Annotated in this window: 57 protein-coding genes and 2 tRNA genes (2 of these 59 only partly in view); 22 read left to right on the top strand and 37 right to left on the bottom strand. The window is 44.3% G+C overall.

Translation table 11 applies throughout. The annotated features are described in order from the left end of the window. Positions 1-65, bottom strand: the 5' end (the start) of a protein-coding gene (tkt, locus tag Q0230_RS03790) for a transketolase (protein WP_298608336.1). 1,939 nt of this gene lie to the left of the window's left edge; 65 of the gene's 2,004 nt are visible here — the first part of the coding sequence; the start codon lies at positions 63-65; its stop codon lies off the left edge, out of view. A 316-nt stretch (positions 66-381) separates the two neighbouring features. Here tkt and Q0230_RS03795 point away from each other — a divergent pair, with 316 nt between their 5' ends. Then, on the top strand, positions 382-1,383 hold the full coding sequence (locus tag Q0230_RS03795) for a phytanoyl-CoA dioxygenase family protein (protein ID WP_298608338.1): 1,002 nt from the start codon (positions 382-384) through the stop codon (positions 1,381-1,383). 150 nt (positions 1,384-1,533) lie between these two features. Next, positions 1,534-2,487 (top strand): magnesium/cobalt transporter CorA, encoded by a 954-nt coding sequence (gene corA / locus Q0230_RS03800; RefSeq protein WP_298608339.1) that lies wholly within the window; start codon positions 1,534-1,536, stop codon positions 2,485-2,487. A gap of 57 nt (positions 2,488-2,544) precedes the next feature. Here the strand turns inward: corA and Q0230_RS03805 are convergent, their stop codons facing one another. Together Q0230_RS03805 and tsaD are read right to left on the bottom strand one after the other, a co-directional pair. Next, positions 2,545-3,321 (bottom strand): ferredoxin--NADP reductase, encoded by a 777-nt coding sequence (locus Q0230_RS03805; protein ID WP_298608340.1) that lies wholly within the window; start codon positions 3,319-3,321, stop codon positions 2,545-2,547. Between the two features lie 67 nt (positions 3,322-3,388). Further along, positions 3,389-4,396, bottom strand: coding sequence for a tRNA (adenosine(37)-N6)-threonylcarbamoyltransferase complex transferase subunit TsaD (gene tsaD / locus Q0230_RS03810; protein ID WP_298608342.1), 1,008 nt, complete (start codon positions 4,394-4,396; stop codon positions 3,389-3,391). A gap of 79 nt (positions 4,397-4,475) precedes the next feature. On the opposite strand from tsaD, the gene cysZ reads away from it, so the two are divergent. Then, complete coding sequence (gene cysZ, locus Q0230_RS03815) at positions 4,476-5,240, top strand: sulfate transporter CysZ (RefSeq protein ID WP_298608344.1); 765 nt, start codon at positions 4,476-4,478, stop codon at positions 5,238-5,240. Here the strand turns inward: cysZ and Q0230_RS03820 are convergent. Both Q0230_RS03820 and Q0230_RS03825 read right to left on the bottom strand, forming a co-directional pair. Beyond that, complete coding sequence (locus tag Q0230_RS03820) at positions 5,215-6,783, bottom strand: hypothetical protein (protein WP_298608346.1); 1,569 nt, start codon at positions 6,781-6,783, stop codon at positions 5,215-5,217. The two genes, cysZ and Q0230_RS03820, sit on opposite strands and share 26 nt — an antisense overlap. Before the next feature lie 121 nt (positions 6,784-6,904). Then, the gene (locus Q0230_RS03825) at positions 6,905-7,192 is read right to left on the bottom strand and encodes a hypothetical protein (RefSeq protein WP_298608348.1); all 288 of its coding nucleotides are present in this window, start codon (positions 7,190-7,192) and stop codon (positions 6,905-6,907) included. 164 nt (positions 7,193-7,356) lie between these two features. Between Q0230_RS03825 and Q0230_RS03830 the strand changes: the two genes are divergently transcribed. Together Q0230_RS03830 and tgt are read left to right on the top strand one after the other, a co-directional pair. Next, the gene (locus tag Q0230_RS03830; protein WP_298608349.1) at positions 7,357-8,193 is read left to right on the top strand and encodes an ankyrin repeat domain-containing protein; all 837 of its coding nucleotides are present in this window, start codon (positions 7,357-7,359) and stop codon (positions 8,191-8,193) included. Positions 8,194-8,274: 81 nt separating this feature from the next. After that, complete coding sequence (gene tgt, locus Q0230_RS03835) at positions 8,275-9,372, top strand: tRNA guanosine(34) transglycosylase Tgt (RefSeq protein WP_298608633.1); 1,098 nt, start codon at positions 8,275-8,277, stop codon at positions 9,370-9,372. Here the strand turns inward: tgt and glk are convergent. The 11 genes from glk to Q0230_RS03890 form a co-directional block, all read right to left on the bottom strand. Then, positions 9,369-10,358: a glucokinase gene (gene glk, locus Q0230_RS03840; RefSeq protein ID WP_298608350.1), complete on the bottom strand. Its 990-nt coding sequence runs from the start codon at positions 10,356-10,358 to the stop codon at positions 9,369-9,371. The two genes, tgt and glk, sit on opposite strands and share 4 nt — an antisense overlap. 85 nt (positions 10,359-10,443) lie before the next feature. Next, positions 10,444-11,181 (bottom strand): oxygen-insensitive NADPH nitroreductase, encoded by a 738-nt coding sequence (gene nfsA, locus Q0230_RS03845; protein ID WP_298608353.1) that lies wholly within the window; start codon positions 11,179-11,181, stop codon positions 10,444-10,446. 10 nt (positions 11,182-11,191) lie between these two features. Continuing rightward, complete coding sequence (gene lepB / locus Q0230_RS03850) at positions 11,192-12,115, bottom strand: signal peptidase I (RefSeq protein ID WP_298608355.1); 924 nt, start codon at positions 12,113-12,115, stop codon at positions 11,192-11,194. A 1-nt stretch (position 12,116) separates the two neighbouring features. Next, positions 12,117-13,007, bottom strand: coding sequence for a GTPase Era (era, locus tag Q0230_RS03855; protein WP_298608357.1), 891 nt, complete (start codon positions 13,005-13,007; stop codon positions 12,117-12,119). Beyond that, positions 13,000-13,668 carry a ribonuclease III gene (gene rnc, locus Q0230_RS03860; protein WP_298608359.1) on the bottom strand — a complete coding sequence of 223 codons (669 nt, stop codon included), beginning with the start codon at positions 13,666-13,668 and terminating at the stop codon, positions 13,000-13,002. The genes era and rnc overlap by 8 nt, the downstream gene beginning before the upstream one ends. A 5-nt stretch (positions 13,669-13,673) precedes the next feature. Further along, entirely contained in the window at positions 13,674-14,057 is a 384-nt protein-coding gene (locus Q0230_RS03865; protein WP_298608361.1) for a DUF4845 domain-containing protein, read from the bottom strand. 60 nt (positions 14,058-14,117) lie between these two features. Continuing rightward, the gene (gene lepB / locus Q0230_RS03870) at positions 14,118-14,888 is read right to left on the bottom strand and encodes a signal peptidase I (protein ID WP_298608363.1); all 771 of its coding nucleotides are present in this window, start codon (positions 14,886-14,888) and stop codon (positions 14,118-14,120) included. A 47-nt stretch (positions 14,889-14,935) separates the two neighbouring features. Then, the gene (gene lepA / locus Q0230_RS03875) at positions 14,936-16,741 is read right to left on the bottom strand and encodes a translation elongation factor 4 (RefSeq protein WP_298608365.1); all 1,806 of its coding nucleotides are present in this window, start codon (positions 16,739-16,741) and stop codon (positions 14,936-14,938) included. After that, the gene (locus tag Q0230_RS03880; protein ID WP_298608634.1) at positions 16,734-16,958 is read right to left on the bottom strand and encodes a glutaredoxin family protein; all 225 of its coding nucleotides are present in this window, start codon (positions 16,956-16,958) and stop codon (positions 16,734-16,736) included. The genes lepA and Q0230_RS03880 overlap by 8 nt, the downstream gene beginning before the upstream one ends. A 22-nt stretch (positions 16,959-16,980) precedes the next feature. Continuing rightward, positions 16,981-18,411 carry a DegQ family serine endoprotease gene (locus Q0230_RS03885; protein WP_298608371.1) on the bottom strand — a complete coding sequence of 477 codons (1,431 nt, stop codon included), beginning with the start codon at positions 18,409-18,411 and terminating at the stop codon, positions 16,981-16,983. Positions 18,412-18,536: 125 nt separating this feature from the next. Next, complete coding sequence (locus tag Q0230_RS03890) at positions 18,537-19,088, bottom strand: RNA 2'-phosphotransferase (RefSeq protein ID WP_298608372.1); 552 nt, start codon at positions 19,086-19,088, stop codon at positions 18,537-18,539. 129 nt (positions 19,089-19,217) lie between these two features. On the opposite strand from Q0230_RS03890, the gene Q0230_RS03895 reads away from it, so the two are divergent. Continuing rightward, positions 19,218-20,222 carry an adenosine deaminase gene (locus tag Q0230_RS03895; RefSeq protein ID WP_298608374.1) on the top strand — a complete coding sequence of 335 codons (1,005 nt, stop codon included), beginning with the start codon at positions 19,218-19,220 and terminating at the stop codon, positions 20,220-20,222. A gap of 180 nt (positions 20,223-20,402) precedes the next feature. Then, complete coding sequence (locus Q0230_RS03900) at positions 20,403-21,743, top strand: ferric reductase-like transmembrane domain-containing protein (protein WP_298608376.1); 1,341 nt, start codon at positions 20,403-20,405, stop codon at positions 21,741-21,743. A gap of 139 nt (positions 21,744-21,882) precedes the next feature. On the opposite strand, the gene Q0230_RS03905 is transcribed toward Q0230_RS03900, so the two are convergent. The 7 genes from Q0230_RS03905 to Q0230_RS03935 all read right to left on the bottom strand — a co-directional run bounded on the left by Q0230_RS03905 (position 21,883) and on the right by Q0230_RS03935 (position 28,910). Beyond that, the gene (locus Q0230_RS03905) at positions 21,883-23,046 is read right to left on the bottom strand and encodes a slipin family protein (RefSeq protein ID WP_298608378.1); all 1,164 of its coding nucleotides are present in this window, start codon (positions 23,044-23,046) and stop codon (positions 21,883-21,885) included. 249 nt (positions 23,047-23,295) lie between these two features. Beyond that, positions 23,296-23,365, bottom strand: a tRNA-Asn gene (locus Q0230_RS03910). After that, positions 23,366-23,439 (bottom strand) — tRNA-OTHER (locus tag Q0230_RS03915). A 227-nt stretch (positions 23,440-23,666) separates the two neighbouring features. After that, positions 23,667-25,970, bottom strand: coding sequence for a hybrid sensor histidine kinase/response regulator (locus Q0230_RS03920; RefSeq protein WP_298608380.1), 2,304 nt, complete (start codon positions 25,968-25,970; stop codon positions 23,667-23,669). Positions 25,971-26,651: 681 nt separating this feature from the next. Further along, a complete protein-coding gene (locus tag Q0230_RS03925) occupies positions 26,652-26,987 on the bottom strand; it encodes a hypothetical protein (RefSeq protein WP_298608382.1) in 336 nt (111 codons plus the stop codon). Positions 26,988-27,035: 48 nt separating this feature from the next. After that, entirely contained in the window at positions 27,036-28,259 is a 1,224-nt protein-coding gene (locus Q0230_RS03930) for an RtcB family protein (RefSeq protein WP_298608384.1), read from the bottom strand. A gap of 156 nt (positions 28,260-28,415) precedes the next feature. Next, positions 28,416-28,910, bottom strand: coding sequence for an SH3 domain-containing protein (locus tag Q0230_RS03935; RefSeq protein WP_298608386.1), 495 nt, complete (start codon positions 28,908-28,910; stop codon positions 28,416-28,418). A 113-nt stretch (positions 28,911-29,023) separates the two neighbouring features. Between Q0230_RS03935 and Q0230_RS03940 the strand changes: the two genes are divergently transcribed. Then, positions 29,024-29,815 (top strand): carboxypeptidase-like regulatory domain-containing protein, encoded by a 792-nt coding sequence (locus tag Q0230_RS03940; protein WP_298608389.1) that lies wholly within the window; start codon positions 29,024-29,026, stop codon positions 29,813-29,815. Positions 29,816-29,862: 47 nt separating this feature from the next. Here the strand turns inward: Q0230_RS03940 and Q0230_RS03945 are convergent, their stop codons facing one another. After that, complete coding sequence (locus Q0230_RS03945; protein ID WP_298608391.1) at positions 29,863-30,708, bottom strand: heme-dependent oxidative N-demethylase subunit alpha family protein; 846 nt, start codon at positions 30,706-30,708, stop codon at positions 29,863-29,865. A 119-nt stretch (positions 30,709-30,827) separates the two neighbouring features. On the opposite strand from Q0230_RS03945, the gene Q0230_RS03950 reads away from it, so the two are divergent. The 9 genes from Q0230_RS03950 to Q0230_RS03990 all read left to right on the top strand — a co-directional run bounded on the left by Q0230_RS03950 (position 30,828) and on the right by Q0230_RS03990 (position 39,020). Then, complete coding sequence (locus Q0230_RS03950; protein WP_298608393.1) at positions 30,828-31,424, top strand: 3'-5' exonuclease; 597 nt, start codon at positions 30,828-30,830, stop codon at positions 31,422-31,424. Positions 31,425-31,434: 10 nt separating this feature from the next. Continuing rightward, complete coding sequence (locus tag Q0230_RS03955) at positions 31,435-32,439, top strand: J domain-containing protein (protein WP_298608395.1); 1,005 nt, start codon at positions 31,435-31,437, stop codon at positions 32,437-32,439. A gap of 14 nt (positions 32,440-32,453) precedes the next feature. After that, positions 32,454-33,044, top strand: coding sequence for an HAD family hydrolase (locus tag Q0230_RS03960; protein WP_298608396.1), 591 nt, complete (start codon positions 32,454-32,456; stop codon positions 33,042-33,044). A 55-nt stretch (positions 33,045-33,099) separates the two neighbouring features. Beyond that, positions 33,100-34,707 (top strand): RNA repair transcriptional activator RtcR, encoded by a 1,608-nt coding sequence (gene rtcR, locus Q0230_RS03965; RefSeq protein ID WP_298608398.1) that lies wholly within the window; start codon positions 33,100-33,102, stop codon positions 34,705-34,707. A 232-nt stretch (positions 34,708-34,939) separates the two neighbouring features. Next, positions 34,940-35,557, top strand: a complete 618-nt coding sequence (locus Q0230_RS03970; protein WP_298608400.1) for a protoglobin domain-containing protein — start codon at positions 34,940-34,942, stop codon at positions 35,555-35,557. Between the two features lie 133 nt (positions 35,558-35,690). After that, positions 35,691-36,353 carry a response regulator transcription factor gene (locus Q0230_RS03975; RefSeq protein WP_298608402.1) on the top strand — a complete coding sequence of 221 codons (663 nt, stop codon included), beginning with the start codon at positions 35,691-35,693 and terminating at the stop codon, positions 36,351-36,353. Further along, positions 36,354-37,667, top strand: a complete 1,314-nt coding sequence (locus Q0230_RS03980; RefSeq protein WP_298608403.1) for an ATP-binding protein — start codon at positions 36,354-36,356, stop codon at positions 37,665-37,667. A gap of 104 nt (positions 37,668-37,771) precedes the next feature. Further along, the gene (locus Q0230_RS03985; RefSeq protein ID WP_298608405.1) at positions 37,772-38,158 is read left to right on the top strand and encodes a hypothetical protein; all 387 of its coding nucleotides are present in this window, start codon (positions 37,772-37,774) and stop codon (positions 38,156-38,158) included. Positions 38,159-38,402: 244 nt separating this feature from the next. Beyond that, entirely contained in the window at positions 38,403-39,020 is a 618-nt protein-coding gene (locus Q0230_RS03990) for a protoglobin domain-containing protein (RefSeq protein WP_298608407.1), read from the top strand. 59 nt (positions 39,021-39,079) lie between these two features. On the opposite strand, the gene Q0230_RS03995 is transcribed toward Q0230_RS03990, so the two are convergent. After that, the gene (locus Q0230_RS03995; protein ID WP_298608409.1) at positions 39,080-40,453 is read right to left on the bottom strand and encodes an L-serine ammonia-lyase; all 1,374 of its coding nucleotides are present in this window, start codon (positions 40,451-40,453) and stop codon (positions 39,080-39,082) included. A gap of 136 nt (positions 40,454-40,589) precedes the next feature. On the opposite strand from Q0230_RS03995, the gene Q0230_RS04000 reads away from it, so the two are divergent. Together Q0230_RS04000 and recD are read left to right on the top strand one after the other, a co-directional pair. Continuing rightward, positions 40,590-41,717: an FAD-dependent oxidoreductase gene (locus Q0230_RS04000; protein ID WP_298608411.1), complete on the top strand. Its 1,128-nt coding sequence runs from the start codon at positions 40,590-40,592 to the stop codon at positions 41,715-41,717. Then, positions 41,718-43,442, top strand: coding sequence for an exodeoxyribonuclease V subunit alpha (gene recD / locus Q0230_RS04005; protein ID WP_298608413.1), 1,725 nt, complete (start codon positions 41,718-41,720; stop codon positions 43,440-43,442). Here recD and lptE read toward each other — a convergent pair. The 12 genes from lptE to hpaE all read right to left on the bottom strand — a co-directional run bounded on the left by lptE (position 43,410) and on the right by hpaE (position 55,559). Continuing rightward, positions 43,410-43,919 carry an LPS assembly lipoprotein LptE gene (lptE, locus tag Q0230_RS04010; RefSeq protein ID WP_298608415.1) on the bottom strand — a complete coding sequence of 170 codons (510 nt, stop codon included), beginning with the start codon at positions 43,917-43,919 and terminating at the stop codon, positions 43,410-43,412. The genes recD and lptE overlap by 33 nt on opposite strands. A 1-nt stretch (position 43,920) precedes the next feature. Then, a complete protein-coding gene (gene leuS / locus Q0230_RS04015) occupies positions 43,921-46,515 on the bottom strand; it encodes a leucine--tRNA ligase (RefSeq protein ID WP_298608636.1) in 2,595 nt (864 codons plus the stop codon). Positions 46,516-46,586: 71 nt separating this feature from the next. Beyond that, positions 46,587-47,195 (bottom strand): hypothetical protein, encoded by a 609-nt coding sequence (locus Q0230_RS04020; protein WP_298608417.1) that lies wholly within the window; start codon positions 47,193-47,195, stop codon positions 46,587-46,589. A gap of 220 nt (positions 47,196-47,415) precedes the next feature. Next, entirely contained in the window at positions 47,416-47,757 is a 342-nt protein-coding gene (locus tag Q0230_RS04025; protein ID WP_298608419.1) for a DUF1820 family protein, read from the bottom strand. A gap of 86 nt (positions 47,758-47,843) precedes the next feature. Next, positions 47,844-49,370 (bottom strand): fumarate hydratase, encoded by a 1,527-nt coding sequence (locus Q0230_RS04030; protein WP_298608421.1) that lies wholly within the window; start codon positions 49,368-49,370, stop codon positions 47,844-47,846. 138 nt (positions 49,371-49,508) lie between these two features. Further along, complete coding sequence (locus tag Q0230_RS04035; RefSeq protein WP_298608423.1) at positions 49,509-50,048, bottom strand: hemerythrin domain-containing protein; 540 nt, start codon at positions 50,046-50,048, stop codon at positions 49,509-49,511. Positions 50,049-50,159: 111 nt separating this feature from the next. Further along, on the bottom strand, positions 50,160-51,080 hold the full coding sequence (locus Q0230_RS04040; RefSeq protein WP_298608425.1) for a cupredoxin family protein: 921 nt from the start codon (positions 51,078-51,080) through the stop codon (positions 50,160-50,162). 114 nt (positions 51,081-51,194) lie between these two features. Beyond that, positions 51,195-51,968, bottom strand: coding sequence for an HpcH/HpaI aldolase/citrate lyase family protein (locus Q0230_RS04045; RefSeq protein WP_298608428.1), 774 nt, complete (start codon positions 51,966-51,968; stop codon positions 51,195-51,197). Between the two features lie 12 nt (positions 51,969-51,980). After that, positions 51,981-52,790: a 2-oxo-hept-4-ene-1,7-dioate hydratase gene (gene hpaH / locus Q0230_RS04050; RefSeq protein WP_298608430.1), complete on the bottom strand. Its 810-nt coding sequence runs from the start codon at positions 52,788-52,790 to the stop codon at positions 51,981-51,983. 9 nt (positions 52,791-52,799) lie between these two features. Continuing rightward, positions 52,800-53,180 (bottom strand): 5-carboxymethyl-2-hydroxymuconate Delta-isomerase, encoded by a 381-nt coding sequence (locus Q0230_RS04055; protein ID WP_298608431.1) that lies wholly within the window; start codon positions 53,178-53,180, stop codon positions 52,800-52,802. Positions 53,181-53,183: 3 nt separating this feature from the next. Then, positions 53,184-54,035, bottom strand: a complete 852-nt coding sequence (hpaD, locus tag Q0230_RS04060; RefSeq protein ID WP_298608433.1) for a 3,4-dihydroxyphenylacetate 2,3-dioxygenase — start codon at positions 54,033-54,035, stop codon at positions 53,184-53,186. Positions 54,036-54,038: 3 nt separating this feature from the next. Further along, positions 54,039-55,559 (bottom strand): 5-carboxymethyl-2-hydroxymuconate semialdehyde dehydrogenase, encoded by a 1,521-nt coding sequence (hpaE, locus tag Q0230_RS04065; RefSeq protein ID WP_298608435.1) that lies wholly within the window; start codon positions 55,557-55,559, stop codon positions 54,039-54,041. Between the two features lie 146 nt (positions 55,560-55,705). On the opposite strand from hpaE, the gene Q0230_RS04070 reads away from it, so the two are divergent. The 3 genes from Q0230_RS04070 to Q0230_RS04080 form a co-directional block, all read left to right on the top strand. Next, the gene (locus Q0230_RS04070; RefSeq protein WP_298608437.1) at positions 55,706-56,554 is read left to right on the top strand and encodes a fumarylacetoacetate hydrolase family protein; all 849 of its coding nucleotides are present in this window, start codon (positions 55,706-55,708) and stop codon (positions 56,552-56,554) included. Beyond that, a complete protein-coding gene (hpaR, locus tag Q0230_RS04075) occupies positions 56,554-57,012 on the top strand; it encodes a homoprotocatechuate degradation operon regulator HpaR (RefSeq protein WP_298608438.1) in 459 nt (152 codons plus the stop codon). The genes Q0230_RS04070 and hpaR overlap by 1 nt, the downstream gene beginning before the upstream one ends. Before the next feature lie 222 nt (positions 57,013-57,234). Then, positions 57,235-57,671 carry the 5' portion of a hypothetical protein gene (locus Q0230_RS04080; protein ID WP_298608439.1) on the top strand. 247 nt of this gene lie beyond the right edge of the window, so only the first 437 of its 684 coding nucleotides appear in the window; it begins with the start codon at positions 57,235-57,237; its stop codon lies beyond the right edge, outside the window.

A 57,671-nucleotide genomic window follows, 5' to 3' on the forward strand; every position in this document is an offset into this window, starting at 1 on the left:
GCTTGTTGCACAGCATCCATCGCGAGAACGCGAATGGCATTAGCGAGGTCTAGGCGAGTGGTCATGGCAGGTGCTCCTGATAAGCTTAAAACTGATCTACCCAACTAGCGATGGTGGCGCAGCAGGGCTTGGCAAATGAACGATACCGATGCTGCCTGTGGTGCAAGCCAGCATGGGAAACTTTCATTTGAAATAATAAGGCGGTGGTAAGCTGCTTAACTAAGGGAGGAAAAGCTTGAGTGATTGTGACGAAGCTTGCAAATAGCAACAATGCTCCCATCCTAGATAGGCAAATGTAGTCGCATAGACTAATCGAGATAGGCTTGATCTTCAGCATGCTTACGGTAAATACTGGGAGCGCAATAATAACCTGATAGCCGCATGATGAAAACTCTCTTATATAGCCCTTACTGGTTTTTCCAACTGTTCACCACTGCTAAATCCTTTAAAGGCAACCCGATTATTGGTAGCCCTACCCTAAACAAATTGGGTTTACATATCAGTCGTGTGGTGCTCGCCCATATCAGTATGCGCTTTAGAATGTGGTTGCTTAGCTTTGGGGTTGATCCCGACGACCAAATGAGCTATCAACAAAACGGTTTTGTAGCTAAAGAAAATTTTGTGTCTGCTGAATTATTTCAGCAAATTGAAACCGAGATCCGCAATTTCCACGGTGAAATACGTGAATGCCAACAAGGGGATACACAAAATCATCGCATTCTCTTAGACCCAGCGACCTTAGCCAAGCTGCCTTATACGCAGCAGTTGTTGAACGATAAAGCTTTCAAGCGCCTATTACGTTATACCGCAGGGCATCGACGCATGCCTTTTTTTCATATTGAGCAAGTGCGTAATGGGGTGGCGAATGCAGGCAGTGACCCACAAAAATCGTTGCATGCTGATACCTTCCACCCGACGATGAAGTTCTGGTTATTTCTGGATGATGTCGATGAGCACAATGGGCCTTTTACTTATATTCCTAGCTCGAATCAACTGACTCGCCAGCGGCTCCACTGGGAATATCAAACCAGTCAAATAGCTTATCGTCATCCTGACTCTTATTCAGCACGCGGATCATTTCGTGTTAGCCCTGCTGATCGTGAGGCTTTAGGTTTACCAGAGCCGAAAGCTTTCAAGGTGAGAAAAAATACTTTAGTAATCGGCAATACCTTTGGCATCCATGGACGCGGTCAAGCGGATGCGGGGAGTACGCGCTTAGCGATTTGGGGGATGAGCCGTACCAATCCGTTTATTCCTTTTCCAGGCTTAGGCTTAACGCTATTTGATCGCTGGCAATATACACTTTTGAATACTATTCGGACTTGGCAAGACCGCAAAGCCGCTAAGCAGGGTAGACAAGCAGCTTGGCATCGCATCGAGTAAACTAGAAAAGTTCGCAGTTTAGCAACCAAACTGTCATCTGCGAGTCATAGGCTTAGCGCGCAATCTTAGTTTGCCTATGACTCATTGCTTTCTGGTAAACTCTGCACGCAACTCCCCACCCTTGACTCTAGACCTATAAGGAGGCCAAGCATGTTACGCCTATTTAAAATTGAGAATGGCCTACTCCATAAAACCAATGTAGAAGCAGAGCGCCTACGCAACCAGCTCTCTGAAGTGCAATGGGTTGATATGTGTGATCCGGATGACGACGAACGCTTATTGTTAGAGTCCCTCCTACATACCGATTTACCTGAATCGGATGATGTTGAAGAGATCGAATACTCTGCTCGCTGCTTTGTAGATCAGTCAGGTATCCATGTACATGCTTTGTTTATTTATCAAGAAGATGGCCGCCACAGTACCGTGTCAGTGGCTTTTATTTTGCAAGACAATCGCCTAATTACGATTCGTGAAGAAAAGCTGGCTGACTTCCGCTTATTTCGTTTACGCGCCCGCCGTGGACAAATTCACTGCAATAATGCAGCCGAACTATTGGTCACAATGTTTGAACATAAAGTCGAAAATCACGCGGACTATTTGGAAGATATTCACCATGCACTCGAAGATATTAGCCATTCAGTGCTAGAAGAAGAGGATTCTGATTTAGAGAAATCCATTAGTGATCTTGCCCAACTCGAAGATAGTAATGGAAAAATCCGCTTGTGTTTGATGGATACTCAGCGGGATATTTCCTTTTTATTGCGCCACTTAAAAGGTAACTCAGAAATTACTGAAACCTTGCGAGAAATTATGCATGACATTGAAGGCTTGATGTCGCATACCACTTTCTTGTTCGACAAAATTAACTTCCTGATGAGCTCCACACAGGGCTTCATCAATATTAAGCAGAACAAAATTATTAAGATTTTCTCAATTGCTGCCGTGGTGTTTTTACCACCGACTTTGGTGGCAAGCACGTATGGAATGAACTTTGATACTATGCCAGAACTACATTGGCTATTGGGTTATCCGTGGGCGATTACTTTGATGGTGATTGCTGGAGTCGCGCCTTATCTATTTTTTAAGCATAAGGGCTGGTTGTAAAGTTAAAGACAAAACAGCAGTAACTCACTCCGTTACTGCTGTTTATACCTAAGCAACCTACTTCTCTACAAACGCCCGTTCAATCACATAATCTCCTGCTTCACCTTGGCGTGGAGAAATCTGGAAATTATATTCATTTAAGAGTGTTGAGGTATCGTTCAGCATCGCGGGGCTACCGCAAATCATCGCCCGATCAAACTCAGGATTAAGTGGTTCTTGACCAATATGCTTAAACAACTCACCACTACGAATTAAATTGGTCAAGCGTCCATGATGCACAAACGGCTCACGGGTGACAGCGGGATAGTAAACTAACTTTTCACGCACTAATTCACCTAAAAATTCATTATTCGGCAATTCGTTTTCTAAATAATGTTTATAGGCTAGTTCACTCTGCCAACGCACGCCGTGCATGAGAATAACTTTATCAAAGGCTTCATACATATCAGGATCATGTACCAAGCTCATAAAAGGTGCTAAGCCCGTGCCGGTGGCGAATAAAAATAAGCGCTTACCTGGTTTTAAGTCGCGTAGGACTAAAGTCCCAGTGGGCTTTTTACTGATCATAACCGGATCGCCCACTTGCAAATGTTGCAAGCGCGAAGTGAGCTGGCCATCCTGCACTTTAATGCTGAAGAACTCTAGATAGTCTTCATGGTTGGCGCTAGCAATACTGTAGGCACGCATTAAAGGCTTGCCTTCAACTTGCAAACCAATCATGACAAATTGACCATTCACAAAGCGAAACGCTTGATCACGGGTGGTGCGGAAAGAAAACAATGACTCATTCCAGTGACGCACAGCCGTCACATTTTCAGTCAAAAAAGCACTCATGTTAACTCTTACAATCCTTCAAAACTAAAACTTTAAAAGTGGCGGCGCTAGTGTACTCCTCTCTTTTTTAACTAGCGAGTGCCTGTAACTCGGTCAAAGGCCAACGTGGACGTGGCTGAATGACGGGCGGCTCAGCAGCACCTGCTTGTAAACGCAAAGCACCTGCGTAGGCAATCATCGCTCCATTATCCGTGCAGAACTCTAAACGCGGAAAATACACTTGCGCTTTCAGGTCTTTTAAACGTTGGCGTAAACGTTTATTCGCACCCACACCACCAGCAATCACCAAAGTTTTGCGCCCAGTTTGCTCTAAAGCCCGCTTACACTTTATAAACAAAGTTTCTACTACAGCCTCTTCAAAAGCTTGTGCAATATCCGCTTTATCCTGTTCGGTTTGTTTAGAGTTTTGCCAAGTGGTAAGGCTAAAAGTCTTCAAGCCACTAAAGCTAAAATCACAGCCGGGTCGGTCGGTCATTGGACGTGGGAATTTGTAAATACCAGCTCTACCCTGTTCGGCTAATTTGGCTAACAAGGGGCCGCCCGGATAATCTAAACCTAATAACTTAGCAGTTTTATCAAAGGCTTCACCCGCAGCATCGTCGACACTTTCACCTAAAATCTGATAGTCACCAATCCGCGGTACATCGACCAGCATGGTGTGCCCACCGGATACGAGCAAGGCTACAAAAGGTAGCTGGGGTGGCTCAGGCTCTAGCATCGGTGCGAGTAAATGCCCTTCCATATGATGCACACCTACCGCTGGGATGTTTAAGCCCCACGCCAACGACCTTGCTACTGAAGCACCTACCATCAAAGCACCAATCAAACCGGGGCCTGAGGTATAAGCAATACCCTCTAAATCTTTTAGCTCTAAATCAGCCGCGGCTAATACCTCATAAGTCAATGGTAAAACCCGTTGAATATGATCACGTGAAGCCAACTCTGGTACTACACCACCATAGTCAGCATGCATTTTCACTTGGCTAAATAAACGATGCGCAAGTAAACCTTGTTCGGTGTCATAAATCGCTACGCCGGTTTCATCACAGGAGGTTTCAATCCCTAAGACACGCATAGTTTCCGCCTAAAATTGACAAAGCTAAAACCGACTATTATACCTGCACTCCTGCGTTTGTCGTAAAACAAGGACAATTATGACTGGCTTATTTCAAGGCATGAGTTACGTACTAAAGGGGTTTTCGCTGATTACTCAAAAGGGAATTCGACCTTTTGTAGCAGTACCTTTATTAATCAATATTTTAATTTTTACTGGCGGTATTTGGTTGGCATCCAGCCAAATCGAACGCTGGATGGAACACTTACTGCCTAGTTGGCTAACTTGGCTGGAATGGCTACTCTGGCCTTTGTTTATCGTAGTGATTTTCTTTGCAGTCTTTTACACCTTCACCATGCTTGCCAATATTATTTCAGCCCCCTTTAATTCACTCCTCGCTGAGCAAATAGAAAAACGTCTGAATGGCTTGCCGGTTACAGAGTTTCAAGGTTTTAAGTCGATTCCAGGTTTAATTACTCGCACTTTCCGTAGCGAAGCTAGCAAACTTTGGTATATGGCGAAATGGGGGATTTTACTAATTCTGCTTACCCTCATTCCGGGCCTGAATGTGATTTCACCGATTGCTTGGACGATCTTTGGGGCGTGGATGCTAGCGATTGAATATGCTGACTATCCGATGGGCAACCACGAACTTTATTTTAAAGACGAACTACAAACCCTTAAAAAACACCCAACTCACGCTTTAGGTTTTGGGTGGATTTTATCGTTAATGACGGCTATCCCTGTTTTGAACTTTTTAGCCATGCCAGTAGGGGTAGCTGGCGGCACCGCTTTATGGGTAGATGAGCTGTCTAAAAGTCATCGAGAAGGTTTAAACATTAATCTAAGTCCATCCCGTTCATAAACACCTCTAACCAAGTATAGCCGCCTGCTTTAGGCGCTTCCTTAGCAGCATCACTCGCATCAGCAGGATTCAAACCCTGCTGTTGCTCCCAACGATCCGACATACCATCTTTATCAGCATCAGGGTAAGGCTCTCCCTCAATAGGGGCTGGAAAACCTCCAACTTCAGACTCGGCAAAAGGAAAAGCTTTATTCAAATAAGTACTCGAACGGTAGTCATCTACATAGCGCTGATCAACTGGATCACGATTTTTTACCCATTGCCCTAGACTATTAATCCGTTGATTAGCCCCAACTTGATCCAGCACTAGACTTTCAGCGTCCAAAGCAGTTTGGGTAGTGATCGGAATCCCATTTGGACTTAAAGTTTTAAGACGCCACCAACTCATTGGCAGTTGTTTGCTACAGGCTGCTGTACGTGTTGGGTAATAACAGAGCACATTAATGGGTTCCTGACTTGCCTCACCCATAGGCAGATAGCGATTGTCTTGCAAATACAAAGAAGGCTCCCCAGGTACTCCATCCCACCAACCCTGAGGGTCTTTTTGCTTTTGCATTCGAGCTGCGGGGACTAAATGCAAACCGCCACGTTGCTGGTCATAATCGGCCAAAGTAATCGGCCCGGCTTTCCACGTATTGCCAATCACATCTGCTTGCACTGCACCTGCTAGTACGGTTGGAAACCATTGCCAGTTATAGACTAGATTATTAATAAACTGCCCCTGTTTGGTTAATAAGTCACCATTACGCTTTTGCGTGTGCACAAACAAATTGTGATGTAAGCTCAGGCGCTCCGCAGCATATTTAGGGTCGCCATCATAACCTGCCATAAAGGCAGAGCTTGGATGCCCTCTACCATCCGCATGACGGACTAAGCCCTCACCAAGTAAATTCCACGAAATCGTAATATCAGTGGCAGTACCTTTTGAGCCATCCCATAACTCCCCTGTATACACACTCAAACCTTCGGCGGGTGTCCAGCTAAAAGAGCAATGATCAATCATGACTGCACTAGCATTATTTTCAATCATGAAAGTTTCAGGGGTTTGCTGTGCATCAAAAACCGGAAGTTGCCGCCCGGTGCGAAAGCGTAAATAGCGCATTACGACATCATGGGTCAAAAGCGTGATACCATTGTTTTTAATAGTAATACCACCCGCAGGCGCGGTTTGCCCAGCCACAGTTAAATACGGACTTTTAATACGAATATTCGCTAAGCGCTGCACATCCGTTTGCTTAGTTTTTTTATTCCAAACGTTTTTATCAGGCAATAGCTCAATAATACCCGAAACCCGAAATACTACTGTGCGCGGATAGGGTTGCATTAATGCCCAACGTAAAGTGCCCGGGACTAGTTTACTCGGATCAGCTAAATCTTCTGTAGTACAAGCTTTGGTCGGGCAAGGATCATCTAAACGATCCACGATTAAAACTTTACCAGCACGCCCACCTAAGCTAGCGGCACCATCCCCTTCCGCACCCGGAAAAGCTGGCAAACTGGCTTGAATAGGTTGTGCTAGTAAATAGGTGGCTAGTAGCCGCAAGATCCCTCGATTCATCCTGCAAGGTATAAGCAAACCTTAGTAAATTTGCTAAACCTAATTGGGATAACTGGCTAGAAACACACGCTCGATGAGCGTGTGTAAAAGGTGGGATGGGAAAAATTTAAAACCGCTGACTATAGGCAACCCCAATAGCCTTCTGTTTCATCTTTAAGTTATAAGCATCTAAAGCAATGGATGCCTGGGGCGGCGCCGTCGTATCGCCTTTAGTTTCATTTTCGAAGGTATGTACGAAAGAAGCAATTAAGCTTGATTTTGGTGTGAGTTGCCATTCTGCACCTAAACTGATGTGTTGCTTAACAACACCGGGGGCTAAAACATTCACGGTGGTTTCTGAGGAGCGAATTGGATTAGTCCTTTGACAATATCGGCGCAAGGTGCTTGCGTGCATAGTGTTCTCTCCTCATCAGCGGTATTGATTACCTAAGTGCATACTCACCGAAGCTAGTGAAAACTGTCAATTGAAAATAGGCTTACTATCTCTAATGGTTTAGCTAGCTTTTGCGAAACTTATCTGTGCAGTTGCTAGTCTCAATGACAAACTGAGGAAGTATTATGCGTTTATTACTAACATCAATAATTTTTGTACTACTGAGCTGTCAGGTTCAAGCCGAGCAAATCCCTAAATCTGAAGCTCCTCAGCCACCGTGCCAGCAAATCTCTCCCAATAGCGATAAGTTTTATAGTTGCTGGAGGGACAGCTTTGGTCTTGCCTTTGCGCAATTTGACTATGTAAAAATTAACCAATGGCTCGATCAAGAGAGTATTAAAAAAGTAGTCATGGATTATCACTCTAATAATTTTCTTAACCTGCTGTTCTGTGGAACAGAAGTTGAAGGTGGCCACCCTACCAAACCAGAACATCGAGACTTGGTTATCAAAATTACTGAGCAACTGTTGGCCTTAGGTGCTTCATTTGATTCGATACCTGATTATGTAACTAATTTGTTTTGTGTGGTGAATAATCGTGATAGCGAGATGCTTGACTATGTGCTCACCCGCATTGAGGCCAAACCCAAGGATCTTGATTCTTGTTTATATGAAGGTGTGGATACTGCTCATGTACCGATTTTTCGAGCCATTCAAAACGATGATCTAGAATCAGCAAAGGTATTGCTTCAACATGGAGCTGCACTAAATTACAGAATCCTTGATACCACACCACTGATAGAGTCCTTGCAATTGGGTAATATCAGAATAGCGGATTGGCTATTGGATATGGGCGTATCCGTATATGAAACCGATGATGGCAAATGCAAGGGTAAATTACCCATTGCATTTGCCCAAGAAATTCCTGCTGAGCTAGAGGGGCGAGAACAAATAATCATACGTATTGAGTCTTTGATGCAGGTATTTCCGAATACTTGTAAGAAACAGCAAGCACCAACATAGAAACTTGGTATCCCCTCACAACTCCAGTTATTATGCACTGCTTCGCAAACTCCTTTAATTGGAAGCATTCCTATGTCGCACATGCAGTTTGAGCTACTCAAAACTGAAGGGATGGCCCGTCGTGGTCGTTTGAATTTCCCACGTGGTGAAGTCGAAACCCCTGCCTTTATGCCAGTAGGTACTTATGGCACGGTTAAAGCGATGACTCCGGAAGAGCTTAAAGGTATTGGTGCGCAAATTATTCTGGGTAATACCTTCCACCTCATGCTACGCCCCGGTACCGAGATCGTGCGTTTGCATGGTGACTTACATGAGTTTATGCATTGGGACAAACCGATTCTCACTGACTCGGGTGGTTTCCAAGTATTTTCGCTGGCTGCGATGCGTAAAATCAGCGAGGAAGGTGTACGCTTCCAATCGCCGGTGAATGGTAGCCCGATTCTGATGACACCTGAATCCTCGATGCAAGTCCAGCGTGAATTAGGTTCGGATATTGTGATGATTTTCGACGAGTGCACTCCCTACCCTGCAACGCATGAGGAAGCCAAGCAATCGATGGAGCTTTCACTGCGTTGGGCAGCCCGTAGCAAAGCAGCGCATACCGGCAATCCTTCAGCCTTGTTTGGGATCGTACAAGGTGGTGTGTATGAAGATTTACGTCTGCATTCTGCAGAACAACTACAAAAGATTGATTTCGATGGTTATGCCGTGGGAGGTTTAGCTGTTGGTGAACCGAAAGAAGATCGTGATCGGATTTTAGAAGCTACTGTGCCGCATTTACCCGCGAATAAACCACATTATTTAATGGGCGTAGGTAAACCTGAGGATATTGTTGAAGGCGTATTACGCGGAATTGATATGTTCGATTGTGTGATCCCCACAAGGAATGCGCGCAATGCTTTTTTATTCACTCGCTACGGACAATTGAAGTTACGTAATAGCCAATACCAACACGATACCCGCCCGATTGATGAACAATGTGCTTGTTACACTTGCCAAAACTACTCACGCGCTTATTTACGTCATCTAGACAAATGCGGCGAAATCCTCGGCGCACGTCTAAATACCATTCATAATTTGTATTACTACCAAGAACTGATGCAAGGTATCCGCACTGCTTTGGAGGCAGGTCGTTTTGCTGAGTTTGTGCGTGAGTTTTATGCGCTGCGTGCGCACTAAGCGGTACAACTAATCCCGATTTTATCAAAGCGTTGATTAAGCGAGGCCGCCGCTCCGCGTAAAGCTGGATTGTCGGCCTCAATAATATACACAGGTACTTTTTGCATAAAACCTGTGAAGCGCCCTTTGGTTTCAAACGCAGCACGAAAACTAGAGTGGATAAAATAATCACCTAAATTAGGCACAATCCCCCCACCAATATAGACTCCGCCCGTCGCGCCCAAGGATAAAGTTAGGTTGCCTGCAACAATTCCGAACCACTCACAAAATAAGTTCATGGTTTCCATACAAGCGGGACAAACTTTAGCAATGGCACGTCCAGAAATATCAGCAGGCTGTAGCGTCTCTGGCGTTTTACCATCCAAACGACAAATCACTTGATAGAACTCCTCTAAGCCCGTACCAGATAACAAGCGCTCAGCTGACATATGCCCGTATTTTTCCCAGAAAGCCGCAAAGATGGCTAACTCACGTGGGTTGCGTGCACCTAAAGTTACATGCCCACCTTCACCTGATAAAGGATACCAACCTGCTGCAGAACGAATTAAACCGGATACTCCTAAACCTGTACCTGCACCTAATAAAGCAATCGCTCCATCAGGATCAGCAGCCCCACCACCCACTTGTTTTAACTCATTGGCGTCTAATAGAGGAATCGATAAAGCCATCGCAGTAAAGTCATTAATCACTTTTAAGCGCTCAAAACCAAAGCGCTCGCGAATTTCACGAATACTAAAAGTCCAAGCGTGGTTGGTGAGTTTAATCGTATCTTGTGTGACGGGAGTCGCTACATCAATGGCGGCTTGCTTGATTTGATGAGGCGGTGCTGAACTCAAGAACAGCTCAATCACTTCAGCTAACCCTGCAAACTGATTAATTTTAAAAGTTTTAATATAACTAGGGCGTAGTGAATCAGTTCCTAACAAGCCTAAACGGATATTGGTTCCACCAATATCGATAGCAAGCGTAGTGTAGACAGCAGACATATTCTTTTTCCTTAAGCTGTTGCCTGATGCGGCGTGGAATTATTTTACATCATGAAAAAAATAAATGCTGCTACTGATCAAGGTTTTAACGTAGCAATAAGCCACGAGCTTGTAAAAATTTTAACATATGCGGACGTTGTTTTTTCTGCACCGCGCCTGCAGTTTGTGCTGACCAATTAGAAATGCGTTGATTACTGCCACGTGTTTGATAATAAGCCTGCATTTGTAGATCATAGGCATCAACTTGTGATGCTACTTGGCTAAGATCATAGTGATCAGTATGTAAGATAGTTTGCACTGGGAAGCGTGGTTTAACGGCATTAGCTTGCACTGGCCAACCTAAGCACATACCAAACACTGGATAAACCTGCTCAGGTAGCTTTAATAGATCACAGACTAACTGTGGATTGTTTCGAATCCCACCAATGAAAACGCCACCTAAACCCATAGACTCAGCGGCGAGCAGGACATTCTGCGCTACTAAAGCGGTATCAACGGTAGCGGTAATAAAATGCTCGGTATGACCTTCTAAAGCACCCAATTCATTTTTCACACAGGCATAATTCACGCGCTGCAAATCTGCACAAAACACTAAGAAAACTGGAGCCACAGCCACCCACGTTTGTCCACCCGCTAATTCTGCGATTTGTGCCCTTGTTTCGGCTTGAGTGACCTGAATCACAGATACGGCTTGAATGAAACTAGACGAAGCCGCTGCTTGCCCACAACGGATTATATTTTCTAAAGTTTCTTGAGAAACAGCTTGCTCTGTAAATTGACGCACAGAGGCATGGTTTAGCATGGTTGCCATCATCGTATTCATCGTTTACTCCTTAATGCAGCACTAAACCGACTCGCCCCCACTGCAAGCCGCCGACTTCACGGTTATAAGAGAACCAAACTTGGCGAGCGCGTCCAGTAATATCTGCTAAAGGTACGGTACCAAAATAGCGCGAATCATTACTATTATTCCGATTATCCCCGAGCACAAAGACTTGCCCTGCAGGTACGGTTAAATCCGCTAAGGGTGTGGCAGCTTGAGGATTCTTCCAAATAACCGGCCATTGTTTCTTTTCATAGCGCTCTTGAATCACAATCGCCTCATTCTGCTGAGCACGCTGTACCGTTAGGGGTTTATTGTTGACCGTCACGGTTTGCCCACGGATTTTAATTTGATCACCTGGTAAGCCAATGACCCGTTTGATGTAACCCATCGCGCGATTATTTGGGTAAGTGAAAGTAATAATATCGCCACGCTGAATTTCTGGCTCGCAACCTAAACAATTATAATGTTTGTCCGCATAGATAAAATCGCCTGCAATTAAGGCTGGTTCCATGCTAGCCGAAGGAATCCGAAACGGCTCAACCCAATGTTTGCGTACTTGCTGGGATAACAAAGGAAATAAACAAACCGTCACTAGCAAAATAAGAAACAGATAAGTGCCCGCGCCTTGCCAGCTAGCAGGTGTGTAATTGGATAATTTCAAAGCCTGCAAGAGCGCGTCAATACAACTAATCAGCCAAATCAATAGCGCCAAACCAATCGAACCGAGCATGACGGAAGCCGTCCAATCATCGGGTAAATAAGGCACGATTAAGCCAACTAAAGGAATCCCAAACAACCATGAGCCAAGCATAAACCAAGCGGCTCGATTCACTTGTCCATTGTAGAGTTGCCCTAAACCCGGCAAGAATAAACCCAATAAAAAAGCTAACCAAGCTTTGCGTGGGCGATTGAGTGTGCTGATTGAATCCATATTAGCTATTGGAAGAAATCCCTAAAGCTTGTAAATGACGTGGGCTATTTTCCCAGTTTTCTTCCACTCGTACCCATAAGCGCAGCAAGACTTTTTGCTCTAAAAAGGCTTCTAAAGCAATTCGTGCAGAACTACCAATCCGCTTTAGAGTCTCGCCCTTGCGCCCAATAATAATACCCTTTTGATTTTCTCGGCTGACCCAAATGCAAGCGTGAATTTCGGTAATTTCAGCGCGTGGCTCAAACTTTTCTACTTCGACAGCAGTGGAATAAGGAATCTCTTGATGCAAATAAGTCATCAACTGTTCGCGGATTAACTCCCCACAAATGAAGCGCGTCGATTGATCCGTCACATCATCTTCCGCATAACTCCACTCGCCCTCGGGCATAAGTGCAATCAGCTCATTTTTTAGCGCTTCAGTATTAATTGCTTTGGTAGCAGACAAGGGGAAAATCGCTTTAAACTCGCGTTTAGTAGCGACTTCTTGTAACCAAGCTAACAAATCCACCTTCTGCTTGACTCGATCAACTTTATTTGCAACCAGAAAAATGGGGCAAGTTAAATGCTGCAGACGCTCTAAAACCAAACTGTCCTCATCGACCCAACGCTCTGCCTCCACAAGCATAATCACCGCATCGACATCTTCTAGTGCTGCTACAGCTTGGAGATTAATCGTTTTATTTAACAAGCTTTTAGAAGCACGATGGATACCAGGCGTATCCAAAAAAACAATTTGGCAGTCGTTTTCGCTCAAAATCCCACGGATATTATGCCGTGTAGTTTGGGGTTTATTTGCAGTAGCCGAGACCTTAAAGCCCACCAAATGATTCATTAAAGTGGATTTGCCGACATTTGGCCGACCTGCGATTGCCACAACACCATATTTAGACATGCTTCATTACCTGCTCAAAGGCTTTTGCTGCTGCATCCTGTTCCGCTTTACGCCGACTACCTGAAATACCTGTAGTGCAAATATCTAAAGCAGGCACTTTACACTCCGCGGTAAATGTTTGGCGGTGTGCTTCGCCCTCGACCTGAGTGAGTTGATAGCTTGGTAAGTCATAGCCACGCGATTGCAAATATTCTTGCAGACGACTTTTGGGGTCTTTTAAATCATCTTCAGTAGGTAATTGATTGAGCAAATCGCGATAAATATGCAGCACAAAGCGTTCTGCTTCACTGATTCCTTGCTCTAAGTAAATACAACCAATCAGTGCTTCTAACGCATCAGCCAGAATCGACTTACGTCGAAAGCCGCCACTCTTTAACTCACCTTGCCCTAAACGCAGAAAATCCCCTAAGCCTAAACCTGCAGATAAAGTTGCAAGGGTATTTTCATTCACCAAAGAGGCACGTAAACGACTTAGATAGCCTTCGCTCGCACGGGGAATGCGCCGATAAAGCTCCGTGGTGATAATAAGCCCCAGCACACTATCACCAAGAAACTCCAACCGCTCATTATGTTTACCATCTGCGCTACGGTGAGTGATGGCGCGTACAAAATTGTCAGTCGCCATCAACTCAACCGAAATTAATTTCTTTAACTTATCCAAACAGCCTATTGCCCCTTTAACGCCTCGGCATGATGGAAAGTCATAAGAAAATCAATATTTCCTAGCCAAGGCTTTCTTACTTCATAATTTACCACCAAAGCTTTTGCATTTTTATTGTCAGCTTGAGCCTCCACTGAAAAATACTCGCGTTTGACGGTATACATACCATTAATATTCAAATAATCATCTAATTTACCACGTAGCCCCTGCGTATTAGTCGCACTAATTGCTGGGTCTTCTACAATCTTTTTCATTAAAGATTGCACGCTATAAAACTCAACATACACCGGTACTAATTTAACGCCGCTGACAAAAGCCAGAATCACAATACTTAGGACACTGACCCAGCTTAGAAATGACATACCACGCTGTTTTTTTCTTGTTTTCATGCTTTGACCCAAATTTATTGTTAACTATTCTTGTTCGGGCTAGGTCTTGCTTAATGAGATTTAATCAATCAAGCCAATCCGTTTGAAATTTAAACCATCGCCACCCCAGTTAAAGTGCATCCATACTAACATGGCCTTACCAACTAGATTTTCTTCCGGAACTAGACCCCACATCCGGCTATCATTACTCATATCACGGTTATCGCCCATGACAAAATAATGCCCTTCAGGTACCACCAGCTCACCAGAACGGCCTGAACTGCCCGGCAAAATCAGAATATCATGATCTACCTTACCTAGCGTTTCCTTTAGACGAAGGGTGGGGTGTACTTCTCCTTGCTGATCATGGGCATCGTATTCACCCAGCTCTTGGCGGGCTACTGGCACTCCATTTACTTTTAGCTCTTTATTATCCCAAGCAATTACATCACCCGGCATACCTACTAAGCGTTTAATGAAATCAATTTTCGGATCATTGGGAAAGCGAAACACAACCACATCGCCTGTTTTAGGCTCGCCCAAAGGAATAATTTTAGTATGTGTCACCGGTAAACGAATACCATAGGTAAATTTATTAACCAGAATAAAATCACCAATTTCTAAAGTGGGTAGCATCGACCCCGAAGGAATCCGGAAAGGCTCAGCAACAAAGGAGCGTAAGAGTAAAACAATTAAGAGTACTGGAAAGAAAGAACGCGCATATTCCACATACCAAGGCTCAACACGACGACCGAATTTACTTTTCTTGCGATTAAACAGGCTATATAACAACCAAATTAAACCGCTTACTAGGGTAGCAACCACTAGCCAAAACTCTAAGTCCATATCCATGTAGGTTGTTCCTTCTTAATACTCTTCGTTATTAATTATCACTAAACTTATTTATCACTGACGCGTAGGACGGCTAGAAACGCTTCTTGTGGAATCTCCACACTACCCACCTGTTTCATGCGCTTTTTACCTTCTTTCTGCTTTTCCAGTAATTTACGCTTCCGGCTGACATCCCCCCCGTAGCACTTAGCTAATACATCTTTACGCATTGCCTTTACAGTGCTACGGGCAATAATTTGACTACCAATCGCGGCTTGAATCGCGACTTCATACATTTGGCGTGGAATTAATTCTTTCATCTTTTCTACCAATTGCCGGCCACGCGATTGAGCAAAATCCCGATGTACCATAATGGCCAGCGCATCCACTTTATCGCCATTGACTAAGACATCGACACGTACCATCGGTGCTGGTTCAAAGCGATCTAAAGCATAATCGAAAGAAGCATAACCACGACTCACAGACTTTAATTTATCAAAGAAATCCAAAACCACTTCAGCTAAAGGTAAATCAAATACGAGGGACACCTGATTCCCCATATATTGCATATTTCTTTGCACACCACGTTTATCAATACAGAGTGTAATCACATTCCCTAAATACTCTTGTGGAACTAAAATTGTGCCACGAATAATAGGCTCGCGAATTTCTTCAATCTTATTTAAAGGTGGTAATTCTGAAGGATTATGAACAAAAACTTTTTCACCATTCGTTAATAAGACTTCATAAATAACCGTGGGTGCGGTAGTGATTAAGTTTAAATCATACTCACGTTCTAAGCGCTCTTGGACGATTTCCATATGCAACATGCCAAGGAAACCACAACGGAAACCAAAACCTAAAGCTTGGGAGGTTTCTGGTTCATAAAAGAGCGCTGAGTCATTTAATTGGAGCTTAGATAAAGCATCCCGCAGATTTTCATATTGATCGGCATCCACGGGGAAAATACCTGCGAAGACGCGGGGCTGAATCTCTTTAAAACCTGATAACGGTTTATCCGCAGGTTTTTGCGCATCGGTGAAAGTATCACCCACGCGTGCCGCTGTAATCTCTTTAATACCAGCGATGACAAAACCCACTTCACCCGCTTTCAAACTATCTTTATCTAGGCGTTTGGGTGTAAAAACCCCGACTTGCTCTACTTGGAAATCACGTCCAGTCGACATCGCACGAATTTTCATTTTCTTGCGAATTTCACCGTCAACGACCCGCACGAGCGAAATAACCCCAAGATAATTATCAAACCAAGAATCAATGATTAAAGCTTTTAAAGGAGAGTCTGGATTACCCACAGGCGCTGGAATCCGCTCAACTAATTGCTCTAATAAATCCTCAATACCAATGCCAGTTTTTGCACTGACATGGACTGCTTCGGTCGCATCAATCCCAATAATATCTTCAATTTCTTGGCAAACCCGATCGGGATCAGCCGAAGGTAAGTCGATTTTATTTAAGACTGGCACAACCTCAAGATTCAGCTCAATCGCGGTATAGCAATTGGCAACGCTTTGCGCTTCTACACCTTGAGAGGCATCAACCACTAATAAAGCGCCATCGCAAGCCGCTAGTGAGCGTGATACCTCATAAGAAAAGTCCACATGGCCGGGGGTATCAATAAAATTGAGCTGATAGATTTGCCCATTACGTGCTTTATAATCGAGCGAAACGCTTTGTGCTTTAATCGTAATGCCGCGTTCACGTTCTAAATCCATGGAATCAAGTACTTGAGCTTCCATTTCGCGCTCTTCTAGGCCACCACAATATTGAATAAAGCGATCCGAAAGAGTCGATTTACCGTGGTCAATATGCGCAATAATGGAAAAATTCCGAATGTTGGGGTTTACTTCAGCCATCTTGTAATGCTTGTCTCACCATGTCCTCTTCGAAAAAATGGAAACACACGACCTCAGTGCCGAGTGTGACCACCGGCACATCCACGTCATAACGCTTGCGTAAATCCGGATCTTTATCGATGTCGACTAATTCTAATTCAAATGTTAATTCGTGCTGCAAATAACGCAGCTCGGCTATCATTGCATCACACAAATGACAGCCGAGGCGATAATACACGGTTAGGGATTTTTTTGCCTGTCTATTCAACTTTCATAGCCAGAAAACGTGCAGCACCTTCGCGATAGACTAATACTGCAATGGTTTTACCCTTATCAATCTCACTAAGAATTTTCTTAACTTCTTCAGGTGAACTCACCGGTTTGCCATCCAATATAGTAACTACATCACCTGCCGCAATGCCTGCACGTTGGGCAGGATCGCCGCTTACTTTTTCAACTAAAACCCCTCCCATTGCTAGGCCTAAAGCCTCACGAATTGTGTCATCAATGGGTGTCAACTGCATGCCTAAGACTTCTATACCCACAGGATTATCTGGGCTAGCTTCTTCAGGCTCAGCTTGGGCAGCCCCTTCTTCACCAGGTAACTCACCAATTTTTAAATCGACCTCTTTACGCTCACGATTCCGAATCACCGTCAGTTTCACAGTTTCACCCGGAGCGACTGTACCAACCATGGCAGGTAAACTCCCTGCATTAGCCACAGGTTTACCATTCAATTCAATAATGACATCGCCTAACTGCATGACATTAGTGGCTGGCCCTTCAGGAACGACTTGAGTTACTAAAGCTCCAGTCGGTGTGGTCATACCAAAAGACTGTGCTAGGTTTTGATCGACTTCTTGGATGTATACTCCAATCCAACCCCGTGAGACTTTGCCTTTGGTTTTGAGCTGAGAAACCACATCCATCACAATATTGATGGGAATCGCAAAAGACACCCCCATAAATCCACCAGAACGGCTATAGATTTGTGAGTTCACGCCAACCACCTCACCATCTAAATTAAAGAGCGGCCCACCTGAATTACCCGGGTTGATCGCCACATCAGTCTGGATAAAGGGCACATAAGTATCAGTCGGCAAATTACGTCCAGTCGCACTCACAATTCCCGAAGTAGCACTGGATTCAAAACCAAAGGGTGAACCAATAGCCAAAACCCACTCACCCACTTCAATCGTGCCAGAATCCCCGATTTTCAAAGTAGGTAGATTCATCGCTTCAATCTTTAACAAGGCAACATCACTACGCTTATCACTACCAATTAATTTAGCCGTGAACTCACGCCGATCATTCAGCTTTACCAAAATTTCATCTGCACCATCAACCACATGATGATTGGTAATAATGTAGCCATCTGCTGATAAGACAAAACCTGAACCTCGCGCATCTGCACCAAAATCTTCCGGTACACCATTGCCATTCGGATTACCGAAAAAGCGTTTCATTAGTTCATCGAAAGGCTCTTCGTAGCCCGGAGCACTATCGGGTGGCGCTTCAGGAGCTGCTTTTTGCTTATGACTAGTTGTGATATTTACCACAGCGGGTCCATTGGTTTTCACAAGCTCAGTAAATTCCGGCAAGCTGCGTGCCTGCACGGAAGCGCTAAGGCAAAGAGCTCCTGCAAGTAGCCACTGCAAAAGCCGCATACGACTAGCCGGTTTATCAGTCATTGAGAGTCTCCAAACACATGTTGTTCAAATGCTACAAGTCAAACTAGCTTACCCGAATCTAGGCTCGCATAGCTATAGGTGCTCGTGGCTGAATACAGCTTAAAATTCCTTCATCAACTTATTTTTTATACGATTTTTAAATATTTTGCAGGGACTTTTTCAGTGAGCCAGACATGATTAGCTGAACAATAAAAGAGATAACCATCAGCTTGCATTTGTTGTGCATCGACTAACAGAATAATGGGCATCCCATGTCGCATCCCTACTTTAGTCGCTGTTTCAGTATCTTTGGATAAATGCACATGCTGGCGCGATTGCGCTTTTAAGCCTTGTTTTAGAATTGAGTGTACAAACCGACTTGCCGTACCATGATACAAAACCTCAGGCGGCTGCATAGGTTCTAAACCTAACTCTATTGTTTTTAAAGAATGACCTTGGTTAGCACGGATTTGCTTACCATCCACACTGAAGCTATAGCGCTGTTTGTCATTAGTCAATACGATCTCATCCAGCTCAGCGCGCGTTAAAGGCTTTTTGTGCGCTGCTAATTGACTCAATAACTCATCCACTGAAGCCCAACCGGCCTCATCTAAACTTAAGCCTATCGTCTCTGGTTGATGGCGTAATATTAGACTCAAGAATTTACCTTTACGAATTTTTTCTTTTTCATTCATCATTTTATCTTTTCTTTATTTTATAATTAGTGACTTAAACAAATTGTTTAACTTAAATCTCAATTGGCTAATCGCTAAGTACATAAATTTACATTATTTTAGTCTTTTAGCCACTTGCTAGGGGTCATTGTTATGCCTGAGTTTCACCACTTTCTCAATCAGCTGCCGAAAGCCGAGCTACATTTGCATCTTGAAGGTAGCCTAGAGCCTGAATTGATGTTTAAACTCGCACAACGTAATCAAATCACCTTACCTTTTGACTCAATCGAAGCGATTCGAGCCGCTTACGAATTTAGTAATTTGCAGGATTTTTTAGACATTTATTATCAAGGCGCGAATGTTCTACAAACTGAGCAAGATTTTTATGATCTGACTTGGGCTTATTTAGAGCGCTGTTATCAACAAAATGTGCGTCATGTTGAGCCTTTCTTTGATCCGCAAACTCATACAGACCGTGGAATTCCGTTTGGCACAGTCATCAATGGGATTCATCAAGCACTCCAAGATGCTAAAACAAAATTTGGTATTAGCAGCTATCTGATTATGTGCTTTTTGCGGCACTTACCGGAAACTGCCGCGTTGACCACACTAGAACAAGCCTTGCCGTATAAAGATAAAATTATCGCAGTCGGCTTGGACAGCTCGGAAAAAGGCTTCCCACCTGAATTATTTGAGCGCGTATTTGCCAAAGCTCGAGCTGAAGGTTGGTTAACCGTCGCGCATGCAGGCGAGGAAGGGCCTGCTGATTACATTAAACAAGCTATAGAGTTGCTCAAGGTTAAACGCATTGATCATGGAGTGCGTTGTGTGGAAGATCCACAGCTAGTCGAGCACCTGATTCAGACGCAAATGCCACTCACGGTCTGCCCCTTATCTAATCTTAAACTTTGCGTATTTAAAGATATGCGTGAACATAATATTTTAGAACTACTTGAGCGCGGGGTAAAAGTTACCATCAACTCAGATGATCCTGCCTATTTTGGTGGCTATATGACGGAGAACTTTATTGCTGTAGCCGATGCTTTATCAATGACTAAAACCCAAGCCATTCAGCTTGCCCAAAATAGTTTTGAAGCGAGCTTCCTGCCCACTGCGGCTAAAGCAACTTGGAAACAACAATTGCAAGCCTTGGCTTAGACTGCGCTTTAGTACCCCCTTTAGGCAGTAGGTCTTGTACTAGCTGCTTAAAACCTTGCTCAGAATTTCTCCTAAACTTCTCCACAATTGCTCCGCAAACTGTCCTAAGTCCTCCACTATACTCAAGTCAATTCGCTAAATTTTAGCAACCCCTTTTTATTTATTACTGAGTTGAGCAGAATGAAGAATGTTAAAATTACCCTCTGGGTTTTATTATTAGGCTTGAGTATAGCTTGGTTATTTGCCACGCCACCTTTAAATAGTCCAATTACTTATTTCGCTTTTCGCGATGTATTTATTCAATACAGCGGCATTATCGCGATTGCTGCTATGAGTGTTTCCATGATCCTAGCTGTACGTCCAGTATTCATGGAGAACTTTTTCAATGGCCTTGATAAGATGTATCGCTTGCACAAATGGTTAGGGATTTCAGCTTTAACTTTAGCAGTTCTACATTGGTGGTTTGCTAAAGGGACTAAATGGATGGTTGGTTGGGGCTGGTTAAGTCGTCCAGAACGGCGTCCGGGTGGTGATGCAGGCCAAACTCTAAGCACTCTTGAAAGCTTTTTTCGTAGCCAACGTGGCTTGGCAGAAACCATTGGTGAATGGACTTTTTATGTAGCTGTTCTTCTTATTGCGTTAGCGCTGATTAAACGCTTTCCCTATCACTTATTTAAAAAGACCCACAAATTCTTAGCCATTGCTTATTTATTATTGGCATATCACAGCGTGATTTTAATTAAAAACCAATATTGGGGACAGCCGATTGGTTGGATCATGGCAGTCTTATTAGTGTTAGGTAGCGTGGCGGCTTTCTTAGTTTTATTTAAGCAGGTCGGCAAAAAGCGTCAAGCCGCAGCAACGATTGAATCCTTACAGTATTATCCTGAGCTAAAAGTTTTAGAGATTGATGTGTTGGCTGCAGATGCGTGGCAAGGGCATAAAGCTGGCCAATTCGCTTTCGCTACTTCTAAAACGACTGAAGGCGCACATCCCTACACCATTGCCTCCGCTTGGAATCCAGCGGATAAGCATATTAAGTTTGTGATTAAGGAACTAGGCGATCACACTAAAACCTTGAGTGAGCAACTGAGCGTCGGGCAAACGGTTACTTTAGAAGGCCCTTATGGTCGCTTTGATTTTGAGGACAATAAATCGCGCCAAATTTGGATTGGTGCAGGCATTGGCATTACCCCCTTTATTGCACAGATGCGGCATTTAGCCACTGAACCGGATGGCAAAGAAATTGATTTTTTCCATACCACTAAAGAAGTCAGTGAGCTTGCTTTAAGCAAACTCAAGGCTGACACCGCAGCGGCTCAAATCGATTTGCATCTGCTCATAGACGCGAAAGATGGTTATTTGACCGCTGAAAAAATTCAAGCGGCGGTACCTGATTGGCAAAATGCGAGTGTATGGTTCTGTGGCCCCAGTACCTTTGGAGCCAAGCTAAAAACTGACTTAATTAAAGCTGGGTTAAATCCTAACGACTTTCATCAGGAAGAGTTTGCCTTGCGTTAACTAAATCCTAGAGTTAAAAGTTAATTACCCCAAAGTAGCAAGGTAAATACTTGCTACTAGTCCACTAAATCATGATTTAAAAACTATTGGGATAGAAGCAGTTGAGCTTACCACTGATTCATTTACCCTAAAGCTCGGATTAAGGGTTTTTGGTACGCTCAGTCAATCTCACCATATCATTCATTACGCTATCCAAGCCGCCATACACATTTAAGTTCTGGATGCGTCCGGTGATTTTTTCCAAAATCTCCAGTTCTTTTAAGCGCAATAACACAGGGTTACCCTCCATCACTTTTGCAGTATTGTGCAATGAACGGGTTTCTTGCGTTTCTTCGCGACGACGGATTAAATTGGCTTCGGCCTTTTTCTCCGCCTCCACGACTTGCGCCAAAATCGCTTTCATTTCACCCGGCAACACAATGTCACGAGCACCAACAGTTTTCAATTCCAGCCCATAGGCTGCTGCTTTTTCCGCAACAAGGCTTTGAATGGTTTGATTTAACAGATTTTTATCGGCTAATAATTCATCCAAAGTCTGAGTAGAAACCACCGTGCGCAAGGCTAATTGCAACTCGCGATACAAATAATCTTTGTGATCCGCAAGACTCGCTTTTACCAAGGCTGCATCTTTTACTTGCCATAACGCCGACAAATTAATGCGCAAACCCACACGGTCTTTGGTCAAGATTTCCTGCCCATTCACTTCCATGTTTTGCAAACGCATATCCATCTGAGTGACTTTGATACTGTGGTTAAACTGCCACCACGCATACGAACCTGCCGTCAAAGTTTCGCGTTGTTCAGCATCAATTTCTAAGAAACCAATATGCCCTTCAGGAATCTGACTGACTGCTACCGAATAGAGAGCCACATTGCGCAAAGCAGCTTCTTTCACATTGACCAAGATATTCGCTAACTGTTTAGGCACACGAATGTCATCCGCAATATTGACTTTGCGCACGTCAATCGCCCGTTGTCCACGCCAATACGCGCCACGCTGTGCGGGTGCTTTAATATCTTTCAGCACATTATCTTGATAGACCAAACCAACTTCTTGCTCGCCGGTTTCCCAACGTTGAATATCATTGGCAAACTGTTCTGGATAAGTATCGGCAAGCGTCAAAACCTGTTCTAACACCGGATTACTCACAGCCCCCAAGGTGCTTATGATCTGGACTTTGTAAGTATCGGTTAATTCCCAGAAATCATGTTTGCCAGCCTTTAAAACTTTGACGAACTGCTCGTTTTTGAACAACAGCCCGCGATTTGCTTCTGGAATGATGACGGTTTTTTTAAATAACATGGTGTTGTCCTTTATCAATAAGTTGGCATTCCTCCCCACCGCGACGGGCTAAGTGCTTTGGATCAATGGGGAAACGCTGCGTTGCTTGGAGTCGAAACTCGCTGCGTTACAAAGCTCGCCATCGACCTACCCAGCACTCAGGCCAGCGAAGTGGTGCTCAGTATTTTGGTATCCGAAGATACCGCCACAGCGAGCGTGGAGGTTTGCCGTTTGTATGCCCTTACGGGCGATTATTACCGTTTCAGGGTAAGTTGCTAATTGGAGTTGAACCAATCACCGCTTGATTAATAGTCAAGTGCTCTACCAGTGAGCTATAGCATGGTGCAACTGATTGGAGTCGAACCAATGACCTTCCGATTCAAATCGGAGGCTCTACCACTGAGCTACAGTCGCACATCTGTTTCATACTGCACCGATACGCACACTCACCAGAGGCGGCTGCGTCAGCTAGGGTTTTGAACCTAGTCCGCAAGTGCCAGTTGAAGTTCAGATATTAGAAGTATTGCAGGAGACGTGCCATGTGCACGTTGAATAAATAACATATTGAAAAAACTGAATTTTATTTTTTAAAATAATAACTACTCAGTTAAAAAACATAACAACTCTATCAATAAAAATAGCTAACTATCTTTATCGTGCAACCATCTTGCCAACATTGCCTCTAACTCCTGAATGCTAAAAGGCTTGGCTAAATAATCATTCATCCCTGCAGCTAAACAACGCTCACGCTCCCCTGCTATGGCATGTGCAGTTAAAGCAACAATCGGTAAAGTATGTAGACCTAACTGACTACGAATCAACTGGGTAGTTTGATAACCATCCAAATCAGGCATGCTCACATCCATAAAAATCAAATCATAAGCGTCCGCTTGGAGCTTCACCAAAGTACTCTCCCCACTTGCTGCTACCTTAACTTTAACACCCAAAGCATTAAGCAACTCTTGACCGAAAAACTGATTTAGGGGGTCATCATCAACTAATAACACCATCTTATTTTGATAGTGATGCTTGGTAGTGACAGATATTTGAGTATCAGCAGTTTCTGCTTGTTGCTCTGCAATAGTAAAGCTAAGTTTAAAGAAAAAACTTGAACCCTGGGCTGGTCGACTTTTGACAGACAGTTGCCCACCTAAATGCTTAACTAAGTTGTAACTAATAGTTAGCCCTAAACCCGTACCTTTGTAGCGGCGATTAATAGTAGAATTAGCTTGAAAAAATGGCTCAAATAAACGCTCTTGCTCTTTAAGTGATAATCCTAAACCCGTATCAGCTACATTAAAACCCAATTCTATTTTATTCAACCACTTTCCAATGGGTTTAATAATTAAACTTACTGAACCTACATCCGTAAATTTAACGGCATTATCTAGTAAATTCAATAAAACTTGCGAAAGACGCATAGAATCCCCCATCAAAATAATATGGGTTGGATATTCGCTCACAAGGTCAAACTTTAAGCCCTTATGCCGTGCTTGATCACCTAATAATTTCTCGAGATTTTCTAAAACTGCTTGCAGGCTGAAGGGTTGTACCTTCACCTCTGGTTGCACATGAGTCATCCGTGAAACGTCTAATATATTATTAATTAGACTCAACATGTGTTGCGCAGAAGCTTGCAACTTAGCCACATAATCACTTTGCTGCACTGTTAGTTGAGTTTGGCGCAATAAAGTCCCGCTACTCACGACTGCATGCATGGGTGTACGCAGCTCATGGCTCATGGTCATTAAGAGCGCATCTTTAGCCTTATTCGCAGCCTCACTTTGCTGAGCCTGATCACGCAACTCACGGGTACGTGTACTTTGACTGATAGAAAGAAGCACTATAAATAATAAAAACCCAAACATTGAAATATTCAGAGCTACTCGATCCTCAGTCAAAACCCCAATGCCAAACAAGAAACTAGGCATACATGAAATTAAAATCACACTAAAGGCCCACACAAAAGTCATAGCTTCTGGGAGTTGATTTTTATATAGAATCCACACAACTGGGGCAACTAATAGTAATAAAACCAATCCAAAAAACGAGGGGAAAAAGAACTGAAATGGAAGCAAATAAATAATCAGCATTATTAAAAAAGATAGCCAAAAATGGATTCTAAATAAATTAGCCCAAACCGGCAGTCGCTCTGCTATATACAGTATATAATAAAAAAAGCTATTTCCACTAACCACAGATAGCATATAAAACACCATATGAATGTAGCTAATGTTTAAATTGGGAATAAATAAACTTAGCAGGCCACTTTCATGACCTAAACTAATAAAAGTAGCAAAGATAAAAATGGTTAAACTTAAGTAACTTCTTTCTTTTAAGCTAAAAAAAGTCAGCAAATTATAGACTGACATAATTAGCATTCCACCTAGAACTAAGGCGTATAATATATGATCACTAACAACCCCTTTGAGTAGACTATCAGCACTTAATAGCTCAGGCTTGAAAACTAGAGGGCGATTCGAGTTATGAATACGTAAATAGACGGAGTATTGAACAGCTACAGGAAGCTCTAAGCGAAAACTTGCACGTCTTAATTCAGATATAATTGGAATAGTTTTGATAGCTTCAGTCGCTATCGTGTTCTTACTTGGAAGAATATAAAGCTGAACAGAGTCTTTATCTATATCTTGTAAGCGCAAATACCAATCGAGGTTATTGGAGTTTTGGTTAATCACATCAAAACGCAACCACCAAGCCGACAAGCTATAGCCTACTTTTGTAGGTCTATGCCAATCCGATGCAAACTCCGTATGATTGTTGGCTACATCTTTTAGATTTAAGTAAGCGCTCTTATCCTCTAAGACCTCCAGTACGGGTAAAACCGGAATTGTTTCCACTTGCTGATCCAAAACGACAGGCAAACCTTCAGCCTTGAGCGAACCCACAAATACTAAGAGAAAAAAGAGTAAAGCAATCCTAGTCAATTATAAAAATTTTCCACAAATACTTACTTATTAGATATTCAAGTAATGAAATAAAAGACATGGATTAAACTATAATATGAATAAACATGATCAAAAAGCGACACCCTCAAGAGCTTTTATCTGAATTTTTTAACAAACTTTAGAGTCTAATATAGAAATAGACTAAAAAACAATAAATAGATAGGGTTAAGTAGCATATATCAGCATGAATATGCTTATATTATAGGCAAATTTCGATATAAAAACAGTCATTAGCCTTATAATGTGGCAAAAAATTTAACCAAATTACTATATTAATTCATATAATTTATATTTTTTAATGTACGAAATTATTAAAAAACACTGTAGATTTTTGATCTTTTAGTCCTTCGTTAATATAAGCTTATTTTAGCCATGAATTGAACACTGCATACGCACATTTTTTTCAAGATATTCATAAACTCTGCTTAATGGTGGAGATGACGGGATTCGAACCCGCGAACAGCCAAAACTAGGGCATTACTCCTAGCCAGAACGCTCTTGGAAAACGCGCGCCAGTCTCAACCCCTTGGAGCTTTCAACCTGCATCCGCAACCCTGCGAGCTATTCTGCTTAGTTGACTGCGATTTTACTCGTCTGCCGTACTTATCGTTTTAGGCAGTGGCACACCGATTATCGCCAGCATCCCCGTTCGAGGTTAGCTCAACAAATGGGGCACTTCACATAACCTTTTCGGCTATTTTTCTTTAACCATTTACATTGGGTCTTACCTAGATCACGTAAATATTGAATAGCCTCTATCAATAGAGGAGTTTTAAAATCGCTTTCTGACAGAAACTCTATTTCCTCCCCATCAACGGTAGATTTACTTTTACTTAAAAACGAAACCTCTGTTGGGGTATTCATATAACTTCTAGCCACCAAAATAGACTCACTATTATTGTCAAAATAGTACAGATCGTATTCATAGTAAAAACTATAACTCCCATCTGGCTGGGGTTCACTGGCATCAATATGGTGTTCAATACGAACGCTCATAACACCTTCACTTATAGTTTAATAAAAAAGAAAGCAGCAAATTTACTGCTACCCCTTCACACACAAAACCTGTTTCAAGGTATGCATAATTTCCACTAAATCCTCTTGCGCTTTCATCACCGCTTCGATGTTTTTATACGCGGCTGGTGTTTCATCAAGCACATCAGCATCTTTACGGCATTCCACGCCTTGAACAGCTTTCACATGTTCTTTCATCGATACCCGTTTTTTTGCCTCAGTACGTGACATCACGCGCCCTGCACCATGACTACAGCTGCAAAAGCTTTCTTCATTTCCCAATCCGCGCACAATGTACGAACGCGCGCCCATGCTGCCCGGAATAATCCCCATCTCGCCTTTGCGCGCACTCACTGCACCCTTTCGCGTCACCCACACATCCTGCCCATAGTGATGTTCTTTACTGATGTAGTTATGGTGGCAATTCACTGCCTCCACATCCGCAGAAAATGGCATTGGCAACACTTCACGCATCGCCTGTAAAGTACGCGCCATCATCACTTCACGATTAGCCTGTGCAAAATCCTGCGCCCATGCCACTGCTTCCACATAATCACGGAAATGATCCGAACCTTCGGGGATATAGGCCAAATCCTTATCCGGCAAACTGATAAACCAACGCTCCATATCCTTTTTCGCCTGCGCAATAAAATGCGACCCGATTTTGTTACCGACCCCGCGTGACCCACTATGTAGCATCACCCACACACAATCGGCTTCATCAATACACACTTCGATAAAATGATTCCCCGAACCCAAAGTCCCCAAATGCGCCAAGTGATTGCTCTTTTCCAACCAAGGATACTTTTCGCACAGCTTTTTAAAACCCTCACTTAAAGGCAACCACTTCGCCAAAGCTTCCGACGGCGCATCTGTCCAGCTCCCTTTATCGCGATTTCCAAAGGTCAAACCATGCGGCACGGCCTTCTCAATCGCTGCACGCATTAACCTCAAGGAATCCGGCAAATCATCAGCTTTCAAGGTGGTTTTCGCCGCCATCATCCCACAACCTAAATCCACACCCACGGCCGCTGGAATCACTGCACCAATAGTTGGAATCACACTACCAATCGTAGCCCCTTTCCCTAAATGCACATCGGGCATCGCTGCAACCCATTTATGAATGAAAGGCATGGAGGCAATATTTTTTAACTGCTGCTTGGAGTGAGCATCAAAAGACACACCTTTAGTCCATGCTTTAATCGGTGCTTTACCTTGTTCGAATAAGACTTCGTAGTTGCCTGTCGTGGTCATACTTGTTATCTCCTTGAATTAAGTTTGATAACTAGATTGCAGGCAATGTGCCAACTTAACTAAGCTTTTGTTTTACAAACTAATAGCCTCTACAAACAAACATGCGATTGTAGTTTTTAATATCTTAAAAATTTTAAAACTATCTATTTAGATATACTAAAACTGCCAGCTCGCCAAATATTTGCGTTGTACCCAGCCTAACTTGCCATCGTAGCGAATTCGGCACCAAGTGCTTATACAAGCATCTAAGCCTTCAATGCCCGTTGCATATTCAGGCAAACTCCCCGCTACTGTGCTTTTGCTGCTGGCCTGCTGATAGAACGGCAAAGAGCCTGCGTAACCATGCGAGGAGTAATACCGCGCTCCTGAAGATTCACTCAAATATTTACAAAATGACCAGCCCTTCACACCAAGATACTGAACCTTGCACCAGCCGCTCGCCGTGCGACTGCCTAGATTTTTTACCTTAATCGCATTGAAGGGAATATTTTTCAGAACCTTATAACTGCTTGCTGGCCCTGCTCTTAAGCGCAAACTATCTTCACTTTTTACCCAAACCACCGCATAGGTTGCTGGGCCAGTAAAAGCCTGCACACTGGTAACACTAAAGCTAAGCAAGCAGCTACTCAGCATGAATAAACTCCGTTTCATTTTGCCCTCCTGATTAAAACACTTGCTCTTAGGAATTTAAGCTAAAACCCTATGTCTTTACCTTTAGTAAGGTTTTGTAGAAACTGCTGCCGTTTAATCATTAAGGACCTATTATGCGTTTAAAGTTCTATGGATTTTTACTATTAGCCTTAGGTTTGGCGACTGAAACTGCTTTAGCTGTACCTGCCGCTCCACCTGAACCCTTGAAGAATTTAGAAATTGCTGGGCAAGTTTTACAAGACGGCAAGCCTGTAGCAGGCGCTGCGGTAAAGGCTTATTTCTATAATTGCGACACTAAATTACAAGCAACTGCGACTAGCAATGTAAATGGCTATTACCGTTTAGTGATTCCCAGCTATCCGCGCCTTGTGACGGTTAGCCGACCTTGGAATAAAGCAGAAATTGCGGAGCTTACGAAAAATGATCCCAATGCACTGCAGCATTTAAGGCGCAAGACTACCCTCGATACTCGCCCAATCCCTATTTTCCTTAGTACTAATCCACTCGCTAATCCTACGCCCAACATCTGCCAGCAAGCACTAAAAGGTGGCTTAGACACACCACTCACAAATCGCTTTAATCTAAAATTAGAGGGAGTACCAGCTACAACACCCAATCCACCCACTCCACCTAAACCACCCGTGGTCAATGAGCAGCAAAAATGCCAAGCGCAAGGTGGGAAATGGGAGTTTATTAGTCGTGGAGTAAAAGGTTGCAATCTCAGTTATAAAGATGCAGGGCGCTTATGCACTGATGGCAAACAATGTAGTAGCCAAGTTTGCCTAGCCAAAGACCGTAATCCACGCGCGAACGAAGGCCAATGTGCTGCCACGACCTTTGCGATTATCAATGGCTGTATGGGTGAAATTAAGCGTGGCCATTGGCATTCACGCGCTTGTCCTTAGCTAAAATTTAGCTTGAAGCCTAGAACTTGCTTCTAGGCTTTAGTACTTTAATTGAACTGATCCAACTCCTGTAAAACTCGTGGGAGTGCAGCCGTCATCCCCCGATATTCCACAATACTTTCACTCATTGAACGCAAAGCCTCAGCTAATTGCTTAGCTCGTTCAGGCTCGACTCTTAATACTGCACTTAAGGGTGCTAGCATCACCCGAATAAAGAACACGCCACGCTTCAGCTCTGGCAAAGGTAAAGTAGTCTGACGCTCAACCCGAAAATAAAGCTGATCTAACAAAGACCCCTCACCCGCCTGTTGCAAAGCATCTGCCCACAGACGCGGGCGATAGAGCGGATGCGCAGGTAGATCACTATTGGGTGTTAAAAGCCAGACATGGCGTACCATCGTATGTTTACGAAAGGCTAAATCAACAATGCCTTTGGCACCGGCTTGTAGCATTGCATTATCAGCAACAGGGCTATGAATCGCGTGAAAATTTAAACCCAGCTTTTCACTCGGATTCCAATTGGAAGGAAAACACACAGATAAAAAACGGGTACGCATTTCCCATTCAGTGCCGATTGCTTCATCATGTAGAATCACAAAGTCTTCTTGCATCCCTAAGGTAAGCGCTTCAGCGTTGGCAGCCAGCCTTATATCGGTCTGCTGTTGATAGCGGTTAGCAATTTCCGCTAGAACCTGCGTGTCAGCCTCACCTAGTAAAGCCCGTTGCCGATCCTCAGTTAATAATTGCTGTTTACGTTGAGTATATTGAGGAGCAAGCTCATCTCGTAAAAATACACTAACCGTATCCGCTTCAAGACGGGATAAACCAGGGCGCATTTTAAAAGCACCAGCAACTGTCCAAGGCATAGCAGTAGCAGGAGTGAGAATCGGCATAATGAACCTTCAATCAAGCAACAAATAATAAATTTTGCAGAGCTAACCCGCTAAGAGCAATGGCTATTTCGGCTAAACTTGACGCAAGCCCCTTAAAATAACTTTAAAGAGAATAACTGATGAACCTAACTGACTTCGACCATTATTTAATTGTCGACCTAGAAGCCACTTGTTGCGACCGCAATGGTGCCAACCCAAACCTAATTCCGCGCCATGAAATGGAAATCATTGAAATTGGTGCGGTGCTGCTGGATGCCAACAGCCTCCGGACGCTGGATGAATTTAATACTTTTATTCATCCAGTACGCCACCCCAAACTCACAGCTTTTTGCACACAACTCACCACGATTCAGCAAAGCGATGTGGATACTGCACCTAATTTTCCAGAAGCAATTCAAGCCTTTCAAACATGGCTTGCACCTTATTCACGGCTGCTATTCTGCTCTTGGGGTGATTATGATAAAACGCAGCTTGCACAAGACTGTGCTTATCATCAACTCGCCTTTCCTTTGGCTGCACCGCATTTGAATATCAAACGCCAATTCACTGACTCACAAAATTTACCGAAGCGGTATGGGATGGATGGCGCACTCAAAATGGCTGGTTTAGAGCTGCTTGGTACGCACCATCGCGGCATTGATGATGTACGGAACATGGCGCAATTAATGCCTTATACTTTAGGGCGGCAACTGCTTAAAACTACTAAACCAGCTTAAACTTGCGGCTATGAAATCCTCGCTTGATCTTATCGACTCTTTATTTCACATCGCAACACCTGAGCAGCAGGCGTTTGAGCAACTCTTAGCAGCGATTGCACTTGAAAAAAAACGCCTAGCTGACTGGCAAGCCCTGGCCGATTTGCATCAACGCGAAGTTTTAGCCAAATATCTGCCTCTGCGCCGCCGCTATGCCGAGCAGCAGGCCATTTTAGTGCAACTAATGGATGAGCACTTACATCACGAGCGCTTCAGCCCACAACAAACCACCAAGCTCAGTCAGCTCATTCGACTACTCTGTGAACAAGTGCTGACGGTGATTCCTGAGCCAGTGATTGAAACTATCCAGCAGCGCCATGTATTTCAGCCTAGTAAAACTCAAGTGGCTAAGCCTAAGAAAACACCTGCCGCGAATGTTGAAAATGACGATTACAATGCATTTGAAGCCGCCCAACAAGCCGCGGCTGAGCAGCGGGTCGCCTACAAACAAGCGGCTAAACAAAAAGCTCAACAAGCACGTGAACAAGCCGTCAGTTTAAAGAGCACTCAGTCGATTCGCGTAGTGTATCGAGAATTGGTGGCTAGCCTACATCCTGACCGTGAGCCTGACCCAACCGAACAACAGCGTAAAACGGCCTTAATGCAGCAAGTAAATGTAGCTTACCAAGAGCAAGATTTATTAAAGCTTTTAGAACTACAGCTTGCTGCTGAACAGATTCAACCCCGCAAATCTAAACAGCTCGCGGCTGAGCGTTTAGAACATTATCAGCGCGTACTAAGCAAGCAGCTCACACAATTACAAACTGCTAGCCAAAATTTAGAACTCGGTTTAAAAGCGGCTGCTCATTTACACCCATCTGAACTATTTAGCAGTAAGCGCCTGAAACAAAGCTTTAAAGCCGATGTAAAACTGCTGCAACAACAATTAACTGCCATTCAAGCCCTATTAAATGACTTGCGTGAGGTGCAGAACTTCAAGCTTTGGCTGAATGCCTATGAACTAGACGCTGATTAAATACGGAACTCACTATGCCTCACCCTTTATTAGCTCGTAAATTTTGGATTTTTGACATGGATGGCACGCTAACCCTCAGTAAACATGATTTTAGCGCCATTCGCCGAGCCTTAGGCTTACCACCTGATCAAACCATTCTGGAAAGTTTAGCCGCTTTGCCACCTGAAACTGCAGCACCGCTTTATGAACGCTTACAAGCGATTGAATTAGAGATTGCGAAGCGTTCAGAAGCGGCTGAAGGTGCCCAGAAATTATTAAGCTATTTACGCGCACAGGGGGCACGTGTTGGTGTGCTCACCCGCAATAGCGCACTGAATACCCAAGTCACCTTAGCCGCTGCAGGTTTAGATCAGCACTTCACGGCAGCGGATTTAATCAGTCGCGATTGTGCCCCACCTAAACCGCATCCAGCAGGGATTCACCGCTTATTAGCACAATGGCAAGCCGAGCCGCATGAAGCGGTGATGGTGGGTGATTTTGTGTATGACTTACAAGCCGGACGTGCAGCGGGCACTACTACCCTGTATATAGACCCGAGCGCCGCATTTCCAGCTCGGGAGCATGCGGATTGGTGTGTGGCTAGTTTGGCGGAGTTATTGGCTTAAGGAGCCAAACTCGCTACTCTTAAGTTAATTACTCTTATAAAACTCAGTAGCAATTATGAAAACTACCGTTATCGGCATTCTTGGCACGCGTCTTGATCAGCAAGGTTTAGGTAAACGTCGCTGGAATCATTGGCGTCCGTCTATGAGTTTGCTGATGCACCCTGAGCTACAAGTCGATGAGTTTGTACTGATTCATCAAGCGGCTGAAAACGAATTAGCTAAGCTGACCATGCAGGATATGCAGGCAACCAGCCCACAGACGCAGGTACAGAATTATTTAGTCGATTATGCTGACCCTTGGGATTTTGAACAGGTGTATAGCGAGCTGTATAAATTCGCGCAGTCCTATACTTTTGAACCTGAAACCACGAATTATTATGTGCATATCACCACAGGCACGCATGTTGCTCAAATCTGCTTATTTTTGCTAACTGAAGCGAACTACATTCCCGCAAAACTCATCCAAACTTCCCCTAGCAAAGAAGGTGTGCAAGGCAGTTATCATATTATTGATCTGGATTTATCTCGCTATGATCAAATTGCTTCACGCTTTGCCAAGGAAGCTCAAGAAGGCATCAGTTATCTCAAAGGCGGAATTGCTACCCGGAATGCGCATTTCAACTATTTAATTGAACAGCTTGAACAAGTTTCGATTCGTTCTGCAGCACCGATTTTATTAACCGGTGCTACGGGCGTGGGTAAGTCACAATTAGCTAAACGGATTTTTGCTTTGAAAAAACACCGTGGGCAAATCAGTGGTGATTTGGTAGAAGTCAACTGCGCAACTTTACGCGGCGATAATGCTATGTCGGCTCTGTTCGGGCATGTAAAAGGCGCATTTACAGGCGCGCTCACGCAACGCAATGGCTTATTACGAGAAGCACATAAAGGCTTATTGTTTTTAGATGAAATCGGTGAACTTGGCCTCGATGAACAAGCCATGCTTTTGCGTGCAATCGAAGAGAAAGTCTTTATCCCGTTTGGTAGTGATAAAACGGTGAGTAGCGATTTCCAGTTGATTGCTGGCACTAATCGGGATTTATTTGCTGAAGTACGAGCCGGTAAGTTCCGCGAAGACTTGCTGGCACGGATTAATCTTTGGACTTATGAATTGCCAAGTTTAAAAGATCGGATTGAGGATTTTGAGCCAAATCTTGATTATGAATTACAGCAATTTACTCACAAAGTTGGGCATAAAGTCAGCTTTAACCAAACCGCTCGTGAGCACTATCTTAAGTTTGCCCATTCACCCTCTGCTTTATGGCGCGCTAACTTCCGTGATCTGAATTCGAGCGTGACGCGGATGGCAACTCTGGCGCAAGGTGGGCGAATTAATGAAGCTTTGGTCGCACATGAAATCCAACGCCTCAGTTATGATTGGCAAGCCTTCCAAACAAAAACTGAAACCCCGCATAGTGATTTATTAAGACACTTAGTTGAGCCTGAAATTCTCGCAACTATGGATTATTTTGACCAAATCCAGTTAGCTGAAGTCTTAAGCATTTGCCGCTCGAGTAAAAACTTAGCAGATGCAGGACGTAAACTGTTTAATATCAGCCGTACTCAACGCAGCTCACAGAATGATTCACATCGATTACGCATTTATTTGCAAAAATTTGGGCTGAATTTTGAAAAGACTTACAAAAGTAACTGGGGAAATTGATTTCTTATCTTTTTTAAATCAATTACTTATTCAAAATTTGTGACATAATTACCTAGCTTTAAACTGAGCCATACGCATAATACTTTCTTAAAAAATCTACTAATAACTAATCAATAAATAATAAAAATTAAGCAAAACCTTTTTTGCTAAATATTTATGCATTAATTATTTTTTAAATTATAATTTTGATTAAATATTAATCAAATACTAATCGATATGTTGGAGAATACAGATGAATTTAACTCAAATGACCCAGGCAATTTTGCAAAAAATGCCTGCCGCGCGAATCCCCAGTCTGGAGGAGGGGCAATTAATTAGTGCCCAACGAGCCTTTTTCCAAAAGCATGAAGCTAGCCTAATTAATGAATTTTATAATTTGCTTTACAGTGATTCTAATACTCGTTTGGTACTTGGCGAGCCTAAGCTACGTGTACAACGCGAAAAAACACTACATCAATGGTATCAGGTCACCATTAGTGGCAGTTTTGATGAGGACTATTGGGCTTGGCAAACCTTAGTCGGCATCGTGCATGTGAAACACAAAGTTTCTAATGTTTCCCTCTTAAGTATGTGGGCATGGATGGTCGACTTTTTACAGACACGTCTGTTGGCAGAGCTTCCACTTGAACAAGCCCGCCCTATCATCAGCGTCTTGAACAAATTACAGGCAACCGTATGTAGCTTGATTGTCGAAAGCTTTTTAATGACCCAACAAGAAGCAATCACCCGTGCCTCGGGTTTAAATGAACGAATTTTAGGGCGCTTTATTAACGTTGAGATTGATTCCCTCCTCAAACAAGGCCGCGAGTCTCTTATTCAAGCACAAGGCTTACAAAGTTCTGCCGCTTAACCTGCTACCGTTTCAGCTTGACGGCATAAGAAATTCTATGTTTTCTTATGCACGCTTATTCAGCTAAGCTGCTTAAATCCAGAATAAGGTTTAAGCAGCCTTTCATTAATAAACCCAACTGAAACCGCAAGCGATGCGCTTATTACTTATTGAAGATGATCTCATGATTGGCGAAAGCCTAGAAGCCAGCCTCCAGCATGCTCAGTATGCGGTGGATTGGGTACAGGATGGTCATCAAGCTCTCCTCGCCTTGGAACATGATCTCTATGATCTGATTCTCTTAGATTTAGGTTTACCCCGTTTACAAGGCTTAGACGTTCTCAAACATTATCGTAAGCAACAAGGTGAAGCCGCTGTACTGATTTTAACAGCACGGGATGCTCCTTCCGATCGAGTTAAAGGTTTAGACAGTGGTGCGGATGATTATCTCGTTAAACCTTTTGATCTAGATGAATTACTCGCACGCATTCGTGCTCTATTACGGCGCAAAGCCGGGCGTACTCAGCCAGAGTTGGCAGGCAATGGTTTACGCTTAGACCCAGCCAAGCATCAAGCCTTTTATCAAAACCAACAGATTCATCTTTCAGTACGTGAATTTAATCTGCTGCAAGTCTTACTAGAAAAACCGGGGCAAGTGGTATCGCGTGAGACTTTAGAAAGCAAACTGTATGGCTGGCAAGATGAAATCGAAAGCAATACCGTCGAAGTTTATATTCATCTCTTACGTAAAAAACTCGGTAAAGACTTTATTAAAAATGTGCGTGGGGTTGGTTATAAAATCGAGGAAGATGCTTAATTGCCAAGTATTCAAAATAAGCTCTTATTCTGGCTAGTGCTGTGTATTGTGTTAGCAAGCAGTTGTTCAGGCATTATTAGCTATAAGAAATCCTTCACAGCTACTACTGAACTATTTGACTATTTACTGCAAGAAGTTGCTACTTCCCTTCCTGCACATTTAGATACCAAAACTATCTATCAACGCGATTCTTTAAACAAACACATCGTGGTACAAATATGGAATCATAAACAGCATCTAATTTATAGTTCGAATCCCGAATGGAAGCTCCCACGCTATACCCAGCAAGGTTTTCAGACTATTACAGCATTTAGCACCAGTTGGCGGATTTACACCGAAAATCGGCGCTCTAATTATATTCAAGTTGCTTATCAAAGTTCGGCAGTACATGAGTTAGCTACTGAACTGGCCATTCAAGCCATCTTGCCTTTTGCACTCATCATTCCTTTAGTCCTCATTTTAGTAGCTTTAATTATTCATCAAGGTTTAAGCCCTTTCCGTAGCACCGCTCAAGCTTTGGCCGAACGTACCCCTGATCAATTAGAACCCCTCCCGACCAAAAAATTACCGAAGGAATTGGTCATTATTACTCGTGCGATTAATGAACTCTTAGCTCGTTTAGCCAGCGCCCTAAATGCACAACGATCTTTTGTCGCCGATGCCGCGCATGAATTACGCTCACCTTTGACAGCCTTAAAACTACAACTCCAACTGACTGAAAGAATTCAACAAGAACCACAACGCAGCCAAGCCTTAGCTAAACTACATGAACGCCTCAATCGGGCTATTCACTTGGTTGAGCAGATGCTGTTATTAGCACGCCAAGAATCTAGCTTAGAGCCTACTAACTTCCAACTGCATTCGATTAATCAATTAGTGGTACATGCAGTACAAAGCCAGCAAGCTTTGGCACAACAGAAAAAAATCCACTTAGAGGCACAAACTAGCCCAGAAGATATTCAATTACTTATGAATCTCAGCAGCATGGAAATCCTCCTACGCAACCTGATTGAGAATGCCTTAAAACATACACCGCCTGAAGGTATTGTGATTGTTGCGGTACATGAAGATAACCAGGCGATAGTGTTACGCGTGGTTGATAATGGCTGTGGCATTGATGCTGAGGAGCGTGAACAAGTATTTAGGCGTTTTTATCGAGCCACTAACAACCAGCAAGGTGGCACAGGCTTAGGTTTAGCGATTGTGAAAAGTATTGCTGAGCAACATCACGCCAGTATTGCGTTGCTAGATAGCCCCTTAGGTCAAGGCTTATTGGTGGAGCTTAAACTACCCAAAAACATTAATAAATTTTAAACATCTTTTAAGTCTTTTTTAATTAATTCCCACCTAAGATGCAGTCCATGCAGTCCAATACTGACTGCCAACAACCAGAACACTCAAAGGAAATGAGCCTAATCATGAATAAGAAATTAGCTAGTTTAACTGCTACTTTACTCACTGCGCTGGCTTTAGGTGGACAAGCTTATGCAACTGATGCAGCTGCCCCTACAGCAACCCCAGATCCTGCGGCAGCAACAACAGCGCCTGCAGTAACTACAGCGCCTGCAGTAACTACAGCGCCTGCTGCAGTCACGGCCAAGCCTGCTCAAAAGCCTGCAACTACTAAGCATGCTAGTAAATCACACAAAAAAGCTGCTGCTCATAAAAAGGCAAAAGCTAGTAAGAAACACAAAAAAGCAGCTCATAAAAAGGTTAAAGCACATAAAACTGCTGCAGCACCACAAAAACCTATGACCGACCCGCAAGCGAGTACTCAGACCGGTACTCAAACGCCCAAAAAATAATTAAAAGTACCTCCCTCATTTGTGGCGCAGAACTCCATAGGGATATGGATCTGCGCCAGTTCTACTTCCGCCAATACTGTTTAAGCCTAACTAACCATTGCCTAACAAATAAACTAAATTGTTAATATTCACCTAGGTCATTTTACTAGGAAAATCCAACCTATTTAGGTACATTCAGGGATTTTTAAGCTTAATGTCTAACCACAGAACAGCCTCAAGTTAGCCCAACCTGAAAGGATGAGTAATGGACCTCTCAACAACCACTCAATTAATTCTGCAAAATATTCCTGTATTTATGCGCCCTACCCCTGAAGATGGGCAAAAGCTGCGTCAATACAGTGAATTTTTTAACCGCTATCAAGGCTCAGTGATTACTGGCTTTTACGATCTTATTTATTCAGATGCTGCAGCCCATGCGCATATCACCGGCATGACGCGTCAGCAACGTGAAATGATTCTGCATGAATGGTATCGCGTGACCATGTCCGCACAGTTTGATGACCTGTATTGGAATTGGCAGGCGCTCATGGGGATTATCCGCGTCAAACACAATGTTCCAAACTCAGCAGTCTTAAGTATGTGGTCATGGATTATGAGCTTTTTACAAGAACGTTTACTAGCGGAATTACCTGCTGAAGAAGCGCAAACCGTTATTCATATTCTGCATAAACTACATGCCACAGTCTGTGGCTTGATCATTGAAAGCTTTATCGTCACCCGCCAAGAAGCGATTACACGCGCTTCTGGTTTAAATGACCGGATTTTAGGACGTTTAGTGAATATCGAGATCGATCAACTGGTTAAACAAGGCCAAACTCTCGTCGCTGAACAAACTCAATTGCGGATGGCTGCTGCCGCTTAAGGCTAACTGTTTTTATCGCCTTCAAAACCAAGGGCTGTTTTGAAGGCTGTAAAGCAAGCTTAGCACTCGATAATATTCACCGCTAAACCACCACGAGCGGTTTCTTTATATTTGGTTTTCATATCTAAACCTGTTTCGCGCATCGTTTTGATCACTTTATCTAAAGATACATAGTGTGAACCATCCCCACGCAAAGCCATGCGTGAAGCATTAATCGCCTTCACCGCCCCCATTGCATTACGTTCAATACACGGGACTTGCACTAAGCCACCAATCGGATCACAGGTAAGCCCGAGATTATGCTCCATACCAATTTCTGCGGCATTTTCAACCTGCTCCGGTGTTCCCCCCAAAACCTCGGTTAAAGCACCCGCAGCCATTGAGCAAGCAGAACCGACTTCACCTTGGCAACCCACTTCTGCCCCCGAAATTGAAGCATTTTCTTTATACAGAATTGCAATCGCCCCAGCCGTGAGTAGGAAGCGCACAATCCCATCCTCATTCGCCCCCTGTACAAACCGCCAGTAATAATGCATCACGGCTGGAATCACCCCCGCTGCACCATTCGTAGGCGCAGTAACAACCCGACCACCTGCAGCATTCTCTTCATTCACCGCAAGCGCGAATAGATTCACCCAATCCATCGTGCCTAAAGGTGCTGAATTCAAATTATTGTCATGCTGCAGCTTGCGGCATAAAGGCGCAGCGCGCCGTTTGACTTTTAAGCCGCCAGGTAAGATACCTTCGGTACGACAGCCATGCTCAACACAATCCTGCATCACTTTCCAGATATGCAATAAACCCGCACGAATTTCGGCTTCACTACGCCAAGCTTGTTCATTAAATAACATTAACTGACTAATGGAGTAGCCATGTTCTTTACACAGGGCTAGCAATTGCCTGCCGGTTTTAAAGGGATAAGGCTGGACGGTTTTATCGGCAACTATGGGGGCTTCGGCATTATCCGGATTCACCACAAAGCCACCCCCAACCGAATAATAAGTATTCGATTGTAAACAGTGCCCACCTGCATCAAAGGCATGGAAAATCATGCCATTCGGATGAAAGGGTAAAGACTTACGGCGATGGAAAACTAAATCCGTCGCGTAGTTAAAACTGATGCTGCGCTCACCACCCAAGCTCAGCACTTGCTGATCAATAATGTTTTGCATGCGCTGCGGGATGTTTTGCGTATCGACTGTTTCAGGTTCGCTGCCCTCCAAGCCTAGTAATACGGCTTTGTCGGAGCCGTGACCTTTCCCAGTCGCCCCTAAAGAGCCATAAAGTTCTGCTTGAATACGCGTAACTTGGGCAAACAATCCACGCTCACGTAAGCGCTGTAAGAAGTAATTTGCCGCACGCATCGGCCCTACTGTATGCGAGCTAGACGGACCAATTCCTATTTTGAAAATATCAAAGACACTAACTGCCATAACGCTTAACCTGTGATGCGTGACGATTTTTTAAAAGCTGCGCCAAATCAGTTAAACTAAAGGCGCTAGGGTATCTTTATCACATTAATTGACTAGTCAGTCAATAGCACTGCGACCTAGATCGAGAGGAATACGGATGAAAAAAATTACTATTATTGGCGCTGGTTTTGCTGGCCTTACGGCTGTGCGCCAATTACGTAAACTTGAGCAAGCTGTAGAGATTACCCTAATCGCTCCACGCCCCGAATTACAGTATTTGCCCAGCCTGATTTGGGTACCTTCGGGTCTGCGCAAACGTGAAGATATTATTATTCCCCTCGCCAATTTCTTTAAACGCATGGATGTTAAATTTGTGCAAGCCAGCGTCACCGGCTTAAAAGATCAAGGCCGCACCGTCGTAACTGATCAAGGGCCTGTCACTAATGATGGCTTAATTATTGCCTCGGGTGGGCGTTTTATTAAAAAACTGCCTGGTATTGAACATGCGATTACCCCCTGTGAAGGCATTGATGCCGCTGAAAAAATTCGTGATCGTTTAGCGGCGATGCAAGGCGGTACGATTGCGATGGGTTTTGCGGGCAATCCGAATGAGCCGAGTGCGATGCGCGGTGGCCCTATGTTTGAATTCCTGTTTGGCACGGATACCTTATTGCGTCAGCAAGGTCGGCGCGAGCAGTTTAAGATGGTGTTTTTTAGCCCAGCCCCTAAACCAGGCATTCGTTTAGGTGAAAATGCCGTCAAAGGCTTAATGGATGAAATGGCGAAACGCGATATTAGTACCCACTTAGGCCATAAAATGGTCGGTTTCGAAGCAGATAAAGTCAAAACTGAAGGTGGCGAATTTGCTGCTGATCTGATTCTCTTCATGCCTGGTATGACTGGCAATCTGTGGTTTGATAATAGTGAATTACCACGCTCCGAAGGCGGCTTAGTCAAAGCGAATCAACACTGCAAAGTTGAAAGCATGTCTGCTGTTTATGTGGCGGGTGATTCGGGTAGTTTCCCCGGCCCCGACTGGATGCCCAAACAAGCGCATATGGCTGATTTACAGGCCGAATGTGCAGCCAAGAATTTAATAGCGGAACTCAACGGCAAAACTGCTGATGCGACTTTCAAAATTGAATTAATGTGTATTATTGACTCTTGCGACAAAGGCTTATTTGTCAGCCGGACTGAAAATAAAAATACCGTGTTACCTGCAAATAAAGCGATGCACTGGACGAAGCGAGGCTTTGAGTGGTGGTATTTAAGGCAGTATCGTTAAGTGGAGCATTACTCCTTCCTCGATCAACAATTTGCTGCTTTATTAGTACGTTTATGTGCTGAGTGCGGTTACGTACTCAGCGCTGCTCAACAGGAAAAATTAGAGTTGCTAGCTTGCTATACCAGTTCAGCTACTCGCCAAGGCATTATTGCAGCACCGCTACCCCAGTTTATTAGCGCTCAGGAAATAGAGGCTTTGTTAGCTTCACCCGTGATTGGCCAAGCTAATGCTTATACTCCATTGATTATTGAACAAGGGCATATTTGGCTAAACCGCTATTGGCAGTATGAACAGCACTTAGCAACTAATATCGCCCAACGCTTGCAGTTAAAACTGGTTACTGACTCAACTGCTTTACAAACTACTTTAGATAATTGGTTTCCAACTAGCTCTCAGGATTTGCAAAGGCACGCAGTCAAACGGGCTGCGTCCCTGCCCTTTCTGATTATCTCGGGCGGCCCTGGTACTGGTAAAACCACTACGGTGACTCGTTTATTATGCCTGCTGATTGAGCATTTCAAGATTAATCCGCAACGGATTAAATTAGCCGCACCGACTGGTAAAGCCGCGATGCGTATGCAAGAAGCGATTCGCCAAGCCAAAACGAATTTGCAATTATCGCCTGAACTAGCAGCACTGATTCCCGAACAAGGCAGCACCCTGCATCGTTTATTAGGCTATATCCCTGGCAAAGTAGGCTTCCGTCATCATGCGCACTATCCTTTGCCTGCCGATGTGGTGATTGTTGATGAAGCTTCAATGATTGATATTTCCTTAATGAGCCATCTATTCGCAGCGGTACGTCCTAATGCGCGCTTAATACTATTGGGAGATCGGGATCAGTTAGCCTCGGTTGAAACCGGCTCTATTTTCAGGGATTTATGCTCAGTTGATGCAGAGACACATCCTTTAAATGAGCATATTGTGGTTTTGGAGAAAAGTTGGCGCTTTGATGCGAGTGGGGGCATTGGTCAATTGGCAAAAGCCGTGCGTGATCAGCAAGAGCAAACCATCTTAGATATTTTACATTTGACTCCAGTGGGAGTGACTTGGGATCCTAGCCCGCAAATTAGTGAGCAGTATTTACATCATGTATGGCAAGTCTATTTACAACAAGTCAAAGCTTGGCAACAAGATTTAGCTCAGCTCCCTGCTCTGTTTGCAGCGTTTAATCAGTTCCGTTTACTCACACCTTTACGCAAAGGCTCCTTAGGCACTGAGCAGCTCAATCAGCGGATTAGTAGTCTCTTACGACGTGTGTTACCAAACCGTTTCCAAGGCCCTTGGTTTGCAGGTCGCCCAGTAATGATCACCGAAAATGACTATCGGCAGAACCTTTTTAATGGGGATATTGGCCTGAGTTTGCCGGAGGCGAATGGGCAATTGCGGGTTTGGTTTGCAGAGCCGAATGGCAATTTCCGTGCCTTTGCCCCTGTACGTTTACCCGCCCATGAAACCGCTTGGGCGATGACGATTCATAAGAGTCAAGGCTCTGAATTTGAGAAAGTTTTACTCGTGTTACCCGAGGATGCTGAAGCGCAAATTTTAGGCCGTGAGCTGCTTTATACAGGCATTACTCGTGCTCGCAGGCAGATTGATTTAATGGGTAAGGAGGCAGTCATTTTAGCGGCGGTACGCCGATCCTTACCGGCGACCTCCTGTTTAGCTTGGCGCATTCAAGCTAGGCTGGAATCAGCGCAAAGCAGCCAAACGCAAAGCGAGTAAACGAGCCGCCTCAGTCTCTAATTCAGCTTGAATACTGCGCTCTTCTTCACTCACACCTAAAACATAACGACTGTCATAGATTTGATTGCGTTCAACGTGCAGCGACGACTCTAAGGGCTTGAGCTCAGGCTTATCTTTAGCTTCTGCAGTAAAATGCAGATTCAGATAATGATTAAACTCCCGCACTTGACGCGCTGCTGAATAAGCAGTGGCGGTTTTCTCTTCCTTGAAATCAGTAATGGTCAATTGCATAGTAGCGGGTGAATCTGTAGCAACGCTCGCACCCGCTTGCTCTAAAGCAGTGCGTAGCTTTTTGCTAAAACTGCTATTCACATCGAGGCCTTGTACCGCGACTTGTTGACCTTTAAGTGGAGCCAATAAAGCTGAATCAGCTCCTCTTAACTGAAAGCCAGCACAGGCCGCTAGCATTAATACTAGCAGCAGGCTGATCATATTTTTGACTAGGCGTAGTAACACCTTATTTGACCACGATATTCACTAAGCGACCTTTGACTACGATCACTTTGTCTACCGTGCTGCCTTCCAAAAAGCGCTTTACATTTTCATTATTCAAAGCACTGTCTTGAATTTCGCTCTCACTAGCAGCTGCATTCACTTTCACTTTACCGCGCACTTTACCATTCACTTGCACAATAAGCTCAAGCGTATGTTGGACTAAAGCAGCCTCATCAACCTCAGGCCAAGCAGCATCAATTAACGCACCACTGCGGCCTAAAGCTTGCCACAGACTATGACAAATATGTGGGGTAACCGGAGCCAGCATTAAGACGATGGTTTCTAAAATTTCTTGGCGTAATTTCCGGCCATTTTCAGACTCATCTGCAGCACGGGTAATTTCATTCATCAACTCCATATTGGCAGCGATGGCCGTATTGAAGGTGTAGCGCCGCCCCATATCATCGGTGACTTTCTGCAAGCTTTGATGCAATTTGCGCCGTAAATCCTGCTGTGCAGAACTGAGTTTGCTATAAGGGGTACTACTATCCACTATCCCGCTGGAGACATGGTCATAAACCTGTTTCCACAAGCGCCGTAAGAAGCGCTGAGCACCTTCTACTCCAAAATCTGACCACTCCATACTTTGATCCGGTGGGGCTGCAAACATCGAGAATAAGCGCAAAGTATCCGCGCCATATTTCTCAATCATCATTTGCGGATCCACACCATTCTTTTTTGACTTGGACATTTTACTCATGCCGGAAGGAATGACCGGCAAACCATCACTAGCTAAAGTCGCACCAGTAATTCGGCCTTTTTCGTCACGCTGTACATCGACTTCACTTGGCGGAATCCACTCTTGACCGCCACCTTCGCGTTCACGATAGAAGGTATCCGCCAATACCATCCCTTGCGTTAAGAGGTTGGTAAATGGCTCATCGGACTCCAACATACCATGATCACGCATTAATTTATGGAAGAAGCGCGCATACAATAAATGTAGAATCGCATGTTCAATCCCACCGATATATTGATCAACTGGTAACCAATAGTTCGCACGTTCATCCAACATCGCTTGATCATTATCAACACAAGCATAACGCGCGAAATACCAAGAAGATTCAAAGAAAGTGTCAAAAGTGTCGGTTTCGCGGCGCGCAGGACCTTGGCAAGCAGGGCAAGTACACTCATAGAAAGACGGCATTTTCTTAATCGGTGAGCCACCGGTTTCGTCGAACTCAACATCTTCTGGCAAGAGCACGGGCAAGTCTTCAGCTGGCACTGGTTGTACACCACAGCTATCACAATAAATCATTGGGATCGGACAACCCCAATAGCGTTGCCGCGAGACACCCCAATCACGCAAGCGATAATTGATTTGTCGGCGTCCTAAGCCCTGCTCAGCTAATTCATCAGCCATCGTATTGAAGGCATCAGTCGAGCTTAAACCATTATAACGGCCTGAATTAACCAAGACCCCTTTATCGGTAAAAGCCGCCGCAGTTATATCAATTTCACGCCCATCTGCTGGCGCAATCACCTGTTGGATCGGCAATTGATATTTATTCGCAAACTCCCAATCACGCTGATCATGTCCCGGTACTGCCATAACTGCTCCAGAACCGTAAGACATTAACACGAAATTCGCGACCCAAACTGGGACTTCTTCCTGGGTCAAAGGATGAATGGCTTTTAAGCCAGTATCCATCCCTTTCTTTTCCATCGTCGCCATATCCGCTTCAGCAACTTTGGCAAGCTTACATTCTTCAATAAAAGCCGCTAATTCAGGATTCTTCTCGGCAGCTTTCAGTGCTAACGGATGTTGGGCAGCAACTGCGACATAAGTCACGCCCATTAAAGTATCAGGCCGAGTGGTGAAAACGGTTAAATGTCCTTTACTATGCTCCAAACCGAACTGTAGCTCTACACCTTCAGAGCGCCCGATCCAGTTTTCCTGCATGATCCTAACTTGTGATGGCCAACCAGGTAATTTGTTCAGTTCATCCAATAATTCATCAGCGTAAGCAGTAATTTTTAAGAACCACTGATCAATCTCACGCTGCTCGACTAGAGCACCCGAGCGCCAACCACGTCCATCCACCACTTGCTCATTAGCTAATACAGTTTGATCGACTGGATCCCAATTCACGGTGGACTTTTTGCGGTAAACCAAGCCTTTTTCATAAAGCTGGGTAAAGAACCATTGCTCCCAACGATAATATTCTGGTTTACAGGTTGCTAATTCGCGTGTCCAGTCAATCGCCAAACCCATCGATTTGAGCTGGCTACGCATATAGTCAATATTGCGATAAGTCCATTTGGCAGGGGCTGTTTTATTCTGAATCGCTGCATTTTCAGCAGGCAAACCAAAAGCATCCCAGCCCATTGGTTGTAAGACATTTTTGCCCTGCATGCGTTGGAAACGTGCAATTACATCGCCGATGGTGTAATTGCGCACATGCCCCATGTGCAGCACGCCGCTAGGATAAGGGAACATGGATAAGCAATAGTATTTCGGCTTATCCGGATCTTCCTTCACTTCGAAAGATTTAGCGGTGTCCCAAAAAGCCTGTACCTCGGCTTCTAGCGCTTTAGGCGTATATTGTTCCTGCATGCTGCTCATGAATTCTACTAACCAGCTATTCTAAAACGCGAAGGATACAAAGCTTACCCACTGATTACCAGCTACCCGCCACAATTCTTCACACAAACTTGATAAGGCTGAACATTTCCACCACAACTGCCATAACATTGCCGGTACGTTTGATCACAGCCACAATCTTTAGGACAAGTTTCAGCTTGAATTCGCGCTGTTTCAGACTCTAAAGTAGGACGTTTAGGCGCAGGCCCAGGCGACTCAGGGCGATCCCAAGCATCTGGATAACCTAAGCCATAGTGGCGAGGGAAGCGCGCACAGTTACGCTCACCTGGACGACAATGATGCAAATCACGCTGTAAGTCACGCATTAAACGCCGCTGACGCATTTCCATTTCCCAGAAACGCAAATCGGTTTCATAGCGATCCATCGCTTTTTCCCAAACCAACATATCCCGCTCCCAAGCCCCTAATAGAATAGGCAACTCTTGCTGAGCCTGAGTTCGAGCTTTAGCTAAACACTGACTAGTTTTAGCAGCACATTGCTGCCTACATTGCCCTAAAGCGGCATCACAACGCGTTAAACACACTTTTCCTGCGCCCGCAGGCGGTGGAGTAAAACGATAATTAGTTTGGTATTGTGGGCTGACACAAGCTGTCAAACCGAGTACCAAGAAAATTATTAAATAGCGAAACATAAATGACTTGCTCCCCTATAGTGATTGGATGCTGTCTAAACGGATTGCTTAGAACTTAACAATTAGTATGAGATTCTCCAGACGAAGTACAAGCAGGCTTAGTTTGATAGGCAGAATAAAACCGTTAATGTGCTAAATCAGCTAGTTAAAAATAAAAAAGCCTCGATACCCTAAGGATCAAGGCTTTTTCATAAGATTGAATCAGCATAAAGCTTAAGAACTAATCGCTAGTTTTATCGCCAGACGTGCGCGGACGAGCAAACGGGCTGACATTATTGGTTTTACCCCCATCTAACGCATGAATTTTACTCACACCAGGCTTTTCAACCTCATCGATGCGAATAATCGCGTGCAATGGAATGAAGGTACGATTCACTGAAGCGAATTCAGATTTCAAACGCTCTTCGGCAGGATCAATAACTAATTCGCTTTGCGAACCAAAAACCAATTCTTCAATAGCAATAAAGCCATATAAATCAGATTCATAGACTTGTTTAGCGAAAACTTCGTAAATCTTATTATGGTTAGCAAAAGAAATACGGTAGATACGTGAATTGCTCAAGGCTTTTCCTCAAAAAATATCCCCTGCTCAGAGAAAGGAGCAAGGGATGAAACATGAACTTAGCCTATCAAATTTTCTAGCAATGTTCAGCTTTTTAACGTATGGGCGGCGATTTTCTGCTCAATAATATGATGCCATTTTGCGGGACCTGTGGTATGCACAGACTCGCCTTGGCTATCAACCGCCACAGTTACCGGCATATCTTTAACTTCAAACTCGTAAATCGCCTCCATGCCTAACTCAGGGAAAGCCAGTGTCTTTGACCCCACAATTGCTTTGGAAACTAAATAAGCAGCACCACCAACCGCCATTAAATACACCGCACTAAACTCTTTAATCGCATCAATCGCGACGGGGCCACGCTCAGATTTACCGATCATGCCCAATAGACCTGTCTGCTGCAAAATCTGCCGCGTGAATTTATCCATCCGGGTCGCTGTAGTTGGACCTGCAGGGCCTACCACTTCATCCCGCACCGGATCAACGGGGCCTACGTAGTAAATAAAGCGCCCTTTCAAATCAACTGGCAGAGTTTCACCTTTATTCAGCATATCCACCATACGCTTATGCGCGGCATCACGCCCAGTCAACATTTTTCCTGAAAGCAATAGGACTTCACCCGGCTTCCAAGTTTTTACATCTTCTGGGGTCACGGTATCCAAATTCACCCGACGTGAACTCTCACCCGCGACATAAGTCATTTCTGGCCAATCATCCAAACTCGGTGGCGTTTGGAAAGCGGGGCCAGAACCATCTAAAGTGAAATGCGCATGACGAGTTGCTGCACAGTTTGGAATCATACAAACGGGTAAAGAAGCAGCATGGGTTGGATAATCCATAATCTTCACATCCAACACGGTCGTTAAGCCACCTAAACCTTGTGCGCCTAAGCCTAGCTCATTTACTTTGTGATACAACTCAATCCGTAATTCTTCAATACGATTTTTCGGGCCGCGAGCAATCAGCTCTTGAATATCAATTGGCTCCATTAAGACTTCTTTCGCCATCAATGCTGCTTTTTCAGCCGTACCGCCGATGCCAATCCCAAGCATACCTGGTGGACACCAACCCGCGCCCATCGTCGGTACCGTTTTCAACACCCAATCGACAATGCTATCGGAAGGATTAAGCATCGCCATTTTCGATTTATTTTCAGAGCCACCACCTTTAGCCGCCACATCAATCGATACGGTATCGCCTGGGACAATTTCATAATGAATCACGGCTGGAGTATTGTCTTTGGTGTTCTTACGTGCACCGGCTGGGTCAGAAAGAATGGATGCGCGCAGTACATTATCTGGCCAGAGATAAGCTTGGCGGACACCCTCATTAATCATATCAGTGACACTCATCTCACCTTCCCATTGCACCTTCATGCCGACTTTCACGAATACGGTAACAATGCCGGTATCTTGGCAAATCGGGCGCTTGCCTTCAGCGCACATGCGGGAATTCACCAGAATCTGGGTAATCGCATCTTTAGCCGCAGGAGACTCTTCACGTTGCCAAGCGGCGTACATGGCATCGACAAAATCTTTCGGGTGATAGTAAGAAATATATTGCAGCGCATCGGCTACACTGGCAATTACGTCAGCTTGCTTGATGATAGTCATAGGGTCCTCCGTCGGATAATCAGTCTGGCTTACTGGGTGCAATGACTCTATTTGTGTGGTGCACAAGGTTATGCTATTTGACGGAGGGAATCCAGCTTTAAGGCTGAATCCCAAGCCTAGACCTGCAGTAAGCCGCGCTTAAATATAAGCGGGCATAAAATGCTCTTGATGACGAATATGCAAAGACAAACCCAAAGCAGACAGGCCATTTTTATCTAATAAACGCGCACTTAAAGGTAGAAATACTGCCTCTTCAAACAAAGCATGCGCTGCATAGTTAGTCACAATTTGCTCGACAATCACTTTATCTAAACTCGCTGCTTTCCCCTTAGTCAGCTTCTTAAGGGCTGGCTCGATTTTCCGCCACCATGCTTCGATCTGACGATGTTCATTGGTTAAGCGATCAATATGTAATTTCGCATCTGCTAAATCGATGGGATCAGGATGCAAAGCCGTGCGCACCGCCGTAAACAGCTCCTGCTCCTCTTCTTGGTGATGATTAAGAATCACTTTATGATAAAAATCCTCTAGCTCTGTAGCTAAGGTCTTTACTTGAGGATTAGAACTATCTTGGTCAACTAAACTAGCAAGTTGAGCTAACTGTTGAATATGCTTGAGAATTCCGTCATGGCAGCCCGAAAAGTTTTGTAAAGGATTAGAGGAATCGCTGTTGCTCATGATCAAAGCTCTTAAAAGGTTTAATAATAATTAAGCATCATAAACTTCAGCTTAGAAACTGCCATTGACATGGGTCAAGCAGAGACTTGACCCACTAAAAATACAGGGAATTTATTGAGTGACTTGTACTAAACCCTTCATTCCAGCTGCAAAATGCCCAGGTTGTAGACAAGCAAAATCCACAGCACCGGCCTTACTAAATTTCCAGACCACTTCTTTCACTTGACCCGGATCCACTTGCACCATATTTGGATCTGAATGTTGCATATTAGGATGCTTGAGCATTAAAGCGGCATGCTCTTTCAAATCTGAAATCGTTCCTAGGGTTAATTCATGGCGAATATTCCCAGTGTTACGCACTACAAGCCGCACTGTCTCACCCTGCTTAACACTCAAAGTTTCAGGACTAAAGCGCATGGTATCCGCCATATCTACGACCACAGTGCGTCCTACTTCATTCGTATTTCCGGGTAAACCAATGGCTGTTTCAGTAGTGTGATCGTGACTCGCTGCTGCGTGATCATGAGTAACACTAGCTTGCTGCTCAGTATGAGCCATCCCATGATCATGTACGGCGGCGGGATTACTAGAATAATACTGATACGCTAGCCCAGAACCGATTAAGACCACAGCAAATGACCCTAAGGCATAACGCTTAATAGGCTTAGTCCAAGTTTGTTGCGAGACCCAAACCAAAGCCAATAATGAAACCGCAAATCCTAAGGGTACTGCCCACAAACTACGATTCGGCGAATCAGGAAAATGCTGTAAGCTACCAGTAAACAGACCTAAACTAAGGGCTAATAAAGTGCTAATTGCCAGCGACTTAAGCAGTACTGCTCCATGCTCACCTTTGTCTTTATTTTCTAGCCACATGCCTAAAATAAAAGCAACTATACCAATCCCAGCGGTGATCAAAGAACGCTGCCCTGAAAACACCCCATGACTTACTGAACCCGCGATAAAACTAATGCCACCATACTTTAAGGCCATTGCAATATGCTGACGCGGAAAACTTGCCAGTTGCTCCATACAAACCCTCTTAGTTTTAAGCTATATAAATGATTTAGATTAAGGCAACCCTTATCCTAAGACACGTATCCAAGTTTGCAAGTTAACTAAAGTTTATCAGGGACAAACAAGACCTTATAAATTTTGCTTGTGTTGACTCAGAATCGAACGAGCCGTATTGGCTAAAGCCAAAGTATCCACCCCTAAAGCAATAAACTGCACACCCAAACGCTCATAGTGCAAGGCTGTTTGTGGATTGACTGCCAATGTTCCCACGGATTTGCCTGCGGCTTTAATTTTTTGAATTGCTGTCGTCACAGCAGCTATGACCTCAGGATGATTCGGATTACCTAAATAACCCATCGTACCGGCTAAATCAGCAGGGCCAATAAAGACTGCATCTACCCCATCAACCCTTAAGATTTCATCCAAATTATTTAACCCAGCTACACTTTCAATTTGAATAATTAAACACAGTTCTTGCTCAGCTTCTTTTAAATAATTTGGATTCAAATTCCAAGCTGCTGCACGTGCTAAAGCCGTACCAACACCGCGCACACCCGCTGGTGGATAACGCATAAACTTGACTAAATCTCGGGTTTGCTCTGCAGTTTCAATCATGGGAATCAGCAAGGTCTGTGCGCCTAAATCTAAATATTGCTTAATCAGGGCTTGATTACCTTCCACTAAGCGCACAATGGCATGACTCGAACTGGGTGCGGTCGCTTGTAATTGCGCTAATACAGTCTGTAAATCATTGGGTGCATGTTCGCCATCAATCAGCACCCAATCATAACCCGTGTAAGCACACAGCTCCGCCGCCAAGGGGCTACATAACCCTAGCCAAAAGCCATATTGCTGTTGACCAGCGGCTAAAGCGCGTTTAAAGGTATTGATGGGCGTTTGCATGAAGTGAACTCCTTAAACAAAACGGCAGGAAATGCCACCTAAAGCGCCATAATCGGCATGAATCGTGTCCCCTGCTTTGACTGCAACGGGCGCAGTAAACGAGCCTGCTAGCAAAATTTGCCCCGGCTCTAAACCAATGCCATGTGCGGCAAAACGCTTAGCGATCCAACAGATACCATTGGCAGGATGATTCAACACACCCGCAGCTAAACCTGTTTCTTCAATTACTGCATTTCGATACAAAATCGCGCCACACCAGCGTAAATCCACTGCATCAGGGCGCACGGGACGCCCCCCTAAAATAATCCCAGCATTGGCTGCATTATCCGAAATGGTATCCATCACGGTACGCACATAGCCGGTTTTCGGATGGATACGATGACTACGTGCATCAATCAACTCTAAAGCAGGAATCACATAATCAGTCGCATTCAATACATCCATCACCGTCAGCTGTGCTCCACGCAAAGGTGCTTTTAAGACAAAAGCTAGCTCGACCTCAATACGTGGATCATTAAAGCGCGCTGCTTCAATTTCGCTACCGTCATCAATCCGCATAGCATCGGTTAGCACCCCAAAGTCAGGGGTATTGATCTTCATCACCCGCTGCATGGCACGAGAAGTCAGGCCAATTTTATAACCCATGAGCTGCTGACCATCCGCATATTTTTTTTGCATCCAAGCGGCTTGGACTGCATAGGCATCCTCCATAGTCATCTGTGGATAGCTTAAAGTCAGCGCATCAATCTGGCGCACAGCCAACTCGGCTTGATAGAGATCCTGGGCAGCTGCAGCGATTTGCTCGGGGCTTAAAGTCAACATTGCAGCCTCCTAGAGATAATCTTGAATAGTGTTTTTATTGTACTTTAAGACCGGCTCTAACTCTTTCATTTCAAAAGACATAGCAACACCTCGAGTTTCGAAGCAGCTTGCAAAATGCGTTTCCAATACTTTAAAAAAGCTTTTCGCGGCCAGCTCACGCTCTTCTAAACTGCGCCCAGCACCTAATAACACCGTCAAATGCACGAACATATGCTCAGGATTGCCATCTGCCATTCGATAATCATGGCAAGGATAAGCACGGCTACGAATTCCTTTTAAGGGAAAAATTCCCGTATCCATCGCAGCTTGATGCAAGTGTGCAAATAAGCTTTGCAGATTCAGAGTTTCAGCAGAAATATTATCGGAATACTCCAATACGAAATGCGCCATGACTTACTCCAGCGGGAAAATTGCATTAATTTGCCCCGTGCCGGAGCTACCAAAATAAGGGGTAATCACTTCAACCTTGCCGCGATACTGATCCCAGCCTAAGGCACCCAGCAGCATCGCGGTATCGTGCATAAAACCTTCACCATGACATTTATCTGCATATTCAGGCAGCATCCCACAAAAAGTCGGCCAATCGCCTGCTTGCCATAGCTCCACCACCCGTCGATCTATTACTTCCAAAAAAGGCGACCAGACTTTATGCAAAAACTGCTCAGATACACCATTTTGCGCAAACCGATGCGAAAGTGAGCCACTAGCGAAAATAGCCACCTTACCTGCATAGCCTTGCTCAATCGCCTCACGGAACGCTTTACCAAGAGCTACGCTATCCACCAAATGATGCACCATACACAAAGCCGACACCGAGACGACTTTAAAATGGCGGTCACTGTTCATATAACGCATCGGTACTAACGAGCCATATTCCAAAGCTAAAGTCGTTTGATCATGTGCACGCGTATGAATGCCCGCTTGGGTCGCAGCTTCCGCCAAGAGCAGCCCCAACTCAGGATTACCATCATAGGCATAAGGCATATTCTTAATAAAATGTGGTAGTTCATTGCTGGTATAAATACCTTCAAACTTTTCCGCACAATTAATGTGATAGCCCGAATTGACTAACCAATGCGTATCGAAAATAACTATCGTATCTACACCCAACTCACGACAACGCCGGCCTATTTCCAGATGACCATCAATCGCTGCTTGCCGACAACCAAAATGCGGCCCCGGTAGTTCTGACAAATACATCGAAGGCACATGGGTAATTTTCGCGGCTAAGGCTAATTCGCCCATGATTCACCTCCCTAACACGGGCACATGATGCGTACCATGTGCGAGGCAGACATTTTTGGTTTCCATATAAAACTCAAAGCTATAATCGCCTCCATCACGTCCAATCCCACTCATTTTTACCCCACCAAACGGCGAAGGCAGATTGCGATTATTTTCAGAATTAATCCACACCATCCCAGCTTCTAACTGATGCGCCAAGCGCATGGCTCGGCCTTGATTTTCAGTCCACGCATAAGCAGCCAAACCATAAGGCGAGTCATTCGCTAAGCGAATCGCCTCAGCTTCATCTTGAAAGCTAATCGCTGTCAGCACTGGCCCAAAGATCTCCTCACGCGCAATCTTCATTTGGTTATTTGCTTCAGTGAATAAAGTGGGTTGTACATAATTGCCCGCGCCCAAACCTGTTAAGCGCTCGCCCCCCACTGCAATCCTCGCACCCTCAGCACGGGCGGCCTCCATATAGCTCAATACTTTTTGCAAATGACTGCTATGAATTAAAGGTCCAACCTCAGTCGCAGGATCTAAAGGATGACCCACTTTAAGATGCTTAACCCGTTCACTCAGTGCAGCGAGAAAACGCTCCCGAATACTTTCCTGAATTAATAAGCGACTACTCGACGTACAACGCTGCCCATTCAGACTATAAATCATAAAGACCACAGCATCTAAAGCACGCTCAAAATCGGCATCTGCAAATACCAGCACAGGATTTTTGCCACCTAATTCTAAGTGTAAGCGCTTAAGCGTGGGCGCGGCTTGCGCCATAATATAAGAACCCGTCACCGTCTCACCCACAAAGGCGACTGCTTTAATCGCTGGATGCTCCGTTAAGCGCTTACCGACCGATTCACCGAAGCCATTCACCATATTCCACACACCCGCCGGAATGCCAGCTTGCTGGCTAATCTCAGCTAATAAAGCCGCACTTAAAGGGCTAAATTCCGCAGGTTTATGCACAATGGTACAGCCAGCAGCCAAAGCCGGCGCAATCTTCCAAGTCGCCAGCATAAACGGAGTATTCCACGGCGTAATAACGGCTACCGGCCCTAGGGGTGAACGTACTGTGAAATTAGTATGCTCAGCTTGCATCAGCGCTAAGCCATCTTTCGCCTCCGCAGCTTTATCCGCAAAGAAACGGAAATTTTCTGCGCCACGCAAAGCTGCTTGCTTCATAAAACGCAAGGGCTGACCGCAATCACTGCTTTCAACTAAAGCGATTTCTTCAGCGCGCGCTACTAATAAATCAGCAAATTTATGCAGAATTTTGCGCCGCTCACTGCCTGCTAAATCACGCCATGCAGGAAAGGCGACTTGAGCCGCTGCACAAGCCTGATCAGCATCTGCGATAGTACCGGCCACAACTTGACCCAGGCTCGTGTTATCAATCGGAGTTAGATTATCAAAAGTGACCGCATTGATCGGGACTAGCCATTCGCCTTGGATGAAATGCCCTGTCGGCTGTTCACGGAAACGCTGTAAGTAATACGCCGCTAGCTCTTGATTCTTTAGTAGTACCTCAGGCATACCCAACTCCTCATTCAAATCGTTCAAACTAGAAAATATATAACATGTTAAGTTTAAGTTAACAAGCTAACTGCATGAATTGGACTTTTTTAGCTTAACAAGTTAAATTGATACTAAATAATTTTGAGAATCCAAGGAGGAAAGTGATGCGTTTAGCGACTTATCGGCAGGGGCAACGTGAAGCTTGGGGGATCATTACTGAAGATGATATGGTCTTAGACTGTAGTTCCACAGCGTCTAGTTTAAAAGCAGCGATTGAGCAAAATAAATTACAAGCCCTGAGTCCCTCCCCTGTGGGCGTTGCCTTGTCTGAAATTAGTTTATTACCGCCGATTCCGAATCCAGAAAAAATTATCTGTATTGGGGTGAATTACGCAAATCGCAATGCTGAATATAAAGATAATTCCTCAGAGTCTAACTATCCCAGCGTTTTCATGCGCACTCCTGACTCTCTCACAGGACACCATGCGCCTTTAATCCGTCCACCAGAGTCACATCAGCTAGATTATGAAGGTGAGATTGTCATTATCATTGGTAAAGGCGGACGGCGTATTCGTCAAGAAGAGGCTTATCAGCATATTGCGGGTCTCACGATTATGAATGAAGGGACTCTGCGCGACTGGGTGCGCCATGCCAAATTCAATGTAACCCAAGGTAAAAACTTTGTGCACTCTGGCTCACTAGGCCCTTGGATGGTGACTGCGGACAAATTCAATGCCCAAATCTACGAAAATATGACCGTCACCACGCGCGTGAATGGCGAAGTGCGTCAACACGATACCACTGCGAATATGATGTTTCCGTTTGCTTATATTATTCATTATTTGTCAAAATTTTATCTCCTCAAGCCTGGCGATATTATTGCTACTGGCACACCTAATGGAGCAGGGGCACGGTTTGACCCACCCCGTTATTTAGTTCCGGGCGATGTGGTCGAAGTCGAAGTTGAAGGCGTGGGTGTCTTACGCAATAGCATTGAGGACGAGATTATTTAATGCGCACGTTTGAGCGTTCCTTACCCATGTCTTTATTGAAAGCACGTGAAGCGGTGATGAAGAAATTCATTCCGCATTTGCGGGCGCATGATCTATCCCCACAACAATGGCGAGTTTTGCGAGCCTTATATGATGACCCTAAAGGCATGGAAATGTCGGTCTTATCAGAACGCTGCTTTTTACTCATGCCTAGCTTATCGAGGATCGTGCAAAATTTAGAGGCTCGTCAATTGATTAGTCGGCGTACTGCAGACCATGATCAACGTTGCTCCATTATTAGCTTAGATCAATTAGGACACGAACTAGTGGAGGTGATGGCTCCTGAATCAGAAGCCCGTTACGCACATATCACCCAAGTCTTTGGTTATGGCAAACTCGAACTGCTTTATGAATTATTAGACGAATTAGTTGAAAAATTGGAAGAAGCGGACAAAAGCCCGTTGGGTGAAACAAGCTAAGGCTGCAACTCTTTAGCCACTAAGCTACATAATAGAACTAGCTAGGTTCGCAAATCTCCTTTTTAGCCTAAACTTACCCCGACACTCAACAGTGTATATTTATTAAGAAACGTACCAGTTCAGCAGAAAACTCATATACTCTAGTTATTTAGGCCATTAATAAGCTTACGCCCATCTGGGGTCTTGATGACAGCCTAGCAGTTCCGTGAGACACTTTAAATCATGATAAAACACTATACCCTAATTGCTGCTATCCTCGCTTTGGTACTGATTGGACTATTTATCTGGTGGTTTCAAGGTAGTTTAGTCTTTAACTCTGTGTATATCGCTGCAGCGGCTCTCGCTACGTTGAGCGTACCTTTACTTTATCGTTTGCTAGGGTACTCGCTTGCAGATGACGCTGAATGGCTCAAAAATCGGGAAAACCAACAACATACAGAATTAATGCAGCGCTTACAGGGTGTGACTAAAGATTTAGAGGAGTTAGGTTTAAAAGAAGGCGTGCGTCAAGCCAATGCTCTAACTGATATTATTGATGACTATCATGCGGTAGTGAAATCACGTTTTTTTGGAAAACAAGCCAGCCCGCTCACTTATTTAAGCGCTGCACGTACTGTGCAAAATCAGGCTATTCAAAATTTAGCCGATATGGTGACCGT

Source organism: uncultured Thiothrix sp. (genome assembly GCF_937876535.1).
Lineage (GTDB): Bacteria > Pseudomonadota > Gammaproteobacteria > Thiotrichales > Thiotrichaceae > Thiolinea.

Bases quoted from the DNA above. Each gene is read 5' to 3' on its own strand.
- Q0230_RS03795 (WP_298608338.1), top strand. From the start codon at position 382: ATGATGAAAACTCTCTTATATAGCCCTTACTGGTTTTTCCAACTGTTC.
- corA (WP_298608339.1), top strand. From the start codon at position 1,534: ATGTTACGCCTATTTAAAATTGAGAATGGCCTACTCCATAAAACCAAT.
- Q0230_RS03805 (WP_298608340.1), bottom strand. From the start codon at position 3,321: ATGAGTGCTTTTTTGACTGAAAATGTGACGGCTGTGCGTCACTGGAAT.
- tsaD (WP_298608342.1), bottom strand. From the start codon at position 4,396: ATGCGTGTCTTAGGGATTGAAACCTCCTGTGATGAAACCGGCGTAGCG.
- cysZ (WP_298608344.1), top strand. From the start codon at position 4,476: ATGACTGGCTTATTTCAAGGCATGAGTTACGTACTAAAGGGGTTTTCG.
- Q0230_RS03825 (WP_298608348.1), bottom strand. From the start codon at position 7,192: ATGCACGCAAGCACCTTGCGCCGATATTGTCAAAGGACTAATCCAATT.
- Q0230_RS03830 (WP_298608349.1), top strand. From the start codon at position 7,357: ATGCGTTTATTACTAACATCAATAATTTTTGTACTACTGAGCTGTCAG.
- tgt (WP_298608633.1), top strand. From the start codon at position 8,275: ATGCAGTTTGAGCTACTCAAAACTGAAGGGATGGCCCGTCGTGGTCGT.
- glk (WP_298608350.1), bottom strand. From the start codon at position 10,358: ATGTCTGCTGTCTACACTACGCTTGCTATCGATATTGGTGGAACCAAT.
- nfsA (WP_298608353.1), bottom strand. From the start codon at position 11,181: ATGAATACGATGATGGCAACCATGCTAAACCATGCCTCTGTGCGTCAA.
- lepB (WP_298608355.1), bottom strand. From the start codon at position 12,115: ATGGATTCAATCAGCACACTCAATCGCCCACGCAAAGCTTGGTTAGCT.
- era (WP_298608357.1), bottom strand. From the start codon at position 13,007: ATGTCTAAATATGGTGTTGTGGCAATCGCAGGTCGGCCAAATGTCGGC.
- Q0230_RS03865 (WP_298608361.1), bottom strand. From the start codon at position 14,057: ATGAAAACAAGAAAAAAACAGCGTGGTATGTCATTTCTAAGCTGGGTC.
- lepB (WP_298608363.1), bottom strand. From the start codon at position 14,888: ATGGATATGGACTTAGAGTTTTGGCTAGTGGTTGCTACCCTAGTAAGC.
- lepA (WP_298608365.1), bottom strand. From the start codon at position 16,741: ATGGCTGAAGTAAACCCCAACATTCGGAATTTTTCCATTATTGCGCAT.
- Q0230_RS03885 (WP_298608371.1), bottom strand. From the start codon at position 18,411: ATGACTGATAAACCGGCTAGTCGTATGCGGCTTTTGCAGTGGCTACTT.
- Q0230_RS03890 (WP_298608372.1), bottom strand. From the start codon at position 19,088: ATGATGAATGAAAAAGAAAAAATTCGTAAAGGTAAATTCTTGAGTCTA.
- Q0230_RS03895 (WP_298608374.1), top strand. From the start codon at position 19,218: ATGCCTGAGTTTCACCACTTTCTCAATCAGCTGCCGAAAGCCGAGCTA.
- Q0230_RS03900 (WP_298608376.1), top strand. From the start codon at position 20,403: ATGAAGAATGTTAAAATTACCCTCTGGGTTTTATTATTAGGCTTGAGT.
- Q0230_RS03905 (WP_298608378.1), bottom strand. From the start codon at position 23,046: ATGTTATTTAAAAAAACCGTCATCATTCCAGAAGCAAATCGCGGGCTG.
- Q0230_RS03925 (WP_298608382.1), bottom strand. From the start codon at position 26,987: ATGAGCGTTCGTATTGAACACCATATTGATGCCAGTGAACCCCAGCCA.
- Q0230_RS03930 (WP_298608384.1), bottom strand. From the start codon at position 28,259: ATGACCACGACAGGCAACTACGAAGTCTTATTCGAACAAGGTAAAGCA.
- Q0230_RS03935 (WP_298608386.1), bottom strand. From the start codon at position 28,910: ATGAAACGGAGTTTATTCATGCTGAGTAGCTGCTTGCTTAGCTTTAGT.
- Q0230_RS03940 (WP_298608389.1), top strand. From the start codon at position 29,024: ATGCGTTTAAAGTTCTATGGATTTTTACTATTAGCCTTAGGTTTGGCG.
- Q0230_RS03945 (WP_298608391.1), bottom strand. From the start codon at position 30,708: ATGCCGATTCTCACTCCTGCTACTGCTATGCCTTGGACAGTTGCTGGT.
- Q0230_RS03950 (WP_298608393.1), top strand. From the start codon at position 30,828: ATGAACCTAACTGACTTCGACCATTATTTAATTGTCGACCTAGAAGCC.
- Q0230_RS03955 (WP_298608395.1), top strand. From the start codon at position 31,435: ATGAAATCCTCGCTTGATCTTATCGACTCTTTATTTCACATCGCAACA.
- Q0230_RS03960 (WP_298608396.1), top strand. From the start codon at position 32,454: ATGCCTCACCCTTTATTAGCTCGTAAATTTTGGATTTTTGACATGGAT.
- rtcR (WP_298608398.1), top strand. From the start codon at position 33,100: ATGAAAACTACCGTTATCGGCATTCTTGGCACGCGTCTTGATCAGCAA.
- Q0230_RS03970 (WP_298608400.1), top strand. From the start codon at position 34,940: ATGAATTTAACTCAAATGACCCAGGCAATTTTGCAAAAAATGCCTGCC.
- Q0230_RS03975 (WP_298608402.1), top strand. From the start codon at position 35,691: ATGCGCTTATTACTTATTGAAGATGATCTCATGATTGGCGAAAGCCTA.
- Q0230_RS03985 (WP_298608405.1), top strand. From the start codon at position 37,772: ATGAATAAGAAATTAGCTAGTTTAACTGCTACTTTACTCACTGCGCTG.
- Q0230_RS03990 (WP_298608407.1), top strand. From the start codon at position 38,403: ATGGACCTCTCAACAACCACTCAATTAATTCTGCAAAATATTCCTGTA.
- Q0230_RS03995 (WP_298608409.1), bottom strand. From the start codon at position 40,453: ATGGCAGTTAGTGTCTTTGATATTTTCAAAATAGGAATTGGTCCGTCT.
- Q0230_RS04000 (WP_298608411.1), top strand. From the start codon at position 40,590: ATGAAAAAAATTACTATTATTGGCGCTGGTTTTGCTGGCCTTACGGCT.
- leuS (WP_298608636.1), bottom strand. From the start codon at position 46,515: ATGCAGGAACAATATACGCCTAAAGCGCTAGAAGCCGAGGTACAGGCT.
- Q0230_RS04020 (WP_298608417.1), bottom strand. From the start codon at position 47,195: ATGTTTCGCTATTTAATAATTTTCTTGGTACTCGGTTTGACAGCTTGT.
- Q0230_RS04030 (WP_298608421.1), bottom strand. From the start codon at position 49,370: ATGACTATCATCAAGCAAGCTGACGTAATTGCCAGTGTAGCCGATGCG.
- Q0230_RS04035 (WP_298608423.1), bottom strand. From the start codon at position 50,048: ATGAGCAACAGCGATTCCTCTAATCCTTTACAAAACTTTTCGGGCTGC.
- Q0230_RS04040 (WP_298608425.1), bottom strand. From the start codon at position 51,080: ATGGAGCAACTGGCAAGTTTTCCGCGTCAGCATATTGCAATGGCCTTA.
- Q0230_RS04045 (WP_298608428.1), bottom strand. From the start codon at position 51,968: ATGCAAACGCCCATCAATACCTTTAAACGCGCTTTAGCCGCTGGTCAA.
- hpaH (WP_298608430.1), bottom strand. From the start codon at position 52,790: ATGTTGACTTTAAGCCCCGAGCAAATCGCTGCAGCTGCCCAGGATCTC.
- Q0230_RS04055 (WP_298608431.1), bottom strand. From the start codon at position 53,180: ATGGCGCATTTCGTATTGGAGTATTCCGATAATATTTCTGCTGAAACT.
- hpaD (WP_298608433.1), bottom strand. From the start codon at position 54,035: ATGGGCGAATTAGCCTTAGCCGCGAAAATTACCCATGTGCCTTCGATG.
- hpaE (WP_298608435.1), bottom strand. From the start codon at position 55,559: ATGCCTGAGGTACTACTAAAGAATCAAGAGCTAGCGGCGTATTACTTA.
- Q0230_RS04070 (WP_298608437.1), top strand. From the start codon at position 55,706: ATGCGTTTAGCGACTTATCGGCAGGGGCAACGTGAAGCTTGGGGGATC.
- hpaR (WP_298608438.1), top strand. From the start codon at position 56,554: ATGCGCACGTTTGAGCGTTCCTTACCCATGTCTTTATTGAAAGCACGT.